The sequence below is a fragment of the Clostridium sp. AF21-20LB genome (genome assembly GCF_003478795.1).
Classification (GTDB): Bacteria; Bacillota; Clostridia; order Lachnospirales; family Lachnospiraceae; genus Otoolea; species Otoolea fessa.
Window position 1 is genome coordinate 1 of sequence record NZ_QUGD01000022.1, and the last position, 46,555, is coordinate 46,555.

The 46,555-nt window shown below is 48.3% G+C and carries 36 protein-coding genes, 1 other RNA gene and 4 pseudogenes; 35 read left to right on the forward strand and 6 right to left on the reverse strand.

The genetic code is table 11. The features are described from left to right. Window positions 1-111 precede the first annotated feature (111 nt). The 15 genes and pseudogenes from DWX76_RS10680 to DWX76_RS10750 all read left to right on the forward strand — a co-directional run bounded on the left by DWX76_RS10680 (window position 112) and on the right by DWX76_RS10750 (window position 17,435). Entirely contained in the window at window positions 112-1,053 is a 942-nt protein-coding gene (locus tag DWX76_RS10680; protein WP_118651114.1) for an aminotransferase class IV, read from the forward strand. Window positions 1,054-1,180: 127 nt separating this feature from the next. Next, a complete protein-coding gene (nhaC, locus tag DWX76_RS10685) occupies window positions 1,181-2,590 on the forward strand; it encodes a Na+/H+ antiporter NhaC (RefSeq protein ID WP_118570654.1) in 1,410 nt (469 codons plus the stop codon). Window positions 2,591-2,706: 116 nt separating this feature from the next. Further along, window positions 2,707-4,047, forward strand: a complete 1,341-nt coding sequence (locus DWX76_RS10690; protein WP_118570655.1) for a Na+/H+ antiporter NhaC family protein — start codon at window positions 2,707-2,709, stop codon at window positions 4,045-4,047. Window positions 4,048-4,100: 53 nt separating this feature from the next. Next, on the forward strand, window positions 4,101-4,799 hold the full coding sequence (locus DWX76_RS10695; protein WP_118468051.1) for a FadR/GntR family transcriptional regulator: 699 nt from the start codon (window positions 4,101-4,103) through the stop codon (window positions 4,797-4,799). A 39-nt stretch (window positions 4,800-4,838) separates the two neighbouring features. Next, window positions 4,839-5,606: a prolipoprotein diacylglyceryl transferase gene (locus DWX76_RS10700; RefSeq protein ID WP_118570656.1), complete on the forward strand. Its 768-nt coding sequence runs from the start codon at window positions 4,839-4,841 to the stop codon at window positions 5,604-5,606. A gap of 511 nt (window positions 5,607-6,117) precedes the next feature. Then, window positions 6,118-6,885, forward strand: coding sequence for an adenosylmethionine decarboxylase (gene speD, locus DWX76_RS10705; protein WP_118570657.1), 768 nt, complete (start codon window positions 6,118-6,120; stop codon window positions 6,883-6,885). Between the two features lie 81 nt (window positions 6,886-6,966). After that, complete coding sequence (locus tag DWX76_RS10710; RefSeq protein ID WP_412694055.1) at window positions 6,967-8,544, forward strand: aminotransferase class I/II-fold pyridoxal phosphate-dependent enzyme; 1,578 nt, start codon at window positions 6,967-6,969, stop codon at window positions 8,542-8,544. Between the two features lie 28 nt (window positions 8,545-8,572). Continuing rightward, a complete protein-coding gene (gene speE, locus DWX76_RS10715) occupies window positions 8,573-9,433 on the forward strand; it encodes a polyamine aminopropyltransferase (RefSeq protein WP_107000123.1) in 861 nt (286 codons plus the stop codon). Beyond that, window positions 9,414-10,289: an agmatinase gene (speB, locus tag DWX76_RS10720; RefSeq protein WP_118570658.1), complete on the forward strand. Its 876-nt coding sequence runs from the start codon at window positions 9,414-9,416 to the stop codon at window positions 10,287-10,289. The genes speE and speB overlap by 20 nt, the downstream gene beginning before the upstream one ends. A 206-nt stretch (window positions 10,290-10,495) precedes the next feature. Then, window positions 10,496-11,697, forward strand: a pseudogene (locus DWX76_RS10725) (saccharopine dehydrogenase family protein). A 106-nt stretch (window positions 11,698-11,803) separates the two neighbouring features. Continuing rightward, complete coding sequence (gene nspC / locus DWX76_RS10730) at window positions 11,804-12,976, forward strand: carboxynorspermidine decarboxylase (protein ID WP_118570659.1); 1,173 nt, start codon at window positions 11,804-11,806, stop codon at window positions 12,974-12,976. Between the two features lie 159 nt (window positions 12,977-13,135). Continuing rightward, window positions 13,136-14,134 (forward strand): NAD(+) diphosphatase, encoded by a 999-nt coding sequence (gene nudC, locus DWX76_RS10735; protein ID WP_118570660.1) that lies wholly within the window; start codon window positions 13,136-13,138, stop codon window positions 14,132-14,134. Between the two features lie 252 nt (window positions 14,135-14,386). Next, window positions 14,387-14,887: an acetolactate synthase small subunit gene (gene ilvN / locus DWX76_RS10740; protein WP_022360536.1), complete on the forward strand. Its 501-nt coding sequence runs from the start codon at window positions 14,387-14,389 to the stop codon at window positions 14,885-14,887. Between the two features lie 136 nt (window positions 14,888-15,023). Beyond that, a complete protein-coding gene (ilvC, locus tag DWX76_RS10745) occupies window positions 15,024-16,046 on the forward strand; it encodes a ketol-acid reductoisomerase (protein WP_118482033.1) in 1,023 nt (340 codons plus the stop codon). Window positions 16,047-16,271: 225 nt separating this feature from the next. Then, the gene (locus DWX76_RS10750) at window positions 16,272-17,435 is read left to right on the forward strand and encodes an acyltransferase family protein (protein ID WP_182429775.1); all 1,164 of its coding nucleotides are present in this window, start codon (window positions 16,272-16,274) and stop codon (window positions 17,433-17,435) included. 95 nt (window positions 17,436-17,530) lie between these two features. Here DWX76_RS10750 and DWX76_RS10755 read toward each other — a convergent pair whose 3' ends face one another. Then, a complete protein-coding gene (locus tag DWX76_RS10755; RefSeq protein WP_118570662.1) occupies window positions 17,531-18,415 on the reverse strand; it encodes a LysR family transcriptional regulator in 885 nt (294 codons plus the stop codon). Between the two features lie 339 nt (window positions 18,416-18,754). Between DWX76_RS10755 and leuC the strand changes: the two genes are divergently transcribed. The 9 genes and pseudogenes from leuC (at window position 18,755) to DWX76_RS14535 (ending at window position 27,389) form a co-directional block, all read left to right on the forward strand. Then, window positions 18,755-20,020 carry a 3-isopropylmalate dehydratase large subunit gene (leuC, locus tag DWX76_RS10760; protein ID WP_118538244.1) on the forward strand — a complete coding sequence of 422 codons (1,266 nt, stop codon included), beginning with the start codon at window positions 18,755-18,757 and terminating at the stop codon, window positions 20,018-20,020. Window positions 20,021-20,203: 183 nt separating this feature from the next. Beyond that, window positions 20,204-20,689 carry a 3-isopropylmalate dehydratase small subunit gene (leuD, locus tag DWX76_RS10765; protein ID WP_022359393.1) on the forward strand — a complete coding sequence of 162 codons (486 nt, stop codon included), beginning with the start codon at window positions 20,204-20,206 and terminating at the stop codon, window positions 20,687-20,689. Between the two features lie 40 nt (window positions 20,690-20,729). Then, entirely contained in the window at window positions 20,730-21,197 is a 468-nt protein-coding gene (ybaK, locus tag DWX76_RS10770) for a Cys-tRNA(Pro) deacylase (RefSeq protein ID WP_117796452.1), read from the forward strand. A 501-nt stretch (window positions 21,198-21,698) separates the two neighbouring features. Then, on the forward strand, window positions 21,699-22,520 hold the full coding sequence (locus DWX76_RS10775; RefSeq protein ID WP_022359395.1) for a cell wall hydrolase: 822 nt from the start codon (window positions 21,699-21,701) through the stop codon (window positions 22,518-22,520). A 158-nt stretch (window positions 22,521-22,678) separates the two neighbouring features. Then, a complete protein-coding gene (locus tag DWX76_RS10780; protein ID WP_118482037.1) occupies window positions 22,679-23,341 on the forward strand; it encodes an HAD family hydrolase in 663 nt (220 codons plus the stop codon). Between the two features lie 137 nt (window positions 23,342-23,478). Further along, window positions 23,479-23,659: non-coding RNA, 6S RNA (gene ssrS / locus DWX76_RS10785), on the forward strand. A 120-nt stretch (window positions 23,660-23,779) separates the two neighbouring features. After that, window positions 23,780-25,036, forward strand: coding sequence for an AI-2E family transporter (locus DWX76_RS10790; RefSeq protein WP_118570663.1), 1,257 nt, complete (start codon window positions 23,780-23,782; stop codon window positions 25,034-25,036). A 1,310-nt stretch (window positions 25,037-26,346) separates the two neighbouring features. Continuing rightward, a pseudogene (locus DWX76_RS14530) lies at window positions 26,347-26,666 on the forward strand (SpoIID/LytB domain-containing protein); the annotation flags it as partial. Continuing rightward, on the forward strand, window positions 26,652-27,389 hold the full coding sequence (locus DWX76_RS14535) for a SpoIID/LytB domain-containing protein (protein WP_243022550.1): 738 nt from the start codon (window positions 26,652-26,654) through the stop codon (window positions 27,387-27,389). The pseudogene DWX76_RS14530 and the gene DWX76_RS14535, both read left to right, overlap by 15 nt. A gap of 204 nt (window positions 27,390-27,593) precedes the next feature. On the opposite strand, the pseudogene DWX76_RS10800 reads toward DWX76_RS14535, so the two are convergent. Continuing rightward, window positions 27,594-28,909 (reverse strand): annotated as a pseudogene (locus DWX76_RS10800) (6-phosphofructokinase). Window positions 28,910-29,433: 524 nt separating this feature from the next. Then, window positions 29,434-29,886 (reverse strand): NUDIX hydrolase, encoded by a 453-nt coding sequence (locus DWX76_RS10805; protein ID WP_022358438.1) that lies wholly within the window; start codon window positions 29,884-29,886, stop codon window positions 29,434-29,436. 358 nt (window positions 29,887-30,244) lie between these two features. Here DWX76_RS10805 and DWX76_RS10810 point away from each other — a divergent pair, with 358 nt between their 5' ends. Both DWX76_RS10810 and DWX76_RS15165 read left to right on the forward strand, forming a co-directional pair. Then, the gene (locus DWX76_RS10810; protein ID WP_412694056.1) at window positions 30,245-31,261 is read left to right on the forward strand and encodes a hypothetical protein; all 1,017 of its coding nucleotides are present in this window, start codon (window positions 30,245-30,247) and stop codon (window positions 31,259-31,261) included. 56 nt (window positions 31,262-31,317) lie between these two features. Next, on the forward strand, window positions 31,318-31,785 hold the full coding sequence (locus DWX76_RS15165; RefSeq protein WP_412694057.1) for a hypothetical protein: 468 nt from the start codon (window positions 31,318-31,320) through the stop codon (window positions 31,783-31,785). Here the strand turns inward: DWX76_RS15165 and DWX76_RS10815 are convergent. Beyond that, complete coding sequence (locus DWX76_RS10815; RefSeq protein ID WP_118570664.1) at window positions 31,721-32,626, reverse strand: tyrosine-type recombinase/integrase; 906 nt, start codon at window positions 32,624-32,626, stop codon at window positions 31,721-31,723. The two genes, DWX76_RS15165 and DWX76_RS10815, sit on opposite strands and share 65 nt — an antisense overlap. Before the next feature lie 471 nt (window positions 32,627-33,097). Here DWX76_RS10815 and glmS point away from each other — a divergent pair, with 471 nt between their 5' ends. Beyond that, on the forward strand, window positions 33,098-34,939 hold the full coding sequence (gene glmS, locus DWX76_RS10820; RefSeq protein ID WP_118522149.1) for a glutamine--fructose-6-phosphate transaminase (isomerizing): 1,842 nt from the start codon (window positions 33,098-33,100) through the stop codon (window positions 34,937-34,939). A gap of 203 nt (window positions 34,940-35,142) precedes the next feature. Here the strand turns inward: glmS and DWX76_RS10825 are convergent, their stop codons facing one another. After that, window positions 35,143-35,682, reverse strand: a complete 540-nt coding sequence (locus DWX76_RS10825; RefSeq protein WP_107000108.1) for a DUF4364 family protein — start codon at window positions 35,680-35,682, stop codon at window positions 35,143-35,145. An 87-nt stretch (window positions 35,683-35,769) separates the two neighbouring features. Further along, window positions 35,770-36,924, reverse strand: coding sequence for an NADP-dependent malic enzyme (locus DWX76_RS10830; protein WP_118490588.1), 1,155 nt, complete (start codon window positions 36,922-36,924; stop codon window positions 35,770-35,772). Window positions 36,925-37,324: 400 nt separating this feature from the next. Between DWX76_RS10830 and DWX76_RS10835 the strand changes: the two genes are divergently transcribed. From DWX76_RS10835 to DWX76_RS10870, 8 genes and pseudogenes are all read left to right on the forward strand, one after another. Then, window positions 37,325-38,575, forward strand: coding sequence for an argininosuccinate synthase (locus DWX76_RS10835; RefSeq protein ID WP_118570665.1), 1,251 nt, complete (start codon window positions 37,325-37,327; stop codon window positions 38,573-38,575). A gap of 129 nt (window positions 38,576-38,704) precedes the next feature. Then, complete coding sequence (argH, locus tag DWX76_RS10840) at window positions 38,705-40,096, forward strand: argininosuccinate lyase (RefSeq protein ID WP_022358445.1); 1,392 nt, start codon at window positions 38,705-38,707, stop codon at window positions 40,094-40,096. A gap of 22 nt (window positions 40,097-40,118) precedes the next feature. Continuing rightward, window positions 40,119-41,057, forward strand: coding sequence for an N-acetyl-gamma-glutamyl-phosphate reductase (gene argC / locus DWX76_RS10845; RefSeq protein WP_118522152.1), 939 nt, complete (start codon window positions 40,119-40,121; stop codon window positions 41,055-41,057). A 295-nt stretch (window positions 41,058-41,352) separates the two neighbouring features. Beyond that, the gene (gene argJ, locus DWX76_RS10850; RefSeq protein WP_118570666.1) at window positions 41,353-42,561 is read left to right on the forward strand and encodes a bifunctional ornithine acetyltransferase/N-acetylglutamate synthase; all 1,209 of its coding nucleotides are present in this window, start codon (window positions 41,353-41,355) and stop codon (window positions 42,559-42,561) included. Further along, window positions 42,561-43,426: pseudogene (gene argB / locus DWX76_RS10855) on the forward strand (acetylglutamate kinase). The gene argJ and the pseudogene argB overlap by 1 nt, the downstream one beginning before the upstream one ends. 104 nt (window positions 43,427-43,530) lie before the next feature. After that, a complete protein-coding gene (locus DWX76_RS10860; protein ID WP_118570667.1) occupies window positions 43,531-44,709 on the forward strand; it encodes an aspartate aminotransferase family protein in 1,179 nt (392 codons plus the stop codon). A 2-nt stretch (window positions 44,710-44,711) separates the two neighbouring features. After that, entirely contained in the window at window positions 44,712-45,614 is a 903-nt protein-coding gene (gene argF / locus DWX76_RS10865) for an ornithine carbamoyltransferase (protein WP_022358782.1), read from the forward strand. A 347-nt stretch (window positions 45,615-45,961) separates the two neighbouring features. After that, the gene (locus DWX76_RS10870) at window positions 45,962-46,381 is read left to right on the forward strand and encodes a C-GCAxxG-C-C family protein (RefSeq protein WP_107000101.1); all 420 of its coding nucleotides are present in this window, start codon (window positions 45,962-45,964) and stop codon (window positions 46,379-46,381) included. Window positions 46,382-46,555 lie beyond the last annotated feature (174 nt).

A 46,555-nucleotide genomic window follows, 5' to 3' on the forward strand; every position in this document is an offset into this window, starting at 1 on the left:
ATTGACATACAGATGAAATGTGATATGATCATAATGTAAATGGACTTACCAATTACCATTATACCAAAAGATAATCAAAGAAATAAAAAGATAATTGAAGGAGGAACGGATATGTATAAGTTATCACAGTTGACAGAAGATGGTTCTATTATGTTACACGGACAGAAAATTGCAGATACAATCCTTTATGTAAATGGAGATTTTGTTAAAAAATCAGAAGCCGTTATCTCCGTATATGACAGTGGTTTTCAGCATGGAGATGGCGTATATGAAGGAATCCGTGCATATGGACGAAAAGTATACCGTCTGGATGAGCATATCAAACGTCTGTATGAGTCCTGCTACACGCTGGGAATCGATATAGGAAAGACCAAAGATGAGATGAAGGAAATTGTAAAAGAGCTGATTCGTCGAAATCTGGATGCAGGATTTACTGATTTACATATGCGTTTACAGGTGACGCGCGGATTTAAAGCACAGACAGGTATGCATCCGACTTTAAATGTGACGAATGCGTCGATCGTTATCTGTGTGGATCAGAAACCCCCTATTTTCAATAAAGAGGGAATTACGCTGGTAACAACCTGGCTGAAACGCTATTCCCCGTCTTACATGGATCCGAAGATTCATTGCTGCAACCAGCTGAACCAGATTATGGCGGCGTGTGAGGCAATCCGTCAGGGAGCGGATGAAGCAATTATGCTTGACCAGAATGGTTATGTGGCGGAGACAAACTCTACGAACTTACAGATGATTAAAGATGGAGCATTAATACTTCCGACTTTAGATTCACAGCTTCCGGGAATTACGAGAAAAACAATGATTCAGATAGCAAAAGAGATGGGAATGGAAGTACAGGTAAGAAACGTATCTGTTTCAGAGTATTACAATGCGGATGAGGTATTTATCTGTGGTACAGTCGGAGAAGTGGTTCCGGTTAAAATGATCGATGGAAAGAAGATTGGTACACAGATTCCTGGTCCGATAACAGAAAAGTTTTCACAGGAATATAAGAAGATGACAGAAACGCTGGGAGTGTCGATTGATGATTGAACATCATAAAAGAAAGTGCACTCTGTGAGGGAACGGGTAAAACCGTAAGCGTGAGATTCATATAGGGGTTTATAAAGAGGGATGGTAGAAGAGAAACATATGATTCGAGCGAAAGGACGGAATGAATATGAAAGAGAAAAGAAAACCGGGTTTTGGGGCTGCGATGCTTCCAATATTGGTGATGGCGTTCGTGTTGGGAATTGGTTTTGGAAAGTTCAGACTAAGTGTGGAAGTACTCTTACTTGTTTGTTCCTTCTTTACGGTGCTTTTAGGATTGTTTTATGGAACAACCTGGAATGAGATTGCAGATGCGGTTTCGGAAAAGATAGGAAAGTCATTTATGGCGATTTTTATCTTTGTATTTGTTGGAATGATTATCGGAACCTGGATGTTATCAGGAACAATTCCTATGTTGATTTATTATGGTCTGAAGCTCTTAAATCCACAGCTGTTTCTGATATCGGCTTTTGTGATTACAGTAATTGTTTCTGTGTGTACGGGAACCAGTTTTGGCTCAGTTGGAACCGTCGGGCTGGCACTTATCGGAGTAGCTCAGGGATTGGGCGTTAATCTTCCGGCAGCAGCGGGCGCAATTATTTCAGGTGCTTATTTTGGAGATAAAATGTCACCGCTTTCAGATACGACAAATCTGGCTCCGGTAGCAGCCGGAACCACATTGTTTGAACACATCCGGCATATGTTTTATACGACGGTCCCGGCGGCGCTTGTCTGCTTAGTGGTATATTTTATAGCTGGACGTACTGGAATGGTGGTTTCATCGGTCGATGCATCTGCGGCAAATGAGATGACGGAGGGACTCGCTTCTATTTATCATTTTAATGTGTTTTTATTGATTCCTCTGGTGGTTGTGCTGGTTGGTTCAGCGATGGGAAAACCAACGATTCCGGTTATGTTTACAGCATCGGTTCTGGCAGGAGTGTTAGCGATTGTATTTCAGGGAGCGACGGTTGCAAAGGTAATTTCGGCAGCATATAGCGGATTTTCTTTATCGATGCTGGGAATTGATCCGGAAACAGTGACAGGAAGCATTAAAACGCTGGTAGAGCGGGGCGGAATGACAAGCATGATGGCAACGGTGCTGAAAGTGCTCTGCGCATTTCTATTTGCAGGTGCTATGAGTGCGGCTGGTTTTATGAATGCAATCTTGGAAAAATTGAAAACATTCGTACACAGTGACGGAACTTTGATTCTGGTAACGGTTATTTCAGTCTTGATTATTGCGCTGATTGTTGGAAATGCATATATTCCGATTTTGATGGGCGGAGAATTGTTCAGTGAGTCCTTTAAGGAAAGAAATCTGGCACCGCAGAATCTTTCCAGAACACTGGAAGATGCAGGAACCTGTTCCATTCCTCTGGTTCCGTGGTCAGCGGGCGGTGCGTATATGTCGGGAACGCTGGGAGTCTCTACGTTCGCATATGCTCCGTGGGCAATCTTTTGTTACGCAGGTTTTTGTTTTGCGGTTCTCTGGGGCTTTACCGGGTTTGGAATCAAGAAATTAAACAAGGATAAATAAGACATTTCATAAGTTAGTCAAACAGATGTAGGATGGGGAGAGAAAACTGTTTTACATCTGTTTTTCTAATTAAAAGGGTTATTTGAACGTTACAGTGGAAAAAAGAAACAGGAGGAATGATGGGGGCAGAAAAATTAAATAAAAAACGATCGGGAGCTTTGGTGGGAGGAATTTTCCTGATTCTGGCAGTTCCAGTATGCGGGATCCAAGTACCGGTGCAGGCATTCTTTTTTCTTGCATGGATCTACGTGATTCTGTTTTTAGAAGCAAATTCTTATTCCTGGAATGAGCTTCAGGAAGCAATGGTTCATTCTTGCACAAGGGCAGTTTCACCTATCTTTTTTCTTTTATGTGCAGGAGCGATGACAGGAATATGGAATCTGTCAGGTACGATTCCAGGACTGACGTATACAGGAATTTTGTGGATTCGTCCGGAATGGTATCCGGTCACCGCGTATGCAGGATGCTTTCTGTTTAGTTTTCTGACTGGCAGTGTGTTTAGTTCCTGTGGAACCATGGGAATCCTATTTTTAAATATTGGAACAAGTATGGGATATGAAGAGAAAATAGCAGCAGCTGTTATAATAGCCGGAGCATTTTGCGGCTATGGGATTTCTCCGATGTCGGATTTTGTGAATTTACTTTCATCCAGTGTTGAAATAGAACTGGCGAAAACCTTGAAAGCAGAACGAAATAGTATCATTCCAACCATATGCGTTTGTCTGGCAGGCTGTTTTTATGTGGGATGGAAGAATGCAGAACTGGCAGGAATATCGATACAGGAAAGCAGTAAAATGATGCAAATATTCGGGGAAATGTGCCTGGGAATGCCCGTGTATATACCAGCTGTAGTGGTTCTTATATTTATGTTAATGAGGAAAAACGCCATGCATGCGTTGATGGCAGGCTGCGTGTCCGGGATGGCAGTGGCATTTTTTTACCAGAAATATCGATGGCAGACAATTTTGAATGTTTTATGGAATGGACCGGACCAAGGATCCTATTTTCACAGCGGAGGTATCAGCAGCATGGCTGGGACGGTTCTTTTGTTCCTTTTAGCGTTTAGTTTGTTTGGAATGCTTGAAAAAAGCGGGGCGATCCGATGCATGATGCAGCCGTTGTTTAAGTGGGCGGATACAGAGAAAAAAGGAAATATAGCAGCAATTTTATTTGCTTTTGTAGTAAATGTTTTTTCAGCATCGGCGATGTGTTCCCTGGTGATATCCGTCTCCTGCCTGATGTCGGTGTATGATGAAAAAGGCTGGAAACGGGAGAAAATGATTCATTCGCTCTTTCTGGGCGCTTTATACATGAGTCTTCTGGTCCCGTGGCATTCCAATGTTGTAACGCCGATGGGACTGTTGGGAGTAGCACAGGGAGGCGCTTGTATTTTTTGGATTGTGCCGGTGCTGGAGGTTGTCTGCTATCTATTAACATTTGTTTTTTCACATAAATAATGATATAATCGATAGGCGTTAGGGAACGTAAATCAGCAGGAGGGAGACTGAGAATGTTTCAGCCAATCGAAGAAAATGTTTCAGTATATAAGAAGGTAGTCGCACAGATCCAGGAAATGATCATGCACGGCGAATTAAAAAAAGGTGACCGGCTTCCGCCGGAGCGCCAGTTAGCCGAGATGCTCGGAGTTGGGCGACCGGCGCTCAAGCAGGCGATCAGTGCGCTGGAAGTGCTGGGGATTATCCGCAGCCGTCAGGGAGACGGCAATTATATTACGGCGGACACGGTCGAGGTGATCAATCCGCTGGCAATGCAGTTTTACTTAAAAAACGGCAAGATGGATGATATTCTGGAATTCCGCTATATCATGGAGGTGCAGATGGCGTCGCTTGCGGCCGCCAAGATCACGGAAGAGGAGATAGGGGAGTTTCAGGCGCTGATGGATTCGATGAAAGAGGCTATTGCGGGCGGAGCCGATCTGAAGACGCGCCAGTATTACAATAACCTGTTCCATTTCCGGGTGGTGAACCTTTCTGGAAACCAGCTGATCCGCCTGATTTATTCGAGCATCATGGATCTGGTGTCGGATCAGATCCGCCAGACGGACGGCATGTATTTCTATGAGAGCCATCTGAAGATTTTCGAGGCAATCAAGAACCGGAACCCGAAAGAAGCGGCGTACTATATGGCAGAACACTTCCAGAATAAGTTCCCAAATTATCAGTATTATATGGATGTTCATGCGTTGTAGGAAATTGTAGGAAAGAAGAGAACGGAGGACAAGTATTTCATGAAAAATGACTTATTCACAATCGGCAGCATCACGATCCACGGCTACGGTCTGATGATCGGCATCGGCATTATTGCTGCGTATTACCTGGCAGAGTACCGGGCAAACAAGCGGGGGATGGATGTCGATATGATCCTCTCGATCGCGATCTGCGGTGTTGTATGTGGAATTTTAGGTGCAAAACTTCTGTACTATGTCACAATCTTTGACGAGATTCTGGCAAACCCGAAGAAATTGCTAGATATCAGCGACGGATTTGTCGTGTACGGCGGCATCATCGGCGGTGTGCTGGGCGGTTATATACTGAGCCGGATCAAGCATATTTCCTTTTTCCAGTACGCGGATCTGGTCATGCCGTCGGTTGCGCTCGCGCAGGGCTTTGGACGGATCGGCTGTTTTCTGGCTGGCTGCTGCTACGGTATGCCGACCCACAGCCATTTTGCGATCGTGTTCCACGATTCGGACTTTGCCCCGAACAACATTCCCCTGGTTCCGACCCAGCTCATCTCAAGCGGTCTGGATTTTCTGCACTGCCTGCTGCTTCTCTATGCGGCGAAAAAGTGCAAAAAACAGGGGCAGGTGGTATCACTGTATCTGATCTGCTACAGTCTGGGACGCTTCGTGCTGGAATTTTTCCGCGGTGATTTGAACCGGGGAGCGGTCGGATCCCTCTCGACTTCACAGTTTATCTCGTTGTTTATCTTTGCGGCGGGCGTGGCGATGTTTGCGTTCTGCGGGAAGCGGACGGAAGTACCGTTAGAAAAGTGAAAATTTTCAAATGTCAACCCAAATAAAAATCATTCTTGACATTTTACCAAAATTGCTGTATGATACCTCTGATATGGAAAATCTTAACATTTTAAGAGTCATCCATGCAAATATATCTGACCACCTGTGAAACAGGGAATGGCCATACGGACAGCCGGGTCAAATGCCGATTGGCAGTGCGAACTGCCCTATTGATTGAGTTAAAAGCTCAATTTTATAAGTTGGTTACTTTACAACCAGTGCTCATGCACATCAACTTGTAAAACGGTCAATAAGAGTGGTAAAAGTAGATATTTGCTATATAGACTCTGAATGTAAGATTTCTGTGGATAAAAAGGTTTGAAGCAATGTGCAGTATATGCGGTAAATAGGGACAAGGGAAGATTTCGCAGATATACGGCAGATTTGTAAAAATAGAGCGAAGCAGGAAAAGAACGTTTTTGCGGATGATGTGGAGACACATCATCCGCTTTTTTGATCAACACCATTTATATTTCAGGAGAAGGAAGATATGGATCACAGCGAAAAATTAAAATTATACGGCTTTAATAACCTGACAAAGGCGCTTAGCTTTAATATCTATGATGTCTGTTATGCCAAGACACCGAGGGAGCAGAAGGATTATATTGCCTACATCGATCAGCAGTACAATTCGGAACGCCTGACCCGGATCCTAACATCGCTGACGGATATGATCGGGGCACGGGTATTGAGTATTTCCCAGCAGGACTATGATCCGCAGGGGGCTTCGGTCACGCTTCTGATTGCAGAAGGTTCCATGATGCCGGTGCAGGGGGAGACGCAGGTGGCGCATCTGGACAAGAGCCATGTGACCGTCCATACCTATCCGGAATACCATCCGGAGACCTGTCTGGCGACCTTCCGGGTGGATATCGACGTGGCGACCTGCGGGGAGATCACGCCGCTTTCGACACTCGATTACCTGATCGGTTCGTTTGATTCGGACATCATCACGATGGACTACCGGGTGCGCGGGTTCACGCGGGATGTGGACGGAAAAAAGCTGTTTATGGATCGTGAGATCCGCTCGATTCAGGATTATATCTCCAAGGAAACGCTGCGGCGCTACGATGTGGTCGATATCAATGTGTACGAGGCGAATCTGTTCCATACCAAGATGATGCTGAAAGAGATCGATCTGCAGAATTATCTGTTTAAGACAGATGTCTATGAACTTCCGCCGACCACCAGACTCAGTATTATGGAGAGCCTGCGGCGGGAGATGATTGAAATTTTCAGCGGAAGAAATGTGTTTTAAAAGAAATGCTTTTTGAGAGGAAAGAAAAGAGTTTGACTGGAAAATACCGCGAAAACCAGGGAAATTCGATAGAAGAAACGAATGAGTGATTTTCAGGAGGGACGGCAGATGGAAGAAGAGAGAAGAAATCTGGAGCCGGGCGTCGGACGGAGTGCACGGCGCAGAAAGGAAGCTTCAGGACCGAAAGAAACGGGGGGAGGCAGTCGAAGAGATGACGCGCTGACCCAGGAGCGCGCGCCGATCTATGAGGCGCTGGAAGCATTTCAGAAGATGCGCGTGGTGCCGTTTGATGTGCCGGGGCACAAGAGGGGGCGCGGCAACCCGGAGCTGACGAAACTTTTAGGAGAGACCTGCATGCGGCTGGACGTCAATTCCATGAAGCCGCTCGATAACCTTTGCCATCCGGTGTCCGTCATCGCGGATGCGGAGCAGCTGGCGGCTGAGGCATTCGGGGCGGCACACGCATTCCTGATGGTCGGCGGTACGACATCGGCAGTTCAGAGCATGGTGCTGACGGCAGTCAAGCGGGGCGAGAAGATTATATTGCCGCGAAATGTCCACCGCAGCGTCATGGGTGCGATGGTGCTTGGAGGCGCGGTTCCGGTCTATGTGAATCCGGCGGGTGATAAGAGACTGGGGATTCCTCTTGGAATGCGTGTGGAAGATGTGCGCCGGGCGATCAAGGAAAATCCAGATGCTAAGGCGGTGTTTGTGAATAATCCGACGTATTACGGCATTTGTTCGGATCTGCGCTCGATCGTAAAGCTGGCACATGAGCATGGGATGTTGTGTTTAGCTGATGAGGCACATGGAACCCATTTTTATTTCGGGGAAAATATGCCGATTTCCGCGATGGCAGCTGGGGCGGATATGGCGGCGGTTTCGATGCACAAATCGGGCGGAAGCCTGACGCAGAGCTCGATTCTTCTGACGGGTCCGGGTATGTCCGCCGGGTATGTCCGCCAGATTATCAATCTGACGCAGACGACGAGCGGTTCCTACCTGCTCCTTTCCAGCCTCGATATCTCCAGACGGAACCTGGCGCTTCGCGGGCGTGAGGCATTTAAGCAGGTGGTGGAGCTGGCGGAGTATGCGAGAACAGAAATCAACCGGATTGGCGGTTATTATGCCTATTCGAAGGAGCTGGTGAACGGCGACAGCATTTATGATTTCGATGTGACCAAACTTTCAATTCACACGCGCGATATCGGGCTGGCGGGGATCGAGGTTTATGATCTTCTCCGGGACGAGTACGATATCCAGGCGGAATTTGGTGATCTGGGAAATATTCTGGCATATCTGTCCATCGGTGACCGGCAGCGGGAGGTAGAGCGCCTGGTCAGCGCACTGGCGGAGATCAAGCGCCGGTTCAGCCGGGATAAATCGACGCTGATGGATTTTGACTATATTGACCCGATCGTGGCGATGTCGCCGCAGGAGGCATTTTACGGAGAAAAAGAATCTCTTCCGATCCGCGAGACAGCCGGACGTGTGTGCAGTGAGTTTGTCATGTGCTATCCGCCGGGCATCCCGATTCTGACGCCGGGCGAGCAGATCACGGAAGAGATCATTGACTACATTGCGTATGCGCTGGAAAAAGGATGTTCAATGACTGGACCGGAGGATCCGGGGATTGAGCGCCTGAATGTGCTGAAATAGATAAGCAGTAGATAGAAAGGGGAAAATTATGAATTTCTGGTTTTCAGAGAATCATACGCCAAATGTAAAAATTTCCATCCGGGTGGATCGCCAGCTTTACAGCGGAAAGAGCGAGTTTCAGCGGATCGATGTCTTTGATTCGCCGGAATTTGGGCGGTTTCTGACTTTGGATGGATATATGATGCTGACGGAAAAGGATGAATTTATCTATCACGAAATGATCACGCATGTGCCGATGGCAGTGCATCCGTTGGTCAAAAAGGTACTGGTAATTGGAGCCGGGGATGGAGGCGTGATCCGGGAGCTGACCCGCTATCCGGAGATCGAGCACATCGACATGGTGGAGATCGACCCGCTGGTGGTGGAGGTCTGCCGGAAATATCTGCCGAAGACAGCGTGCCGTCTCGATGATCCGAGACTCTCGATCCACTATGAGGATGGGCTGAAATATGTCCGCTTTAAGGAAAATGAATACGATCTGATCATCGTGGATTCAACCGACCCGTTTGGACCGGGCGAAGGGCTTTTTACCCGGGAATTTTACGGGAACTGCTATAAGGCGTTAAAAGAGGACGGCATCATGGTCAATCAGCATGAAAGCCCGTTTTATGCCGAAGACGCGGAGGCGTGCAAGCGGGCTCATAAGCGGATCGTAGAGTCGTTTCCGATCAGCCGCGTCTATCAGGCGCATATCCCGACCTACCCGTCCGGGCACTGGCTGTTTGGATTTGCGTCGAAGAAATACCATCCGTTAAAGAATTTGGATGAGACAAGATGGAACCTGCGGGGGCTGGACTGCCGGTATTATACGACGACCCTGCATAAAGGGGCATTTTACCTGCCGGCATATGTGGAGGAGATGTTAGAAGATGTTGAAGGCAAATATTGAGACGTTTCTGGCGTGTGACGCCAGCTATGAGGAGGCGGGGATCGTGCTCTACGGCGCGCCGTTTGACTCAACCACTTCGTACCGCCCGGGCACCCGGTTCGGCTCACGGGCGATCCGCTCGGAATCCTATGGGCTGGAATCGTATTCGCCGTACCAGGACCGTGATCTGACCGATTACGCCGTGTTTGACGCGGGCGACCAGGAGCTCTGCTTTGGCGATGCATCGTTAGCGTTAAAGGATCTGCGGGAGCGTGCGGCACAGATTGCCGGAGATGGCAAGATCCCATTTATGCTGGGCGGCGAGCACCTGGTGACGCTGGCACCGGTGCAGGCACTGGCAGAGAAATATTCGGATCTGCATATCATCCATTTTGATGCACACGCCGATCTGCGGGACGATTATCTGGGCGCGAAACTTTCCCACGCCTGTGTGCTGCGCCGCTGCTGGGAAGTCCTGGGAGACGGCAGGATCACGCAGTTTGGTATCCGCTCCGGCGACCGGGAGGAATGGCGCTGGGGAAAAGAACACGTGATGACGCATCCATTTATTGTGGATATGGAAGTCCTTCAGGAAACTCTTCGGAAACTGGAAGGAAAACCGGTGTATTTTACCCTGGATCTGGATGTGCTGGATCCGAGTGTGTTTCCGGGAACAGGAACGCCGGAACCGGGCGGAATCAGTTTTGAGGAACTTCGACGGGCAGTCACGCGGATCTGCAGCGCAGCTCGGATTGTTGGATGTGATGTGAATGAATTATCCCCGGCGCTGGATGCGTCCGGTGCATCGACGGCGGTGGCGTGCAAGATTGTAAGGGAGATGCTGCTGGCGCTGTTGGGAAATCCAAAGATTAAGTAAGAAATGTTTTTGGCGGGTCCCAAGGTCAAAAATTCTCCTGCAAGCAAGCTTGCGTCGAACTTCTGACCTTTTGACCCTGGTATCATCAAATAAAAGTGTGTGTTTGAGACATGAACTGAAAAGTGTTTGAACAAAAGCAAATGTGAAATTTGGATTATAAAATGGAACAAAAACAGAGTACATTTCAGAATACAGGAGGAAAAAAGATGGGAAAAGCGTTAATTATCGGATGTGGAGGCGTAGCTTCCGTAGCAATTCACAAGTGCTGCCAGAACAGCGAGGCATTTGAGGAGATCTGCATTGCAAGCCGGACGAAGTCCAAATGCGATGCGCTGAAAGAAAAATTAGAAGGAACCACCAAGACGAAGATCCAGACTGCGCAGGTGGATGCAAACAACGTGGATGAGCTGATTGCCTGATTGAGAAATTTAACCCGGATGTGGTGCTGAACCTGGCGCTTCCGTACCAGGATCTGACGATCATGGATGCCTGCCTGGCGACGAAGACCCATTATATCGATACTGCGAACTATGAGCCGGAGGACACGGCAAAATTTGAGTACAAATGGCAGTGGGCATACCGTGAGAAATTTAAAGAGGCGGGCATTACCGCATTGCTGGGAAGCGGCTTTGATCCGGGTGTAACCGGTGTGTTTTCGGCGTATGCGCTGAAACATGAATTTGACGAAATCAACTACATCGACATTCTGGACTGCAACGGCGGCGACCACGGCTATCCGTTTGCAACCAATTTTAACCCGGAGATCAATATCCGGGAGGTGTCGGCAAACGGTTCTTACTGGGAAGATGGACACTGGGTAGAGACGAAACCGATGGAGATCAAGAGAGAGTATGATTTTGACGGCGTCGGCATGAAGGATATGTACCTGCTTCACCATGAGGAGATCGAATCGTTGGCGCTCAATATGCCGGGAATCAAGCGAATCCGCTTCTTCATGACCTTCGGTCAGAGTTACCTGACTCATTTAAAGTGTCTGGAGAACGTCGGCATGACTTCGATCGAGCCGATTATGTACGAAGGAAAAGAGATCGTACCGCTGCAGTTCTTAAAGGCAGTGCTTCCGGATCCGGCATCCCTTGGTCCGCGTACTGTTGGAAAAACGAATATCGGATGTATTTTCCAGGGTAAGAAGGATGGAAAAGAGAAGAAGTATTACTTATATAATATCTGTGATCATCAGGAGTGCTACAAAGAGGTTGGTTCCCAGGCGATCTCCTATACAACCGGTGTACCGGCGATGATCGGTGCGATGCTGGTGATGAATGGAACCTGGCAGAAACCGGGCGTTTATAATATTGAAGAATTTGATCCGGATCCATTTATGGATGCGTTAAATAAATGGGGACTTCCGTGGAAGGAATCCTGGGATCCGGCACTGGTGGATTAAGATAAAAATGCCTCCATGTAAGAAACTGGTTTTATTTTGCGCTTTTTAGGCGCAGGAAGCGAATGGACAGGGAAGATGGAAGCGAGAAGGAAAGGAAGGAAAATAGATGCAGGAACGGGAGGCGGCTGGGGTTCTCCGGGACACGGCGGCGATCCGCACGCCATTTTATGTGGTGGATGAGACGCTTTTAAAGAAAAATCTGGAAATTTTGAAAGATACGGCAGAGCGGGCTGGATGCCGGATTCTGCTGGCACAGAAAGCATTTTCCATGTATTCGGTCTACCCGCTGATTCGTCAGTATCTGTCGGGAACCGCGGCGAGCGGGCTTTATGAGGCGCGACTTGGAAAAACGGAATTTGGCGGGGAGACCCATGTATTTTCTGCCGCCTACCGCCCGGATGAGTTTGATGAGATTTTAAATTATGCCGACCACATTGTTTTTAATACGCCGGGGCAGGTGCTGAAATATGGTGAAAAAGTAAAAAAAGCCGGAAAACAGGCGGGACTCCGGCTGAACCCGGAGTGTTCCACGCAGGAGGGGCACGCGATCTATGATCCGTGTGCGCCGGGATCCCGCATGGGGACGACTCTTTCGATGCTTTCGGAGGCGGGAAACTTTGAAGAAACCATCCTTCCGTATCTGGATGGATTTCATATGCATACGCTCTGCGAGCAGAATTCAGATGACCTGGAGACGACGCTGCGGGCAGCGGAGGAGAAGTTTGGAGCCTGGTTTTCAAAGGTAAAATGGCTGAATCTGGGCGGCGGACACCACATTACGAGAGAAGATTATGACCGGGAACGCCTGATCCGCCTGGTGCGCGGGCTGCGCGAAAAATATGGTGTGGAAGTATACCTGGAACCGGGCGAGGCAGTTGTCTTAAACGCGGGATTTCTTGTAACTTCCGTGCTGGAGACGATGGAAAACGGCATGCAGATTGCGATTCTGGATACCTCGGCAGCCTGCCATATGCCGGATGTGCTGGAAATGCCGTACCGTCCGCCGCTTATCGGAGCGGGAGAAGCGGGCGAAAAGCCGTATACGTTCCGCCTGGGCGGACCAACCTGTCTTTCGGGGGACTGCATCGGGGATTATTCGTTTGATGCACCGCTAAAAGAGGGCGGACGGCTGGTGTTTGGCGATATGGCGCTCTATACGATGGTCAAAAATAATACCTTTAATGGAATGCCGCTTCCGTCGATCGTATACCGGCATGAAGATGGGACAGCGGAAGTGGTGCGGGCGTTTGGATATGAGAATTTTGTGGGACGGTTGTAAGTCTGGGGCGAACCGGGGATTGTATTTTTTTAATAAAAAGAGTAAAATGAAGAGACTTGCAGAAAGATTACAAAGAATGCCTGCGGGGACAGCCGTTACACAGTATGGAAATAACGGTTGCACAAGTTTTGGAGAATAAAAGGATAGAGAGATAAAGTTATGATACAGGACATCGCACCACATCGCTACGACAATACATACCACATTCAGAAACCTGGAGCACAAGACTACGTCTTCTGCATCCAGAAAGGCCGGATTCTTCTGCGTGAGACCGCGGAGGAACATGTGCTTACTATCCCGCGCCGGGAGGAGATTGAGGCGGCAGTTCCGGAACTGATGGATCGGGCGGTCTATCTCTTTTCGGTTGATGAGAAGCCATATTTTCTGGTCAGTGTGCCGGAGAAAGAAGCAGAAGAGATTCTGGCAAAGCTAAAAGAAGGGGCTGGTCAGATGTCTGTTTCGGACAAAAATAATATGGAAGCTGGGAAGACGGATTCTGGTACACTGGAAGGGGCAGAAAAAGAGTTGAAACAGCTTTGCTATGCATGGAAAACGCCGACCGACATCCGTGCGATGGAGCCGATGCACCAGGCATTTGCAGCGATCACGGCGGTGCAGCTGTGGCGCTGGAGACAGAGCCGTCAGTTCTGCGGGCGCTGTGGGGCAAAGACGGAGGACAGCAAGATCGAGCGGGCGCTCGTCTGCCCGGTCTGCGGCCAGACGGAATATCCAAAGATCTCCCCGGCAGTCATCGTGGCGATCACGAACGGGGACAAACTTCTTATGTCGCGCTACCGCGTCAACCACAGTACCTACCGTGGATATGCGCTGATCGCTGGATTTGTCGAGATTGGGGAGACATTTGAAGAGACCGTCCGCCGCGAAGTGATGGAGGAAGTCGGGCTGAAAGTTAAAAATATCCGCTATTTCAAGAGTCAGCCGTGGGCGTTTACCGATACGGAGATGATCGGATTTTTTGCAGAACTGGATGGGGACGATAAGATCCGGCTGCAGGAGGACGAGCTTTCTGAGGCAGGCTGGTATACGCGTGAGGAGATCCCGGACGATGCACGCCTCATCAGTGTCGGAACCGAGATGAAGATGTATTTTAAATACGGTCCGGACTGGGAAAAAAAGTGGCAGGAACACCAGAAATGATGTGTTGATATATCGTTAATGTACACAGGTAGGCACTTTTGGAACCGAAAGTGCCGTAAGAAAACGTGGTGGCAGCAGGAATTTGCCGTATTTAAATGCGGCAAATTCCGTTACTGGGCACGTATGCGTGAACAGTAATGATATATCTCTGAGGAATACAAAGCATTCCTTTTAATTAGTTGACAAACTGAGAATTGGTTGCTATCATTAAGGCAATACGAACAAGACAGAAGATCAAGGTGGGAAGATTGCATGAGCAGAATTGTATTATCATTGCTGGTAGATAATACTGCCGGCGTTTTAAGCCGTGTGGCTGGACTTTTCAGCCGCCGCGGATATAATATCGAAAGTCTTACAGTTGGCGTGACCGCGGATCCGAGATACTCCCGTATGACGGTTGTATCGCTGGGCGATCATCAGGTTCTGGAGCAGATTCAGAAGCAGCTTGGAAAACTGGAAGATGTACACGACATCAAGGAACTGCGGGAAGGTCATTCCGTATATCGTGAGCTGATGCTCGTCAAGGTGAGAGCAAATGCGAACCAGCGGATGGCGATCAATGCGATTTCCGAGATTTTCCGTGCGTCGATTGTCGATGTGGGAAAAGATTCTGTCACTGTTATGCTGACAGGCGACCAGTCCAAACAGGACGCGCTGATTAATCTTCTGGAAGATTATGAGATTCTGGAATTAGCCAGAACAGGTCTTACCGGTCTTTCCAGAGGTGCGGATGATATCCGCTATCTGCCATAGTACATCAGTCGATAGACTGGATACAAGGCATTCAACAGGTTTACAAAGTCTGGTCCAAAGACGCACAGAGAGGCGCCGGTCTATGCTTTATAATAAATTTATTTTATTTTTGTTAGATCCAAGGAGGAAATGAAAAATGGCAGCAAAGATTTACTATCAGGAAGATTGTAATTTATCCTTATTAGAAGGACAGAAGATTGCTATTATCGGTTACGGCAGCCAGGGTCATGCACATGCCCTGAACTTAAAAGAGTCCGGATGCGATGTTATCATCGGTCTTTACAAGGGCAGCAAGTCTTGGGCAAAAGCAGAGGCACAGGGATTTAAAGTATACACCGCAGCAGAGGCTGCAAAACAGGCTGATATCATCATGATCCTGATCAACGATGAGCTTCAGGCAGATATGTACAAGAAAGACATCGAGCCAAACCTGGAAGAGGGCAACATGCTTATGTTCGCTCATGGCTTTAACATCCACTTCGGATGCATCAAACCGCCGAAGAATGTCGATGTAACCATGATCGCTCCGAAGGCACCGGGTCACACTGTAAGAAGTGAGTATCAGGCTGGTAAGGGTACACCGTGTCTGGTAGCAGTAGAGCAGGATTACACAGGCAAAGCACTTGACCGTGCACTGGCTTATGGTCTTGGCATCGGCGGCGCTAGAGCAGGTCTTCTGGAGACTACATTCCGTACCGAGACTGAGACAGACCTCTTCGGTGAGCAGGCAGTTCTTTGTGGCGGTGTTTGTGCTCTGATGCAGGCTGGTTTCGAGACTCTGTGTGAGGCTGGTTATGACCCGAGAAATGCTTACTTCGAGTGTATCCACGAGATGAAGCTGATCGTAGACCTGATTTATCAGTCTGGTTTCGCTGGTATGAGATACTCCATCTCCAACACAGCTGAGTACGGCGATTATGTAACCGGACCGAAGATCGTTACCGCTGAGACAAAGAAAGCTATGAAGAAAATTCTGTCCGATATCCAGGACGGTACCTTTGCAAAAGAGTTCTTACTGGATATGTCCCCGGCAGGTCGTCAGGTACACTTCCAGGCTATGAGAAAGCTTGCTTCCGAGCATCCGTCTGAGAAAGTCGGCGCAGAGATCCGTAAGCTTTACAGCTGGAACAACGAGAACGATAAGCTGATCAACAACTAATCGTTTTTCGAATATAGGAAATCTTATACAGGGCTGCTGCAGTTTTGCAGCGGTCCTGTTTTTTGTGTAATAGGAAATTTCTTGGAATTCCCTATTAGACAAAAAGGCACTAACGTGCCAATGATGGGCACCCACGCGAAGATGCAGGTTGTCGCAAGCGACCGCGCTCGGCGCGAGAATGTGCCAGGGCACATTTTTTTTACATGAATGGGAAAGGAAACGCGGATGAAACGCTATGATGACGTAAATATAATCAAGGCATACGCCTGTCTGGCGGTCTTTGGAAGTCACTGGTTCGGTACATTCGGGAGTTGGGGCAGCAATAAGGTAAATGCGCTGATGGAAATAGGACCGCTTCCCCTGCTCCGCTATGGAACCTTCGGGGTTAGTCTTTTTTTGATGATCAGCGGAATGCTGATAGCCGATAAGGTATATTCCGGGCGATTTACTTCGTGGAGCTTAGAGATCCTGCGCCGCTATCTGAAACTGACCTGCCCGCTGACGGTCACATTTCTGCTGGCATATCTATTTTACCGGAGCGGTCTCTTCTACACAGTGCGGGTTGCGCCGCGTCTGGAAAATGAGTGGCTGAGCAACTTTTACAGCTATCTGCCAGGCGGTCTGAAGGCGATCCGCTATGCCTGGTTTGATACAATCTTCAAGGCGGATTCAACGTACTATGGTCCATCCTGGATGCTGACCTACACTTTCATGGGAAGTATTCTGACTCTTGTACTTTCATCCGCCCTCCGGGAAGTAGGAACCCGCCAGAAAATCCTGATTCTGGCAGGTGTCGCGGCAGTGCTGATCGGATTGAATAGCTTTTATATCTGCCTGCTTCTGGGAAATGGGATCTGTCTGCTGATGCGGGCAGTTGAGAACTCCATGAAAGAAAGAGAGCGAAAAGAGAATTTGCTTAAAGATGGAGAAGGAAAATATGGCATCTTTGGCGCTGCCCTCTGGATTTTCAGCATCTGGTTCGTCCGAAAATCTTTCTGGATCGGAACCACATTGGGAGCGCATGGATTTCCAGGCGGACTCGGAACCATGGAATTCTATGGTCATGTAGCTGCATTCCTGATGATTTTAGGCTTCCGTCTCTTCTGGCTCGGCGGTCTGGAGACCTGGCTTCCGGAGACTCTCAAAAAAATCATTCTGTGGATCGGCGAGTATAGCATGGGAATCTTCCTGACGCACTGGCTTGTGATTGCCAGCTTTTCCTGTTGGTTTTACAGCATTTATTCCGAGGCGGGGGAGAAGCTGGCGATCGGGGTGAATCTGGTTCTGAGCTGTATTTTAATTGGAATTTGTTCGAAAGTGTATGTCTGGCTGGTAGATGGGAAAATATTCCCATGTGTGTGGAAATGTGCGAAGAATATTTTAAAATAAAATTGAAAAATAGGAACTAAACAGAAAAAGTCCGGCGTATGTAAGTTCGACCACCATGCGCCGGATCTTTTCCCTCCGTGTTGCTAATTATTTCATCATTCCGAACAAAACTGCACAAAATCATTCATCGTCCGCGTCATCGCCGACGGATGATAAGCAAATCCAATCGTCCGGTTTCGGATTGGCGTTTCCAGCGGGAGTTCGATCAGCGAACCATCCTTTAATTCTTCCTGCACAAACTCGCGGATCACACATCCGATTCCGAGCCCCGTTTTGGCAAATTCAATCAGAAGATCCATCGTCGTTGCCTCTAAAATCTGCTTTGGTTCAATTCCGTGCTCTGCAAAGTACGCATCAATGTGGGTGCGCGTCATATTGCTGCGGTCGAGCAACAGGATTGTCCCGGATTCGAACGGATCGACATCGGCACCTTCGCGGATCCGCAGATTTTCCAGATAAGACCGGGTACAGACAAAGGTGTCCTCGATTCGCATGACGGGAAGAAACGAAAGGTAGCGGCGGTTTTTGGGCTCGGCGATCAGACCGATGTCGAGCTTCTGCTGTTCCAGCATCGAGATTGTGCGTGCGGTGTCCTGACTTTCAATCAAGATGCGGACATGCGGGTACTGTGCAATAAATTCTTTTAAATAAGGAAGAAGAATATATTTGCACAGAGTGTTGCTAACGCCGATCTTGAGCTGTCCGATGTGGAGGTTCTGGATCTGTTTTAGCTCATTTTCGCCGCGCTCCAGTGCTTCAAAGGCGGCTTCCACATGCTGAAATAAGACCTGTCCCTCTGCGGTCAGGGAGACGCCGCGGGAATTGCGGATAAAAAGTGCCATGCCGAGGCTTTCTTCCAGCTTGCTGATTGATTTGCTGATCGCGGGCTGGCTGATAAAAAGTTCCTTAGCGGCGCGGGAAATATTGCCGGCGCGTGCAACGGCGTAGAAAATACGGTACTGGGTTAAATGTTGTTCCATAATACTCCTTTATATCTATAAAGTTACTGTTCACGCATACGTGCCCAGTAACGGAATTTGCCGCGGCTTCGCATTTAAATACGGCAAATTCCTGCTGCCACCACGTTTTTTTACGGCACTTTCGGTTCCAAAAGTGCCTACTCGTGAACAGTAACACTATAACTTCGACTCATAGTATCTATTAATAATATATATTTGTATTATAACAGAACCGGTGCTATAATACAAACATAAAAAAGCAAAAGATGGCAGCGGCACCGTTGGAACAGAGTTTTTTTCCTATAACAGTAAGGGCATCGGAGCCGTTGCCAAGTATATATATGCAGGAGGAAATAAATCATGGGAATGACAATGACACAGAAGATCCTGGCAGCGCACGCGGGTCTTGCAGAGGTAAAAGCAGGACAGTTGATCGAAGCAGATCTGGATCTGGTTCTTGGAAATGATATCACAACGCCGGTAGCGGTCAATGAGATGAAGAAGATGGACAACCAGACGGTATTCAATCATGACAAAATTGCGCTGGTTATGGATCATTTTATCCCGAATAAGGATATCAAGTCGGCGGAAAACTGCAAATGCTGTCGTGAATTTGCCTGTCGTCATGATATCACCAACTATTTTGACGTAGGAGAGATGGGAATCGAGCATGCACTCCTTCCGGAAAAAGGTCTGGTTGTAGCAGGTGACGCAGTCATCGGTGCGGATTCCCATACCTGTACATACGGCGCACTTGGCGCATTCTCTACAGGTGTCGGCAGTACCGATATGGCAGCTGGCATGGTAACCGGTAAGGCTTGGTTCAAGGTACCGTCCGCGATCAAGTTCAACCTGATCGGCAAACCGGCAAAATGGGTCAGTGGTAAAGATGTCATTCTTCACATTATCGGTATGATCGGTGTAGATGGCGCGCTGTACCGTTCCATGGAGTTTGTCGGCGAGGGCATCAAGAACCTTTCCATGGATGACCGTTTCACGATCTGCAACATGGCGATCGAGGCAGGCGGCAAGAACGGTATCTTTCCGGTTGATGAGAAGACCATCGAGTACTTAAAAGAGCATTCTAAACGTGATTTCAAGGTATATGAGGCAGATCCGGATGCAGAGTATGACGAAGAGTACACCATAGACTTATCCGAGTTAAAGCCGACCGTATCCTTCCCGCACCTTCCGGAGAATACGAGAACGATCGATGAGGTGGGTGACATTGCGATCGATCAGGTTGTCATTGGCTCCTGTACGAACGGACGTATCGAGGATATGCGTATCGCAGCTGAGATCTTAAAGGGCAGAAAAGTGAAAAAAGGTCTGCGCTGCATCGTGATTCCGGCGACACAGTCGATCTATTTACAGTCCATGAAAGAGGGACTTTTAGAGACCTTCATCGAGGCTGGTGCTGTTGTCAGCACTCCGACCTGTGGTCCGTGCCTGGGCGGTTATATGGGTATCCTGGCAGAAGGCGAGAGATGTGTATCCACGACCAACCGTAACTTCGTTGGACGTATGGGACACGTGGATTCTGAGATTTATCTGGCAAGCCCGGCAGTGGCAGCAGCCAGCGCCATTACCGGAAAAGTGAGCGGACCGGCGGAACTGGGACTGTAATAGGCATAAAAGTTTAGGAATAAGTAAAACGGATGTAACTGTTCAGTAGGTCTGCGCGTGACTGTGAAGGTACTGAACAGTTACAAACGGATATTACGGTTCGGGGAAAGGTTTCCTGCAATCGCAGGTGCCGTCTCGTGAATTGGAATAAAATAACAGGATAAATCGCAGGAGGATATAGAAATGAAAGCAAATGGACATGTATTTAAATATGGAGACAATGTAGATACAGACGTTATCATCCCGGCAAGATACTTAAACTCTCCGGATGGCAACGAGCTGGCAAAACATTGTATGGAAGATATTGATAAAGAGTTTGTAAATAAAGTACAGAAGGGTGATATCATCGTAGCAAATAAGAACTTTGGCTGCGGTTCTTCCCGCGAGCATGCGCCGCTGGCAATCAAATGTGCAGGAGTAAGCTGTGTTATTGCTGAGACGTTTGCACGTATTTTCTACCGCAACTCTATTAATATCGGTCTGCCGATCATCGAGTGCCCGGAGGCTGCAAAAGCAATCGCGGCTGGTGATGAGGTAGAGGTTGATTTTGACAGCGGTGTGATTACCGATAAAACCACCGGCCAGAGCTTCCAGGGGCAGGCGTTCCCGGAGTTCATGCAGAAGATCATCACAGCCGGTGGACTGGTAAACTATATCAACCAGAAATAAGAGGAGTGCACTAAATCTGTCTCCAGAAAGGGTTTAGCTTATGACAAAAACAAACGTAATGCGTCTTTTAGACGCGGCTGGAATCGATTATGAAGCAGGCGAGTATGAAGTAGATGAGGACGACTTATCCGGCAGCCATGCGGCGGATATGATGGGGATGGACCATGACACGATGTTCAAAACGCTCGTTTTAAAGGGCGATAAGAACGGCTATCTGGTCTGCTGTATCCCGGTCGATGAGGAGCTGGACCTGAAAAAGGTGGCAAAGGCTTCCAAGGACAAGAAAGTGGAGATGATCCATATGAAGGAACTTCTTCCGCTGACTGGCTATATGCGAGGTGGTTGTTCCCCGATCGGCATGAAAAAGAAGTTCCCTACTTATATAGAAGAAACAGCGCAGATTTTCGACAAAATCAGCATCAGCGCGGGTCAGAGAGGTGTTCAGGTCATTCTGAATCCGGAGGAACTTGCAAAATATGTGGATGCACAGTTTGTAGCGCTGATCTAGAGTGGTAAAGAGTTTGGGTGGCAGTGATCGGACACCGGACAGTGGATTGTATGTGTTGGTTTCACATAATCGGAGTTTGTCTGACACATTTACAGATACCATAATTGTTCTATTACAGTTGACATAAAAAACAGGCGACTTGATTCGCCTGTTTTTTTGACGGGCAGAATTTAACAGAATTGTAAAAAATTGAAAATTTTATACCAGCCAAAGTTTATAAAAATTGGGAAGAAAAAGCAAAAAAGTTTATAAAATGCTCACATAAATATTAAGGAAAAGTTAAATTAGAACGTGATTTGTCACAAAAATGTAAAAAAGACGTTGACTTTGAAGCCGGAAACCACATATAATGTCTCCCGTCACTTGAAGGAAGCGGCACAGGCAGAGAGGATCTGTCCTTAGCTGTCAGAAAAAATCAGACAGCCAAAGAAGATGCCGCAGATGTTAAATGGCAGTCAGACCGGTTTTGGGAGGACTGCACTGATAGAAAGAGGAGAGTGTATGCCAAGCATTGACACATTTCTTCAGACTGCTTATCAGTTTATAAAGGCATTATTTGTCCGTGTGACAAAAAGGATGTACCGGACCGCAGCCGTATTGATGACGGGGGCAGCGGTTGTGACGGTGATAGCATTTAATTCGGTCAGTTTTGGCGGCGTTGGCAAAAATGCAGCCTCGGCACACCGGGAATATCCGGATGATGTGGAACTGACAGAAATGCTGCAGTCAGAAGAAACGACAGAGACAGAGAGCTTATCAGAATTTACGATTCTCGCCTCCAACGAGGAAAGTCAGCATCTACTTGGACAGAGGCTGGAGCAGGGGATTCAGGATGAACTTGCGAAGGAAGCTCTGGAAGTAGAGGTAATCGAACGAGAAGTACGAATGCAGACCCAGCAGGCGGCGCAGGAAGCAGAAGAACGGGAGCGCCGGGAACGCGCAGTCATCTCTTACAGCGATGAAGATTACAGTGTTCTGCAGAAAATTGTGCAGGCGGAGGCGGGTGTGTGTGACGACAGGGGAAAGATACTGGTTGCAAATGTAATCATCAACCGGGTGAAAAACAAGAAATTCCCGAACAGCGTTAAAGCCGTTGTGTACGAACCATCCCAGTTCTCACCGGTACTGGATGGAACGATCAACAGCTGTAAGGTAACGCAGCAGACAATTGACTGCGTCAACCGTGCACTGGAAGGCGAGGATTACTCGGGCGGCGCCCTGTACTTCATGAACCGCGGAATCTCTGCTTCCTCCAATGTACGCTGGTTCGATGGCAAGCTGACCTATGTCATGCAGCATGGTGGACATGAATTTTACAAATAAAGAGTGAAAAGCAGAAAAGAAAGATGGCTGGAGAAAAGTTGTCTTTCTTTTTTGCGTAAAATGTATTAGAATGGTCGTAAGCAATGAAAATGTAGTTTTTTCAAGCTGGTGTGCTGCGGAGTAATGCACTGCGGACTACAATAAGGAGAACGAACCATATGAACCATATCATACTATTTGACCTCGACGGAACCCTTACAGATCCGAAGGAAGGCATCACAAAGTCTGTCCAGCATGCGCTGCAGGCATACGGGATCGATGAGCCGGATCTGGATAAACTGTGTCCGTTCATCGGACCGCCGCTGTCGGACAGTTTTAAAGAATATTACGGATTCAGCGAAGCGCAGGCGCGCGAAGCGATCGGCCATTTCCACGAATATTTTACGAAACAGGGAATGTTTGAAAATAAAGTCTATCCGGGAATTCGGGAGATGCTGACACGTTTAAAGGATGCCGGTCTTACGCTGGCGGTGGCAACCTCAAAGCCGGAACCGTTTGCTATTCAGATTCTGGAGCATTTTGATCTGCTTTCCTACTTTACCTTGGTTGGCGGGGCGGATATGGAGGAGATCCGGGTCCGCAAAGGCGATGTGATTGCCTACACGCTGGACCGTCTGGGAACAACACCGGAGGAATCGAAGGTTATCATGGTGGGCGACCGGAAGCACGATATTATCGGGGCGCATGAAAATCAGCTCCCATGTGCGGCAGTGCTGTATGGATATGGTTCCCGGGAAGAATTTACGGAAAATGGGGCAGACTACCAGATTGAGACGGTGGAAGAGCTGGGAGATTTCCTGATGAAGTGGGGAGAAGTATAAAAGACAAAAAGGAGCTTCTTAATCCGTTACTGGGCACGTATGCGCGAACAGTAACAACCTGACCGCATTATCAGAAAATGGAACTTGAAAAAACATCCGACTTGCGGTATAATAGCCGTATCAAAAGAGAATATTTGTAATTCCTGGGATGCTCGACAACTCTTGCTTTTTTTGAACCTACATTTTGACTAACGGGATTCCGATATTTTTAGATGGATGTCAGGCCTCCTCTCGAGTGGAAGACAGAAATCTAAGTGAGGTTGCCCACCTAGCAGCGCTAGGCGTCAATATGGTAAGAGCCGGCATTTTGGGGTTACAAAGGATAAAAGCAGCGAGCAATCGCTGCTTTCTCTGTAAAAGAAAGTGTGTAAAGAAAATGTAACATTTTCCAGAAGCACATTGTAAAATCAGAAAAGAGGAACGGATAAGAACATAAGTATGGAAAAAAGAGATTTCAAAGAATACATTTATATGGGTATGACGGCAGTTTCGGTGATTGCGGTCTGCATACTGCTCTGGTTCAGCATCCAACACTGGGATGTGGTGTCGGCGGGCACCCGCAAGGTTGTGAAAATCCTTGCGCCGATTCTCTGCGGTGCGGTGCTGACGTATCTGACCGCCCCGGCATATAACTGGGTAGCAGGGATCGTGGAAAAGACCCTTGGCTCTGTCACTAAGAATTCCAAATACGTCCGTGGTGCAGCCCGGATACTTGCGACGGCAGCATGTCTGGGGCTGGTTATTGTGCTTGTGGTAGGGATGTTCCAGCTTATGATCCCGCAGCTGATCGAGAGTTTGATCGGCATTCAGGATTCATTTCCGCTGTATGTGCAGAATGTGTATGAATGGATTCAGCGTATTTTGAAAAATAATCCGGAGATCGAAAATATGGTTCTGAGCAGTTTTGAAAATAACCTGGCAGTTTTTCAGAACTGGGCGGAGAAATCGTTTACCAACATTGATATGCACCGGATTGGACAGATCGTGACAGGCCTTTCCAGCAGCGTGCTGGGTGTCCTGGAATTTATCAAAAACTGGCTGATCGGTCTGATCGTCATGGTGTATCTGCTAAATATCAAAGATACATTGGCAGCACAGGGAAAGAAGATTGTTTATGGCTGCCTGAATCTAAGACAGGCGAATTTGGTAATCGAGGAGCTCCGGTTTATCAATCAGATGTTCGGCGGCTTCATCATCGGCAAGCTGGTGGATTCCCTCATTATCGGTATTATCTGTTTCATCGGTGTGACGATCTTAAATATGCCGTTCCCGATGCTTTTGAGCGTCATTATCGGTGTGACGAATGTGATACCTTTTTTTGGACCGTTCATCGGTGCGATACCGGCAGCGTTCCTGGTATTCTTAGTCAGTCCGCTCCAGTGTGTGTATTTCCTCATCTGGATTCTGCTTCTGCAGCAGTTTGACGGCAATATTCTGGGACCGAAGATCCTGGGCAATTCGACAGGACTTTCGAGTTTCTGGGTACTGTTTTCGATTCTCTTCTTTGGCGGACTCTTTGGTTTCGTCGGCATGATTATCGCTGTACCGGCATTTGCGGTTATCTATGACTTGATCTCCCGCGCGGTGCACCGGTCACTGCGGCTTCGAAAATTGCCGATGGAGACAGACGAATACCGGAAGTTAGACCACATTGATGAGAAAACAGGAACGTTTATGGAGTTAAATAAAAAGTGACTGTGAATGAGAAAGGACAGTTAAAAAATAAAGGCGGCTGGAGAAATATGGAAAAGAAAACAGGCAGATCGCGAAAGGCAGTACAGTCTCTGAAACCTAAAAAGCTGGTTTACTGGGCAGTGGCGATTCCGGCTTTTCTGGCACTCCTGCTCTTTGCAATTGTATTTTTGGATCACTCGGATAATGATATTTCACGCGCCATGGCATCGAAAGCTATGGCGTTATCATTTGCAGACCGGGACGACATCGTTGCGTCGCAGGGAGAACACGGAAGCCATTTTGGAACGCCGGATCAGGATGAATGGTATGCCAAATATATTGACTATATGATTGAGGAAGGCTATCTGGAGCCGGGAGACGAGAAGATAAGTAAAAGCTACGCGATGGGCGCACTGACCTATGGCGAAGCGGCATATGCAGCAGATCGCGTTTCAAAAGGGCTTTCGAGCGCCCTGAATGTATCTAAAAATAAATATAAAAAGGCAATGCCGAAGGAAGAATGGTGGCTGTTTTATGAGTCATTCTTAAAAAAGGCAGATTCGGAAAACGCGGTCAAAAAACAGAAGCTGGTGCTTTATGGAACACCGAAAAATGTGAAGGAAGCAGCGGCATGGACGGCATATACGGATCAGGGAACGATGAATTTTGAGGGCGTGTCGCTGGATGCCTGCATCGATCGGAAGATCGAGGTCTATGAGCGTGATGGTTCGATCATCACGCTGTGCGGCGTACAGTCTGAAAAAGTTACATATAAGAATGTCTGGATCGTTCCGGGAGAATCGGGTGGGATGGATGTGTATATTGGCACGATCGTCCGGACATTTCCAGAGGAAGAAAAGCTCAAGGATCGTACCGATGGCGTGCTGGCGGATGTCGAGCTGGATAAGGGCAAGATCCGCAAGCTGTCGCTCAAGGAAGACATGATCGAAGGAAAGGTACTCTCGGTCAAGGATGATACGATCGAGATTGACGGGTACGGAACGCTGAAACTGGACGATGATTTTAAAGTATATAAAACATATGGAGTCGTCAAGGAGCAGAAAAAGCGGGATGTGCTGGTCGGCTATGATCTGGGAAAATTTGTCGTGGCTGGCAAAAAGGTTTGCGCAGCACTCTTAAATCATGATTTTTCAGCGACGAACATTCGCGTGCTGATCATGAATGATGATTATTCCTCCTTGTTTCACACGAAGGTGGTACTCCAGTCGGACAGCACGATGCATGTGACCTGGGGCGAATCAGAGGAGACTTTGAGCCCGGGAACGAAATTGTCCGTGAGTCCTGGCGATGACCGCCTGAAAGAAGGGCGCATGACGATCACGCTGGAAGATCCGCAGAAGGAGATCCGCATCCTGAGCACCAAGCGGGCGCAGGGAACGCCGTCGTATTTCGGCAGCTTCGAGTTGAGCGAGGAGTCGGATGGGCTGCTTCTGATCAATGAGCTGGACGTCGAAGATTACCTGACACGCGTAGTGCCGAGCGAGATGCCATCCAATTATGAGCTGGAGGCGCTCAAGGCGCAGGCAGTTTGCGCACGGACGTATGCCTACCGGCAGATCAAGCGAATGCCTACAGCCGTTACGGCGCACACGTTGATGACAGCACGAACTATCAGGTGTACAATAATACAGAGAGCAGCGAGCGGACGAATCTGGCAGTCAAGGAGACGGACGGGAAGATTGTATATTACAACGATACTCCGGCGGAAACGTATTATTTTTCAACTTCCTGCGGATATTCGACCGATGGAACGATCTGGGGCGCCAGCAAAGACGAGGTTCCGTATCTGAAAGGGATCGGTTTGACGGAAAAGAAGAAGATTCCGGATTTGACGGACAACGACACATTTCTCAAGTTTATCCAGGGACAGGGTGAGCAGAATTATGATTCCTCGTTCCCGATGTACCGCTGGAAAACAACGATCACGAATAAGAAGCTGCAGCAGAAGGTAGATACCATCGGCGAGATTCAGGGTATTTTTGTGACTTCCCGCGGTAAGGGTGGTATCGCCCAGACGGTGCAGATCGTCGGAAGCGAGGGAACCAAGACACTGAAAGGTCAGAGTCAGATCCGGAGTGTCCTCGGCTCGGAATCACTCGTTTATAAGAAAAATGACGGAACCGAACTGACAGGATGGAGTACGCTTCCGAGTGCCTTTTTCTCGGTGGATGAAACTGCCAGGGATGAGGAAAAAGACATCCGCACATTTACCATCTGGGGCGGCGGCTACGGTCACGGAGTCGGCATGAGCCAGAACGGCGCACAGGAGATGGCGCGCGAAGGCAAGAATTATGAAGAGATTCTGATGTTCTTTTATGATGGGGTTGAAATTCGGGATTGTGAGGAAGATTAGATTTAGAAGATGGCTGCGCTGAAAGGGCACGGTCAGGATTCCTCCCCAAATGATAAGAGTGTGTGATTGGGGTAAATTTAGAAAAAAATTCAGGTATTATGTATTATTAAGTAGAAAAGAGACGCATCCGTAAAATGAAAGAAGCGTCTCTTTTTCTGCTGCTTGTATGGATTCAAGGATGAAGCAGTTATACTGCGTGACGGACTATTTGCGGTACAAATATTTTGGAAGTCCGTTTTCCATAATATGGGAAACGTCCCCTTGGATCAGCGGCTGCGAGTAAGCCAGGAAATCATCGCTGACATCGGTACCGTTTTTCGTGATCCACTCAGCAGGTACTTTCTTTTCCTGATTGCAGATCAGATTGACATCCTTGAGAACTGGATGAATTTTATATACAGTGTTACGATGTTTTACGCATGAAGCGGATGCTGCGCCTAAGTCCGCAGCGTTTGAAACGGCAGCAGCTGCATGAACAGGTTCAGAAGCAGCTGTATCAGTCTCACGCTCAAATGCGACCATCTGTCCAGTGTGACCGTCCAGGCTGCCTGGACGCCGAAACGACCTGCCATTTCAGCCTCGTTTAAATCAGTACCGGAAACGGTGAGACCGGAGCAGCGCTGGTTGACGTTGAGCTCAACCGAGCGCACCTTGACGCCGAACTGGTTGCGGACATAATTTTCCAGAATTTTGCCGCATCCGGCTAACATTTTGTGACCGAAGGTGTCGACCTGGGCTTCGGTTGAATATTCGCAGATAAAACGACCACCGTGGTCGCGGATGCCCTCGGAGACGCAGACGATGACATTCGCTGTCTTTTCAAACGCTTTCTTTAAGTCGTCATTAAATTGTGCCAGCTCAAATGGAGCTTCCGGCAGATAGATTAAGAGCGGATTGTCACCGGCTTCCTTGCGTGCTAAGGCAGAGGCAGCCGTCAGCCATCCGGCATGGCGTCCCATGATCTCAACGATGGTGACCGATTTCTGCTGATAGACAGAGGCGTCCAGCGCAATTTCACGGACGGATGCAGCGACATAGCGGGCAGCGCTGCCGTATCCCGGCGTGTGATCGGTCAGGACGAGATCGTTGTCGATCGTCTTGGGAATGCCGATAAAGCGGATAGGGCTTTTGATCTGCGCCGCATAGCGGGAAAGCTTGCTGACGGTGTCCATCGAGTCGTTGCCGCCGATGTAAAAGAAATAGCCGATGTCCAGCCGCTCCAGTTTTTCAAAGAGGACGCGGTAGAAGCTGTCGGAGAGGTTCTCAGGGAGTTTAAAACGGCAGGAACCCAGATACGCCGCCGGAGTCAGGCGAAGAAGTTCCAGATCGTCATCGGAGAGTGTTTCTGAAAGGTTCATATAAGAATCCGCGAGAAAGCCCTCGATTCCATTTATCATACCGTAGACGCAGCCAACCGCATCGCTGTGGCGCGCACCTTCGCAGATAACACCGTAAAGGCTCCCGTTGATAACCGCGGTCGGTCCGCCGGACTGTCCGACTAAGATGTTTTTCTTGTTCATAAGGTAAATCTCCTTTTTGTGAGGTAAGTACAAGGTTTATGATATAAAAAGTTTCAAATCAATATAAAAATGTACATAAAATGATTTGCTGGAGTTGTATTTTTCATAGAGGCAAAAACAAATCAAAAAGTACAACTCAAAACGTATCTATTGTAGCGGAAAGAGAGGAAGAAAGCAAGAGAAAAAGGCATATATGATAAATAATATGAAAAGCGGATACTCGGAAGCAGATAAAAGGCGTATAAAAATTTGGAGATTGATGTATAGAATAACAGAAACGGGTCATACTGTTAGTATCACAAAAGAGAAATTTTTGAATACTTATCCTCCCCTTTTTAATACCCTGTTCGTTGGCTTTGTGCAGCGGACGGGGTGTTTTTTTGTTTCATAGGAAATTACCGAAAAGCCTTTTTTAACAGGAAAACCGCGAATTTTAACCCGGATTAGCTTGCAGAGAAATGGAAGCTGCCGCTCAATCATCTATTTTTGATAATGATTTTGCAACAGCCTCTTTGTTCTTGTGATTAAAAGTATTTCCGATTCCCCCACAAATTTGCCTTTTTCAGATCCAGATACTCATTGTAGGCTTTTTCCAGGATCTGTTTTTCGTTGGAAAATTTCAGAAGGTGGTAGGCTTCGTAAAATTTGTAGTAGCCGGAATCGACGAAGTATTCTTCGCGCTGCGGCTTGCTGTAGTAGCTGTCCGCCATCATCAGATACCAGTGCACGGTCTTTTCGATGGTATCCTGAGGGGTGTTGAAGGTGTACTGGCTTTTGCCAATGTACTTGATGATGGAGGCGGCGACGCCAGTCTCCTCATGAACCTCCCGGAGGGCGGTCTGCTTGAAGTCTTCGCCCGGTTCTACGGTTCCTTTGGGAAGAACCCAGCCTTCGTATTTGTTCCGGTAGTTTTTGTAAAGAACGAGTAATTTTCCCCGAAATATAACCACACCGCCGCAGCTCGTTGCTTCGATCATCTGCAATCCCTCCTGTCCTGGTGTGTGCATGGAAGTTGATTCGTGGCGTATATCCGTGTGCCGGGAACCAGCTTTATGCATATGATTTATACTGGTTTTAGTATACCGCGTTTTGCATGATTATGCAAGATTGGAAAGTCACATAAGGCATCATGAGAAAATCCTGTTACAGTTTGCACAATGTGTGAACTGTAAAAAATCATAAGAAAGATATAAGAAACAGAAGAAAGAAAATCTGGTATGATGAAGATGGAAATGGCTCATATTACAAAAGAATGCAGGCATATGTGCAGCGGAACCTAAAAAATACACAGAATTTGGATGATAGAATTACGAAAAAAAGACAGGAGGCAGGAAAATGGCACAGACAGAACAGAAGAATCAGAATGTAAAAAAACAGTTTGAGGAGCTGCAGTCTCTTTTGGAGCGGGCGATGGCGCTTCAGACGTCGATGGTTTTGTTTGAGTGGGATGATGAGACGCTGGCGCCGAAGGGTGCAGCAGAGCATACCGCGCGGGTGATAGGTTCACTTTCGGAGCAGTATCAGGAGATTCTGGCGTCAATGCGTTTTAAGGAGCTGCTGGATGCCTGCCAGAAGGCAGAAAAAGAGAATGCGGGCGTATTTGATGAGGTGCAGTCGGCAATTCTCCGGGAAGCAGCCGAGGAGCAGGAGCGGCTTTCCTGCATTCCGCCGGAGGAATACCGTGCGTATGCAGAACTTACGGCGCGTGCGACGGGAATCTGGACGCGTGCGCGAGAGAAAAATGATTTTGCTTCATTTGCCCCTGTTTTGAAGGAGATTATTTCCTATCAGAAGAAATTTGCGGCGTACCGGGCAAAGCCGGGACAGAAGCTTTACGATGTGATGCTGGATACCTACGAAAAAGGTTTTAATATGGAGATGTTAGATCCATTTTTTGAGCTGATGAAAGGGAAAATCGTGCCGCTTTTGAAAGAATCGGCAGAGCGCTCGAAGACGGTTCCGGACGCCTTTTTATCTGCAGATTATCCGGAGGCGGCGCAGGCAGAGGCGGCGCGTTTCCTAGCAGAATATGAGGGCTTTGATTTTGACCGGGGAGTACTGGCACTCAGCGCCCATCCGTTTACGACGAATCTGCACAATCATGATGTACGGATCACGACGCATTATCAGAAACGGATTGATTCTTCGATTTTTTCCGTGCTGCATGAGACGGGACATGCTATCTATGAATTTGGCATCCGGGATGACCTGACACAGACGCTGGTGGGGCAGGGAACTTCGATGGGAATGCATGAATGCCAGTCCCGTTTCTTTGAAAATATCGTGGGGCGCAGCCATGCATTCTGGAAACCGATTTATGGAAAAGTGGCGCAGATGTTTGGAAGCCGCTGACGGAGACGAGTCTGGAGAATTTTCTGGCGGCGGTTAATAGAACCGTTCCGGGGCTGATCCGGACGGAAGCGGATGAGCTTTCTTATCCGCTGCATGTGCTGGTGCGCTATGAAATTGAGAAAATGCTGATTGAGGAGGATCTGGAGGTGGAGAAACTGCCGCAGATCTGGAATGATAAGTATGAAGAATACCTGGGAGTACGCCCGTCCACGGATCGGGAGGGCGTACTGCAGGATATTCACTGGTCACAGGGATCGATCGGCTATTTTCCGTCCTATGCATTAGGAAATGCCTTTGGCGCGCAGATTTATCACCAGATGAAGAAGGAATTGCCGGTAGAAAAACTACTGGAGGCTGGAAACCTGGGAGAAATCCGCGAATATCTGCGGAAAAATATTCACCAGTATGGCAAATTGAAGGACAGCCGTCAGATCCTGCGCGATATGACGGGGGAAGATTTTAATCCGTCATATTATGTGGCATATCTGGAAGAGAAGTATGGACGGTCGGAGAAAGAGCAGTAAGGCGGTCGATCTGTTCTTTCTTGAATTCCAGAGAGGAATGAAAATAGTATTCAAGCGTGACTTTCAAATCGGAGTGTCCCAGAATTTCGCTGAGCGTTTTGGGATCCATGCCATTTGTGATACAGCGGGTGGCAAACGTGTGCCGGATTGCATGAAAATTCAGATAGCGCAGTCCGGCTTGAGATAGAATGCGCTGGTAGTGATTCTGGAAGGTTCGCGGATCCATCGGGAAGCTGGCAGATTGTGACAGCAGAAAATAATCCGGGTGTTCCGGATGAGAATATGGCTGTAGGATCGGCAGAAGGAAAGCGGGCAGGGGAACCAAACGGTTGGAGGAGATGCTTTTGGGACCGGATAAAATGAGTTCTGATTTATGGGTTGTGTCAAGGCGCGTCAGGCGCTGCACCGTGTGTCGGACATGGAGATAGCGATCGGAAAAATGAATATTTTCCCAACGCAGGGCGCAGAGTTCTCCAACCCGCAGCCCTGTATAGAGTCCCAGATAGATGACGGCTTCGGAGATTCCTGTATGGGCAGTTAGATAGTGTTCGAGCTGTTTCTGTTCCTGAAGGGTAAAAACAGGTACTTCAGGGCGCTTTTTTGGAAGACGGGGCGGGAGATAGAGAATGCCGTTTGTCTGCCCGGTTTCATAGGAAAGACGCAGAATGGAGTTGACGAGCAGAAGAATACAGCGGATAGTTCCGTTCCCAAGCGGATGCAGGGAATCCGGGGATAAAAGGGAATTGCGGAATGTCTGAAGCATAGGCAGATCGACCTCTGAAAGCTGGATGGCTCTAAAATAAGGGGAGATATAACGGTCTGCCAGATGCCGGTATTTCACATAGGTAGACAGGCTCGCGCCTGTTTCTGCTTTTCCAGCCAGATGGAAAGAAGATCGTTAAAGTACATTGTTTCGTTTTTCATGATGAAACCTCCTGTATAAAAAATAGTTGTCGTGGACAATCGTTATTTTACAGGTAGATATGCAGAAGAAATATGTGACTGCTTATAGCGGAGGGTTTTAAAATGAGATGTGTCTATATGATGACTGACGAAAATATTACAGCAAATGCTGACAAGAAGATTCTTTTTTGGTATAATGAGACAGAATATGTACATGACTGAGAAGAAAGTCTATATCGAAGGTGCCGGTCAGGCGCTATTTAGGGATAAACGACATATTTTATAGAAGATTCTATTTTGAAGAATCAATAGATTTATCATATTCTTGAGATAGAGATACGAAGGCGGGAGTGTCTGAGGCGGTATGATGGCAGCGGCTCGCCTGGTTGGAAAAAGGAGGAATAATTGTATGTGTGGTATCGTAGGATATACAGGAGACCAGCAGGCGGCTCCGATCTTATTAGCGGGTCTGGAGAAGCTTGAATATCGTGGATACGATTCAGCAGGTCTGGCAGTCAGAGACGGAGAACGTGTACCGGAGGTTGTAAAGGCGAAGGGACGTCTGCGCGCGCTGGCAGAGAAAACAGACAATGGACGCGCAATGCGGGGCAACTGCGGTATCGGTCATACCCGCTGGGCGACACACGGGGAGCCGTCTGAGAACAATGCACATCCGCACTGCACGGATGACCGCAGCGTGGTAGCGGTTCACAATGGTATTATCGAAAACTATCAGGAAATTCGCGAAAAACTGATTAAAAATGGATATACGTTTTATTCAGATACTGATACAGAGGTGGCTGTAAAGCTGATCGATCATTATTATAAGAAATACAACGAGGGACCGCTCGATGCGATGGCGCGTGCGATGATGCGTATCCGTGGCACGTATGCACTGGCGGTTATGTTTAAGGATTATCCGGAGGAGATCTTTGTAGCCCGTCAGGATAACCCGATGATCATCGGAGTAGGCGAGGGTGAATCCTTTATCGCGTCGGATGTTCCGCCCCTGCTTCCATATACCCGCAAGGTATACTATATCGGCAACCAGGAATTGGGACGCTTACATAAGGGAGAGGTTACTTTCTATAATATTGATCAGGAAGAGATTCAGAAAGAACTTGTGACGATTGAGTGGGATGCAGAAGCTGCTGAAAAGGGAGGTTATGAGCATTTCATGATTAAGGAGATCCATGAACAGCCGCGTGCGGTTCGGGATACATTAAATTCAGTCATCCGCGATGGTCATATTGACCTGACCGAGGCGGGACTTTCCGATGATGTCATTCGTTCGTTAAAGCGTATTTATATCGTAGCGTGTGGTTCTGCTTACCATGCAGGCGTGGCAGCTCAGTATGTGATCGAAGATCTGGCGCGTATTCCGGTCCGCGTCGAGCTGGCTTCCGAGTTCCGTTACCGGAACCCGATTCTGGAAGAGAACAGTCTGGTTATCATCATCAGCCAGTCGGGCGAGACAGCCGACAGCCTGGCAGCCCTGCGTCTGGCAAAGAGCCAGGGCGTTCCTACGATGGCGATTGTCAATGTGGTAGGTTCCACGATTGCGCGTGAGGCAGATCATATTTTCTACACATTGGCAGGTCCGGAGATTGCGGTGGCGACCACCAAGGCATATAGCACACAGCTGGTTGCCGGATATCTTCTGGGCGTGCAGTTTGCCCATGTGCGCGGTACGATCACAGAAGAAAAATATGAAGAACTCCTTGCAGCCCTGCAGGAACTGCCGGATCAGATTGCGAAGCTGCTCGAAAATGACAAAGAACGCATCCAGTGGTTCGCAGCGAAATATGCCAATGCAAAAGACGTGTTCTTCATCGGCCGCGGCATCGATTACGCAGTCAGCATGGAAGGCAGCCTGAAATTAAAAGAGATCAGCTACATCCATTCCGAAGCATATGCAGCTGGAGAATTAAAACACGGAACCATCAGCCTGATTGAGGATGGTATCCTCGTAGTCAGCATCCTGACCCAGGAAGCCCTATATGAGAAGATGATCAGCAACATGGTAGAAGTAAAATGCCGCGGCGCTTACCTCATGGGACTCACAACTGCAGGCAACTACAATATTGAAGACACCGTCGATTTCGCAGTCTATATACCGAAGACTGACGAGCACTTCACACCGAGCTTAGCGGTTGTGCCGCTGCAGCTGCTGGGATATTATGTAAGTGTATCGAAGGGACTGGATGTAGATAAGCCTAGAAACCTGGCGAAGAGTGTTACGGTAGAGTAATAGAGCTTTTTATGGTGTTGTTATAGATCTAGAAAAAGTAATATAAATGGAAAGAAAAGACAAGGTTTGCAAAAAGGCATAAAATGTCAGACGCAGACCTTGTTTTTTGCTTGAAACTAAACAGAAAAAGAGAGTTCTCCGTGTGATTTTGCAATCACGCGGAGGACTCTCTTTTTCGTCTCGTATGCGATTTTTTATCGTCTTTATTTTTTCTCCACCCCATGCTCACTCATCAAAGATTTCATCACATAAGCATAAATCTCTTGGCTTCGATCCTTCCAGTGATTGCACATGATTTCCGCCTGCTCCTTATCCGGAACGGAGATATCGAGATTGACAAGAACGGCTTTTCCTTCCCGCACCTCGCAGTGAACGATGTAGTCCTGATTGGTCGATTTATAGAAATCGGAGATCAGTCCTACCTCGTTTCGCATGCGGAAGCGGTTCTGTTTCAGGTATTCATCCATGTCGCTGACGATGGCAGGAGAGATGTTTTTGCCGAAAAATTCCAGCGTTTCCTCGCCCTCCTTAGTGATCTCATAGCGGGAGCTGTTCCGCATCGTCTCCTTTTTTACCAGACCTGCATCCAGAAGCTCGTTCAAAGCCTGCTGGAGTGTGAAATACGTGGTGTACTCACGATCCAGGAAAAAATTGGAGAGCTGCGCGTTGGTCAGCGGAAAATTGACCTGGTGCAGCATATAGAGATTCATCAGTTTGTAAAGTGTCATCGGTTCAGCCAGCATGGAAAAACTCCTTTATTATTATTTCGTAACTGTGCAAATTTTGTGCGGTTCTTACGGTAAATGCGAGAATCGCTTGAATTGTTACGTTTATTTCTTAATGTGTTCCTTCACAGCCTTGGAAACAGCGTCAGCTACACGCGGATCAAATGCTGCCGGAAGAATGTTCTCGTCGCTCAATTCGCTGTCATCAACCAGAGCAGCAATTGCGTTGGCAGCAGCCAGTTTCATTTCTTCGGTGATAGCGGTTGCGCGTCCTTCCAGAGCGCCGCGGAAGATGCCTGGGAAGATGAGAACGTTGTTGACCTGGTTCGGGAAATCGGAACGTCCGGTTCCTACGACTCTTGCACCAGCAGCTTTTGCCAGATCCGGCATGATCTCCGGTACCGGGTTTGCCATTGCGAAGAGAATGGAATCCTTATTCATGGAAGCAACCATCTCCTGGGAAACGATGCCCGGAGCAGACACGCCTACGAAGATGTCAGCGCCTTTTAATGCATCGGCAAGTGTGCCCGTCTTGTGCTCTAAGTTGGTAACTTCGACCATCTTTTCCTGCATCCAGTTAAGCCCTTCCATGCCCTTGCAGAGCATACCGGTCTTATCACACATGGTGATATGCGGGAATCCGTAGTTTAAGAGCAGTTTGGTAATGGCAACGCCTGCGCTTCCGGCGCCGTTGACAACGACGCGGCAGTCTTCCTTCTTCTTGCCGGTTACTTTCAGGGCGTTGATGATGCCTGCCAGTACGACGATGGCGGTTCCGTGCTGATCATCGTGGAAAACCGGAATGTTTAACAGTTTCTTTAAACGTTCCTCGATCTCAAAGCAGCGCGGTGCGGAGATGTCCTCCAGGTTGATACCGCCGAATGCCGGGGCAATGCGGACAACTGTCTCGATGATCTCCTCGGTGTCCTGTGTGTCGAGGCAGATCGGGAATGCATTGATGCCGCCGAACTCTTTAAACAGAACGGCTTTTCCTTCCATAACCGGCATAGCTGCTAACGGTCCGATATTGCCAAGTCCCAGAACGGCGCTTCCGTCGGAGACAACGGCTACAGTGTTGGACTTGATGGTGTAGCGGTATGCAGCTTCCGGATCTTTTGCAATTACCTTACATGGTTCTGCAACGCCCGGTGTGTATGCCAGAGCCAGATCCTCTCTGGTTTTTACCTGTACTTTGGAGACGGTATCGAGCTTGCCGTTCCATTTTTCATGAAGTTCGAGTGCTTTTTCATTGATCGTCATGGTTTTTATCCTTTCGAATGCTTTCATTTTATTCTTACATTATAATAGCAATTTTGACATTTTAAATCAAGATGCATATTTTAGAATGCAGGAAGGGCAGTACCATGTTACTGTACACACACAGTACCACTTATTTATAATATTTATACCTATCATGTAGCATAGCATATAAATGAAGTCCGTAAATGTTATTTTTATGCATAAAACACATGAAAAATGCATAAAACACGTTTTTATACAAAAATTATTCATAAAAATGCAAAAAAAGTATTGCATAATTAGGATCAAGGAGGTATAATCTGGGTAATTTCACGTGAGGCATATAAATCTGCCGGTCTTAGTTGACTGGATGGACAAAGAAAAAAGCATCACGCAGGCAAATGATTGGAGGAAATGAAAAATGGCTAAGAAATATAATAAAATTGTTCTTGCATATTCAGGCGGTCTGGACACATCGGTTTTAATCCCGTGGCTGAAAGAAAACTATGGCTGTGAGGTTATCGCAGTTTCCGCTGACGTAGGTCAGGGTGCGGAGCTGGATGGTCTGGAAGAGAAGGCATTAAAGACAGGTGCTTCCAAGCTGTACATCGAGGATCTGAAGAAAGAGTTCGTAGATGAGTACATCATCCCGACCATGAAGGCTGGCGCTACTTATGAGCATTACCTGTTAGGTACTTCCTTCGCTCGTCCGATTATCGCTAAGAGAATCGTTGAAATTGCGAAGAAAGAGGGCGCAGACGCTATCTGCCACGGCTGTACCGGTAAAGGAAACGATCAGGTTCGTTTCGAACTGGCTATCAAGGCATTTGCTCCGCAGATGGATGTTATCGCTCCGTGGCGTTTCTGGGAACTGAACTCCCGTGAAAAAGAGATCGAGTACGCAGAGGCTCACAACATTCCGTTAAAGATTACGAAAGAGACCAACTACTCAAAGGATAAGAACCTGTGGCATTTGTCCCATGAGGGTCTGGATCTGGAGGATCCGGCAAACGAGGCTCCGATCAACAAACCTGGATTCCTTGAGTTGGGCGTATCTCCGGAGAATGCACCGGATAAAGCTGCTTATGTAACCATCCACTTCGAGAAGGGTGTTCCGACCAGTGTAAATGGCGAGGAGATGGATGCAGAGAAGGTAATCGAGACTCTGAACAAATTAGGCGGTGAGAATGGCTGTGGTCTGCTGGATATCGTAGAGAACCGTCTGGTTGGCATGAAGAGCCGCGGTGTTTATGAGACTCCTGGCGGAGCTATTCTTTACAAGGCACATGAGAAACTGGAAGAAATCACTCTGGACAAAGAGACACAGCACTACAAACAGCAGCTGGCTCTCAAGTTCGCTGAGTTAGTATACAACGGTCAGTGGTACACACCGCTTCGCAAGGCGATGAGCGCATTTGTTGATTCCACACAGGAGACCGTAACCGGTGATGTAAAACTGAAACTCTACAAGGGCAACATTATTCCGGCATCTGTTACATCCCCGTACAGCCTGTATTCCGCAGGTATGGCTACCTTCGATGAGGATGACTGCTACGATCAGGCAGATTCCGCTGGATTCATCAACCTGTTTGGACTTCCGATCAAGGTTCGCGCCCTGAACGACGAAGTTCTGGCAGCAAGGACCGGCGAGCATTTTCCAGGCGTAGAGTAATTTAGGAAAATAATAAATAATCTGCAGGCGACAAGCCCGCAGCCGATGGTGACCATTGGTTTTCCGGTATCTGCCGGTTCCAATGGTCGCATTGGTTCTAAATCAGAGAATAAAAAGGAGTTTACACTTATGGCAAAGTTATGGGCAGGACGATTCGGAAAAGAGACAGATCTGGAGGTAAATGATTTTAACTCATCGATTTCCTTTGACTGTCGTCTTTATAAGGAAGATATCACAGGCTCCATGGCCCATGCGGCTATGCTGGGCAAGCAGGGTATCATTGCGAAGGAAGAATCAGACAAGATTATCGAAGGACTGAAAGGTATCTTAGCGGATATTGAGGCAGGTAAGATTCATTTCTCACAGGATTATGAGGATATTCATATGAATGTAGAGCAGATTCTGACCGAGCGCATCGGCGATGCCGGAAAACGTCTTCACACGGCGAGATCCAGAAATGATCAGGTTGCACTGGATATGCGTCTTTACGTGAAGAAAGAGATCGTGGCGATCAAAAAGGAAATTCTCGATTTCATGGAAGCACTCTGCGAGAGCGCAAAGAACAATCTGGAAACTGTTATGCCGGGTTATACACATCTGCAGCGTGCACAGCCGGTTACATTTGGACATTATATGATGGCATATGCCAATATGATGCGCCGTGATGTAATCCGTCTGGAAAACTGCTTAGAGGGCATGGATGATATGCCGCTCGGATCTGGCGCGCTGGCTTCCACGACTTATCCGATCGACCGTGATTTTGTACGCCAGCAGCTTGGATTTGCCAGAGTGACCAACAACTCCTTAGACGGTGTTTCCGACCGTGATTACTGCGTAGAGCTGACGGCAGCGTTATCCATTCTGATGATGCATCTGTCCCGTTTCTCTGAGGAGATTATTTCCTGGTGTTCCTGGGAGTTCAAGTTTGTAGAGCTGGATGACGCATTTTCAACCGGTTCCTCCATCATGCCGCAGAAGAAGAATCCGGATGTCTGCGAGCTGGTCCGCGGCAAGACCGGTCGCGTGTACGGCGATCTGTTTACCCTTCTTACCATGTTAAAGGGTATTCCGCTGGCATACAACAAGGATATGCAGGAAGACAAAGAGGCAGTCTTTGATGCGATTGACACCGTAAAACAGTGCCTGCGCGTGCTGACTCCAATGTTCTCCACGATGCAGATCCTGAAAGACAATATGAAGAAAGCGGCTCTGAAAGGCTTCATCAACGCAACGGACTGTGCAGATTACCTGACCAAGAAGGGAATGCCGTTCCGTGACGCATACAAGACCGTCGGACAGCTGGTAGCCCAGTGTGTACGTGAGGACAAGTCCTTAGCCGATCTGACACTGGAAGAGTACAAGACACATTCCGATGTCTTTGAAAATGACGTATATGAAGCGATTGATTTGAAGACCTGTGTACGTGGACGTAAGGTAATCGGCGGACCGGCTCCGGAGGAAGTAACCCGCCAGATTTCTGTGATTGAGAAATTTGTAAGCGAACACAAGGTTCAGGAGTAGGACAGGAAACGGGGGACGAACAATGGCGAAACCGAAGATTTATATAGACGGAAAAGAAGGAACAACCGGACTGCAGATTTACGATCGTCTGGCGAAAAGAGGGGACATCGAGCTGCTTCTGATCGATGAGGCAAAGCGCAAGGACACGGAAGAGCGAAGAAAGCTGATTCATGCGGCGGATATCGTATTCCTGTGCCTGCCGGATGCGGCAGCGGTTGAGGCAGTTGCACTGGCGGAAGGTTCTGGGGCGCGCATCATTGATGCATCTACCGCGCACCGGACAGCCAAAGGATGGGCGTACGGCATGGCGGAACTTTCAAAGGAGCACCGCGAGGCGATCAAAACATCCAGCCGGGTGGCGAATCCAGGCTGCCATGCAACTGGATTTATCACTTCCGTTTATCCGCTGGTGGCGCAGGGGATCATCCCGAAGGATTATCCGATGACAGTCTTTTCCCTGACCGGCTATTCCGGCGGCGGTAAAAAGATGATTGCCGAGTATGAATCGCCGGAGAAGCCGCAGAGCTATTTCGCACCCCGTATTTATGGTCTGACGCTGAAACATAAGCATCTACCGGAGATGCAGAAGGTCTGCGGACTTGATTATCCGCCGGTCTTTAGTCCGATCGTGGATGACTACTATAAAGGAATGGCGGTCACGATCCAGCTTCAGAACCGCCTCTTAAACGGCGGGCCGACCGCGGAAGATATCTATGAGAAGCTGGCTGGCTGGTATGACGGACAGAAGCTCATTAAGGTACATCCGTTTGGATATGACGGTATGATCGCGGCGGCAGATATGGCAGGTCGAGACAGTCTGGAGCTGATCGTCAATGGTCACGGGGAACAGACCATGGTGACGGCGCTCTTTGATAATCTTGGAAAGGGTGCTTCAGGCGCAGCCGTTCAGAACATGAACCTGATGCTCGGATTTGAGGAGACAGCTGGACTGGCACTATAGAAAAGTGCTATAATAAAAGAACGGCAGATGGTTTTTTTAGATATTTTGAGGTTGAGAGATAAAACCATAAAATAGCTGCGGGGGACTATAGACGCGAAGTTATATAAAAATGTACTCTCGGAGTCTTTCTGCACTTGCTTTTGTGGCTGATTTTCCGCCAGCCGCACCCGAATTTCATCAACGTACGCACCGCGTACGCCTCAGAAATTTGGGCACAACTGACAAAAAAACATCTCACAAAATCAAGCACAGAAAGATTCCGAGAGTACATTAAAAATGACAGGAGGAATGTCATATGAAGATAATCGAAGGCGGTGTTTGTGCTGCAAAAGGATTTAAAGTGGGCGCGATGCGCTGTGGAATCCGCAAATCTCATACAAAAAAGGATCTGGCGATGATCCTTTCGGACTGTGTCTGCAACGCATCGGCGGTTTATACGACCAACCGCGTCAAGGCATCACCGATTTTACTGACAAAGGAACATCTGGCCGACGGAAAGGCACAGGCGGTTATTGTCAATTCCGGAAATGCGAACGCGTGCGCTCCGTTTGGCATGGAGAATGCAAGAAGACAGGCAAAGGCAGGCGCGCGAGCGCTGGGCGTTTCGGAGGAAAATGTAATCGTAGCATCGACCGGCGTCATCGGTCAGACGCTTCCGGTTGAGGCGATCGAGGCTCATGCAGGCGAGATGGAGATGAAATATGACAACTCCCTGGTAGCTGCAGAAGCGATCATGACGACCGATACAAAAGTGAAGACGATCGCTGTTGAATTTGATGTAGATGGAACAACCTGCCACATCGGCGGTATCTGTAAGGGTTCCGGCATGATTCACCCGAATATGGGAACGATGCTGTGCTTCATCACAACCGATTGTGCAGTCAGCAGCGAGATGATCCGCAAGGCGCTGTTATTCAATGTAAAACGTACCTTCAACCGTGTGACTGTTGACGGCGATACTTCCACCAACGATATGTGTACCGTTCTGGCAAATGGTATGGCTGGCAATGCGGAGATTACTGCAGAAGATCCGGCATACGAGGCATTCCGCGAGGCATTGCAGACGGTTATGCAGGATCTGGCTCGTAAGATTGCGGCAGACGGCGAGGGCGCAAGCAAGCTGATGACCTGTACCGTGAAGGGAGCGAAGGACGAGGAGACAGCCGAGGTACTGGCAAAATCCATCGCCGGTTCTTCCCTGACCAAAGCAGCAATGTTCGGTTCCGATGCGAACTGGGGACGCGTTCTCTGCGCGATGGGCTATTCCGGAGCTGAGTTTAACACGGAGAAAGTGTTAGTCGAGTTTGCTTCCAAAGAGGGCAGCATTGCGGTCTGTGAGGACGGCAGAGGACTTGATTTTGATGAAGATCTGGCAAAGAAAATCTTAAGCCAGGATGAAGTGGAGATCAATGTAACGCTTCAGGAAGGCAGCGGAAGCGCTACCTGCTGGGGATGCGATTTGACCTATGATTATGTGAAGATTAATGGAGATTATCGGACGTGATGAAAACAGGATCAAAAATGAGCGCAGAAGTCCTGGTAGAGGCACTGCCTTATATTCAGGAATATGCAGGTAAAATTATCGTTGTAAAATACGGCGGAAACGCATGATTAATGAAGATTTAAAGCAGGCGGTGATTGAGGATATCGTCCTTTTAAATCTGGTAGGCATCAAGGTCGTGCTGGTACACGGCGGCGGTCCGGAAATTTCGGAGATGCTCAAAAAAATCGGAAAAGAGTCTAAATTTGTCAAAGGTCTGCGCTACACAGACCGCGAAACGATGGATATTGTCCAGATGATTCTCTGCGGTAAGGTCAACAAAAACCTTGTTTCCCTGTTTGAGAAAGCAGGCGGACGTGCCGTTGGTCTGGGCGGCATGGACGGCGGACTCTTCAAGGCGATCCAGTTAGTCGATCCGGATGGAACGGAATACGGCTATGTGGGAGATATTAAAGAAGTCAATGAGAAAGTCGTTCTCGATGTTTTAAATGAGGGCTTTATCCCGGTTGTTTCCTCCGTGGCAGCAGGCATGGACGAGGAGACAAACTATAACATCAATGCAGATACGGCAGCGGAGAAGCTGGCGGTGGCACTGAAAGCGAAAAAATTGATTCTTCTGACGGATGTATGCGGTCTGATGCGCGATCCGAAAGACGATTCGACATTGATTCCGAGACTGAAAGTTTCCGAGGTTCCGGCACTCATCAAAGAGGGCGTGATCTCCGGCGGCATGATTCCGAAGGTAGATTGCTGCGTTGAGGCAGTGCGCCAGGGCGTAGAACGTGCCAATATCCAGGATGGTCGTGTGCCGCACTCGATTCTGGTCGAGCTTTTGAGCAATGACGGTGTAGGAACCATGTTCTCGTAAACAGCAGATGAACTAGATTCTGCACGAATCCGGGCTGTTTTAGCTGAAATGCAGGACGGGTGCTGGAAGCTTTGCGGGCAGATGTGGGCGTTAGGAGGTTTTTTATGACATTTGAAGAAATCAAGCAGGGCGAAGAAACATATATCATGCATACATACGGCCGCTTTCCGATTGCGCTGGATCACGGAAAAGGCGCGACGCTGTGGGATACGGACGGAAAGAAATACATTGATCTGACCTCTGGCATCGGTGTCAACAGTCTTGGCCATGACAACGAGGCGCTGACGACTGCGGTATCGGAGCAGGCACATAAGCTGATGCATGCCTGCAACCTGTATTACACCGAGCCGATGGTGCAGGCAGCAAAGAAGTTGGTCGATGCAGCCGGAATGGGAAAAATCTTTTTTGCAAACTCCGGTGCGGAAGCCAACGAGGGCATGATCAAGCTGGCAAGAAAGTATTCCTTTGACAAATACGGCGAGGGAAGAAATAAGATTATCACGCTGAAACAGTCCTTCCACGGACGTACCGTGACGACATTAAAGGCAACCGGACAGGACAAGTTCCATCAGTATTTCTTCCCATTCACGGAAGGATTTGATTATGCGGCAGCCAATGATATCGAAGACATGAAGCGCAAGATTGATGATACGACCTGCGCTGTCATGATGGAGATGATTCAGGGCGAGGGCGGCGTCCTTCCGCTTGATAAGGAATTTGTACAGGCAACTGCCGAGATCTGCAAGGAGAAGGACATCCTGCTTCTGATTGACGAGGTTCAGACGGGCATCGGACGTACCGGAAGCCTGTTCTGCTATGAGCAGTACGGTGTTCAGCCGAACATCATCAGCATGGCAAAAGGACTCGGCGGCGGCGTTCCGATCGGTGCTGTCATGGCGGATAAGAAATGTCAGGATGTACTGGGCGCCGGTACGCACGGTACAACCTTCGGCGGCAATCCGCTCTGCTGTGCGGCAGCCAATACTGTATTAGATATTGTAAATAAGCCGGAATTCCTGAAATCGGTTCAGGAAAAGGGCGAGTACCTGAAAAAGGAGATTTTAGCGATCGGTTCTCCGAAGGTAAAAACCGTTCGCGGCATGGGACTGATGTTAGGCATCGTAGTGGACAAAGACGAGAGAGCTGCGATGGTCAGTCAGTTGATGGAGAAAGGCGTCCTGGTCCTGACAGCCGGTACAGAGGCGATCCGTCTGCTTCCGCCGCTTGTTATCACGAAAGAGGAGATGGACGAGGCAATCGCTGCTATGAGGGAGGTATTTTAGACATGAAGCATTTATTAAAGCTGTTGGACTGCACACCGGAGGAGATTACCTCGATTCTGGATCTGGCAGATCAGTTAAAATATGAGCGGAAACATCACATTTCACATCGTCTTCTGGAGGGCAAATCCATCGGTCTGATTTTCCAGAAGTCATCCACCCGTACCAGAGTTTCGTTTGAGACCGGTATGTTCCAGCTCGGCGGACAGGCACTGTTCCTTTCCTCCCGCGACTTACAGATCGGACGCGGTGAGCCGGTACAGGATACCGCACGCGTACTCTCCCGTTATCTGGACGGCATCATGATCCGTACCTACGAGCAGAAAGAAGTGGAGGATCTGGCAAAATACGGTTCTATCCCGATCATCAACGGTCTGACTGATTTCTGCCATCCGTGCCAGGTACTGGCTGATCTGATGACGATCCGTGAGAAATACGGCGTACTGAAAGGGCTCAAGATGTGTTACATCGGCGACGGCAATAACATGGCGAACTCCTTGATCGTAGGCGGTCTGAAATCGGATATGCAGGTATCTATCGCAACTCCGGATAATTACCGTCCGGCGAAAGAAGTGCTGGATTTTGCAGCTGGCAATGACGCATTTACACTGGTAAATGATCCGATCAAGGCAGTGGAAAATGCAGACGTTGTCATCACAGATACATGGACTTCCATGGGTCAGGAAGAAGAGAAGAAGATCCGCCAGCAGGCATTCCAGGGATATCAGATCAATGATGAACTGATGGCTGCGGCAAAACCGGGGGCGATGGTAATGCACTGTCTGCCGGCTTACCGTGGACAGGAGATTACCGAGAAGATCTTTGAAGAACATGCGTCTGAGATCTTTGAAGAGGCGGAAAACCGGTTGCATGCCCAGAAGGCGGTTATGGTTACGCTGATGAAATAGAAATATATAGAAATGCATAAAAATGGCAAGGTGACGCGCCAGAAGCCAAATGCCCTCCGTTGCGGTTTCGGAGCCGGTAACACTAGGCTTGCATAGATTTGTTAAAAGCAGAGTCCAAAATACAAACTCGCTTTGCTCAGACAGGTGTATTTTGAACTCTAACACAAATCTCTGCAAGCCAAGAGTTACCAAGACTCCTGCAAATGCAACGGAGGGCATTTGGCTTCTGGCGCTGTATGTTGTATGCTTTTTGGGGTGTTTAAAAAGTGGGAATGTATGTTATAATTGGCATAAATAGTACAATATAAAAAATTTAGCAGATTAAGAAAATTTTAGGAGGTATCAGTATGACAAAAGAGGAGATTTCAGCGCGTCAGCAGCAGGCGGCTCAGTTTCATGCAATGGGGTATAATTGTGCCCAGTCGGTGGCGTGTGCGTTTGCGGATAAGGTGGATTTGGACAAGGTGGCGCTGTTTAAGGTGACGGAGGGGCTTGGTCTTGGCATGGGCGGCATGAATGGTACCTGCGGGGCCATTTCGGCGGCGGCTGTGCTGGCGGGGCTGAAGGATAGTACAGGGGATCTGGAGCTGGCGAATTCGAAGGCGGTTTCTTATAAGGATGCCAGAGAGTGCATCGCGCGTTTCCTTGAGAAGAACCAGAGCGTGGTCTGTAGGGATTTGAAGGGTGTGGAAACGGGAAATGTGCTGCGTGCCTGTCCGGACTGCATCAGCGATGCGGTGGAGATTATCGGAGAAGTATTGTTCTAATATATCCTCGCAAATTGGCACGTTTGAAACTGTAAGTGCCGTACAGCAACGCGCGGGCAGCCGATTTTGTTACTGTTCACGCATACGTGCCCAGTAACGGAATTTGCCGTGGCTTCGCATTTAAATACGGCAAATTCCTGCTGCCACCACGTTTTCTTACGGCACTTTCGGTTC

Bases quoted from the DNA above. Each gene is read 5' to 3' on its own strand.
- DWX76_RS10680 (WP_118651114.1), top strand. From the start codon at position 112: ATGTATAAGTTATCACAGTTGACAGAAGATGGTTCTATTATGTTACAC.
- nhaC (WP_118570654.1), top strand. From the start codon at position 1,181: ATGAAAGAGAAAAGAAAACCGGGTTTTGGGGCTGCGATGCTTCCAATA.
- DWX76_RS10690 (WP_118570655.1), top strand. From the start codon at position 2,707: ATGATGGGGGCAGAAAAATTAAATAAAAAACGATCGGGAGCTTTGGTG.
- DWX76_RS10695 (WP_118468051.1), top strand. From the start codon at position 4,101: ATGTTTCAGCCAATCGAAGAAAATGTTTCAGTATATAAGAAGGTAGTC.
- DWX76_RS10700 (WP_118570656.1), top strand. From the start codon at position 4,839: ATGAAAAATGACTTATTCACAATCGGCAGCATCACGATCCACGGCTAC.
- speD (WP_118570657.1), top strand. From the start codon at position 6,118: ATGGATCACAGCGAAAAATTAAAATTATACGGCTTTAATAACCTGACA.
- DWX76_RS10710 (WP_412694055.1), top strand. From the start codon at position 6,967: ATGAGTGATTTTCAGGAGGGACGGCAGATGGAAGAAGAGAGAAGAAAT.
- speE (WP_107000123.1), top strand. From the start codon at position 8,573: ATGAATTTCTGGTTTTCAGAGAATCATACGCCAAATGTAAAAATTTCC.
- speB (WP_118570658.1), top strand. From the start codon at position 9,414: ATGTTGAAGGCAAATATTGAGACGTTTCTGGCGTGTGACGCCAGCTAT.
- nspC (WP_118570659.1), top strand. From the start codon at position 11,804: ATGCAGGAACGGGAGGCGGCTGGGGTTCTCCGGGACACGGCGGCGATC.
- nudC (WP_118570660.1), top strand. From the start codon at position 13,136: ATGATACAGGACATCGCACCACATCGCTACGACAATACATACCACATT.
- ilvN (WP_022360536.1), top strand. From the start codon at position 14,387: ATGAGCAGAATTGTATTATCATTGCTGGTAGATAATACTGCCGGCGTT.
- ilvC (WP_118482033.1), top strand. From the start codon at position 15,024: ATGGCAGCAAAGATTTACTATCAGGAAGATTGTAATTTATCCTTATTA.
- DWX76_RS10750 (WP_182429775.1), top strand. From the start codon at position 16,272: ATGAAACGCTATGATGACGTAAATATAATCAAGGCATACGCCTGTCTG.
- DWX76_RS10755 (WP_118570662.1), bottom strand. From the start codon at position 18,415: ATGGAACAACATTTAACCCAGTACCGTATTTTCTACGCCGTTGCACGC.
- leuC (WP_118538244.1), top strand. From the start codon at position 18,755: ATGGGAATGACAATGACACAGAAGATCCTGGCAGCGCACGCGGGTCTT.
- leuD (WP_022359393.1), top strand. From the start codon at position 20,204: ATGAAAGCAAATGGACATGTATTTAAATATGGAGACAATGTAGATACA.
- ybaK (WP_117796452.1), top strand. From the start codon at position 20,730: ATGACAAAAACAAACGTAATGCGTCTTTTAGACGCGGCTGGAATCGAT.
- DWX76_RS10775 (WP_022359395.1), top strand. From the start codon at position 21,699: ATGCCAAGCATTGACACATTTCTTCAGACTGCTTATCAGTTTATAAAG.
- DWX76_RS10780 (WP_118482037.1), top strand. From the start codon at position 22,679: ATGAACCATATCATACTATTTGACCTCGACGGAACCCTTACAGATCCG.
- DWX76_RS10790 (WP_118570663.1), top strand. From the start codon at position 23,780: ATGGAAAAAAGAGATTTCAAAGAATACATTTATATGGGTATGACGGCA.
- DWX76_RS10805 (WP_022358438.1), bottom strand. From the start codon at position 29,886: ATGATCGAAGCAACGAGCTGCGGCGGTGTGGTTATATTTCGGGGAAAA.
- DWX76_RS10810 (WP_412694056.1), top strand. From the start codon at position 30,245: ATGGCACAGACAGAACAGAAGAATCAGAATGTAAAAAAACAGTTTGAG.
- glmS (WP_118522149.1), top strand. From the start codon at position 33,098: ATGTGTGGTATCGTAGGATATACAGGAGACCAGCAGGCGGCTCCGATC.
- DWX76_RS10825 (WP_107000108.1), bottom strand. From the start codon at position 35,682: ATGCTGGCTGAACCGATGACACTTTACAAACTGATGAATCTCTATATG.
- DWX76_RS10830 (WP_118490588.1), bottom strand. From the start codon at position 36,924: ATGACGATCAATGAAAAAGCACTCGAACTTCATGAAAAATGGAACGGC.
- DWX76_RS10835 (WP_118570665.1), top strand. From the start codon at position 37,325: ATGGCTAAGAAATATAATAAAATTGTTCTTGCATATTCAGGCGGTCTG.
- argH (WP_022358445.1), top strand. From the start codon at position 38,705: ATGGCAAAGTTATGGGCAGGACGATTCGGAAAAGAGACAGATCTGGAG.
- argC (WP_118522152.1), top strand. From the start codon at position 40,119: ATGGCGAAACCGAAGATTTATATAGACGGAAAAGAAGGAACAACCGGA.
- argJ (WP_118570666.1), top strand. From the start codon at position 41,353: ATGAAGATAATCGAAGGCGGTGTTTGTGCTGCAAAAGGATTTAAAGTG.
- DWX76_RS10860 (WP_118570667.1), top strand. From the start codon at position 43,531: ATGACATTTGAAGAAATCAAGCAGGGCGAAGAAACATATATCATGCAT.
- argF (WP_022358782.1), top strand. From the start codon at position 44,712: ATGAAGCATTTATTAAAGCTGTTGGACTGCACACCGGAGGAGATTACC.
- DWX76_RS10870 (WP_107000101.1), top strand. From the start codon at position 45,962: ATGACAAAAGAGGAGATTTCAGCGCGTCAGCAGCAGGCGGCTCAGTTT.